Genomic DNA, 57,671 nt, shown 5'->3' with positions numbered 1-57,671 from the left:
TTGATAAACATAACTGCTTTATAGGTGCCATGTCGTTAACAACCTTGTTGACTAACTCACCAGATAAGATTATTCGCGATTTAATGGATGAAGATTGTGAATCTATCCTCATTTCGATGGATGAAACCGATGTTGCACAACTATTTGAACGTCATAACTGGATATCAGCCCCTGTGGTTGATGATAATGACCATCTACTTGGCCGTATCACCATCGATGATATCGTTGACGTTATCCGTGAAGACGCCGAGCATAGCTTATTGAGCCTAGCCGGTCTTGATGATGAAGAAGATACCTTTGCTCCGGTGTTAAAAAGTTCGAAAAAGCGCTCAATTTGGCTTGGCGTTAACTTATTAACCGCGTTGCTCGCTGCGATTGTAGCTAGCTTCTTTGAAAACACCTTAGCAATTTTACCTATTCTAGCGGTACTCAACGGTATAGTGCCGTCTATGGGTGGTGTAGCAGGCAGCCAAACATTAACACTGGTAATACGTGGTATTGCAGTGGGGCATATAAACCAAACTAACCAACACTTTTTATTAATGAAAGAGCTGGCGATCGGTGCTATAAATGGCATGGTATGGTCAATTTTAATAGCCGGTGTAGTTGCACTGTGGCAATGGGACTTTAAGCTTGGCGGCGTACTCGCCTTTGCCATGTTTATGAACTTAGTAGCCGCAGGTATCGCCGGTGCTAGTATTCCGCTGCTATTAAAAAAAATGAAAATTGATCCTGCATTAGCTGGCAGCGTGGTACTGACAACCGTAACCGATATTGTAGGGATCTTCGCCTTTCTAGGCACCGCCACTTGGTTGTTGGTGTAGTTAAAAATTAGGTTAAAAGTTAAAAAATTGACCCATCGTAGGCGTTAAGCTTGCTGATGCAAAAACACCAAGGCACATTTCAAAACCCGGTGATTGAGCACTCTACACCTATAAAAAATGAGAGGTAAAACATTCTTGGGGGAGGGTTATAAGTGGATGTTCTTAATTAAAATAACAACATACACTTATAATTTGATATAGCATCCTAGCAAAAATCCTTCTAATATCTGATAGTTAAAGCCCAATCCTTGCTGCTTTCACTTCGCTCCTTGGCGCACCATTGATTAGCTCCTTCCATTGTTGTGCTGTCCAAAGTGGCTTTGGGTTTTTTACGATCCCTTGCTGGCTTTTCCTTAATACGTTATCCATAATGTTTCTCCTTGCCATTTATTGGCTGTTCATCCTTGTTATATTGAACACTGTGACTCTAACGACGTGCGATTATATAAATTGCATGTATTAGACCAGGAATATACCCTAGTAATGTTAACAAAATATTAATCCAAAATTGAGCACCTAAACCAACTTGTAAAAATACACCAAGTGGTGGAATAAGCACTGAAAATATAATTCGTATTAAATCCATCGCTCTCACTCCCTGAAATTTGTATAGAAAGCCCAGCATAGCTGGGCATTCATGGCTTATAGATTATTCAGCAACAATTGTTAATTCATCAACAACATCATGGACATCTTCAGCATTCTTAGCAATTTTCAGCGCTAACTGTTTTTCAGCATCCGAACCAACAGTACCATTTAGCGTTACCACACCTTTATCGGTATCTACGTCAATATCCGTACCACCTACTTCAGAGTTAAACAAATAGCGTGTTGTAATAACGGTAGTAATTTTAGCATCTGTTAAATCACTTTCTGTGCTATCTGGTTTCATCTTCTTACTTTTTGCATCCGTGTTTTTAACGACCGTTAGCTCGTTATCGACATCAGTTACACCATCAAGGCTTAATACAAGCTCTTCAGCTAACTCTTTATCTAAATCGCTCTCAACTTTACCGGTAAGCACTACCTTGCCGTTTTTAACATCAGTGTTAATGTCAAAGTTGTTTAAGTTAGTGTTCATTAGAAGAACTGTTTCTGCCTTTCCATCAATCCAAGCATCTTTACTTTCATTTTCCCAGCTACTTGCTTGGGCACCCATAGCAGCAGTACCAAAAACTAACGCAGCAATAATTGATTTGTTAAATGTTTTCATAATCTTTCTCCTTTTGATTAAAGACAATATGATTAATGCGAACATCAAGCCAACTTTTAAAGCATTAAAAATCAGTATGTTAAAATAAATCATGTGTTAAATAAGTTTTAGCCTGGTAATTATTTACAGACTGTTCGGTAATTTATTCTGGTCATTGTAAAATCAACCATTTAATAGCATTATTCGTTAATCTGTCGTTAATATAACAAATACACCTAACGAAAATAAATTTAATGCATTGATAATTAAGGTAATTAATAATGGCCTAAGCTTTGCTTTAACTATTGCAGTACTGAGCAATCGTAAAATACACCAACAGCATCACTTATAAGGAATACATCATGACTGTAAAATTAGCAGATCGCCCAATTGAGCAAGTGCGTGAACAAGTTATTGATCAATTAATATATAACTACAGTCATGCTGTTATCTCAGCTGAGGCTTTTGAGCGTCGATTAGATCAGGCAATGGCTGCGAAAGATAACCAAAGCTTAATTGATTTGGTAAGTGACCTAGAATTAACAACCGATAGTAATTACCAGTGGGAAAAACGTGCGCAGTTTAGCCCAAACTATAGTAATAAAAGCGGCGATGAAACATTACACTTGCGAAGTATCTTAGGATCAAACGAGCGCAGTGGGCAATGGGTAGTACCAAAAGAAATCCACCTAACGAACTTACTTGGTTCTATTAAGCTTGATTTTACTGACGCCATATTTCAGCATCAAAATATCACCCTCCATGTCAATTGCTTACTAGGCAGTGATGAAATTTATGTGCCAGAGCACGTCAATGTCGTCTCAAAACTATTCAGTATTATTGGTAGTGTTGAAAACAAATCAGTGTCACTAAACAAGCAGCAAGGGCCAACCATTACTATCGAAGGTAAAGTGCTGCTTGGCTCTGTGGAAATCAAAATCAAGCGTACTATTAAGGAAAAGTTTGTCTCTTTTGCTAACAGCCTTAAAACCAGCTGGCAAGATATGAATAAACATTAATGGATAAAACACAGTTAAAGCTTAACACCGTCAGGCGTTAAGCTTACTGACGCGAAACTAATGTTATAAATCATTATTACGCTCACTAGGAATATCACTTAAATATTCAACAAACTCTATTTCAAACCCTGCGGGGTCAATAAAATACACATTTTTACGAAATGGATTTACCGCACCTGGCTGATCAATACTGTAACCAGCGCTTTCTAAACGCGAAATTACTGCAGCAATATTATTCGTAACATAAGCAAAGTGCGCTAAGCCAACTTGATGTCCGGTTATGTCACGGTTGTGTTGTTCACCATGATCACTTAATGCTAAATACTGGAAATCATCGCCAAAATGTAACCATTTTCGTGGTTTACCGTACCACTCCCCTTCGCCTTGGCTTCTTATAGACCAGTACGGAAAAGCCGCCTTATAAAAGTGCAGCATAGCTTCAACATCATCAACTACCAGATTTACGTGCTCTAAATACATAATTAGTTTCCTTTATTTAAGTAATTAAAGTCACAATAAAACCTCAAGTAACGTTGAGGTAAAGTGTTTTTTATAAAAAATTAACACACCGATGCAAACCACGTAGGAAATGGCTTTAGCCATGCATTTTATTAACCGCGCGGCATAAACCCGCACCTATAAACATTTTGCACAAAGAGAAAACAATGAGGGTAAATGAGAAACCAAAAAATTAATATTTTACTTTTTTCAGGCTAAAGCCCGACCTACAAAAGCATATTCCCTAGCATCTTTAACCTTTCCTGCGTAGGCGCGGCATAAAGCCGCGCCTACGCAAATTAAAACACCGATCAAAACTTAAAACTTATAGCTTATGACTTTAACCTAACTTCCCGCAATCTGCATTTGTTCAATCAATACCGAACCGGTTTGAATACCACCACGACGCTCTATGTCACCACCGATGCCGCTAATACCTTTAAACATATCTTGCAACTTACCGGCAATGGTTATTTCGCTTACAGGATATTGTATTTCGCCATTTTCAACCCAAAAACCGGCAGCACCACGCGAGTAATCACCTGTTACGGTATTAACGCCTTGGCCCATCAATTCGGTGACCAATAAACCCGTACCCATCGTTTTTAACAACGCAGCTAAGTCAGCATGAGTTTGTTCTACTAACCAGTTATGAATACCACCAGCATGACCGGTAGGTGTCATATTCATTTTTCTGGCTGCGTAGCTCGCTAATAAGTAAGTTTGCAGATCACCGCCTTGAATGATTTCACGGTCGATGGTTTTTACCCCTTCACTATCAAATGGTGAAGACGCTAAACCTTTTAAAATATGCGGGCGCTCTGAAATATTAACGCACTTATTAAATACTTGCGTGCCAAGGCTATCCAGCAAAAAGCTCGATTTACGATACAGCGCACCACCCCCTATTGCAGACACCAAGTGACCAAACAATGAATTAGCGATATCTGCACGAAAAACAACTGGGACTTTCATGGTACCTAATTTTTTGCTATTGAGCTTAGCAAGGGTTTCACTCGCAGCCTCTAAACCTACTGCCGCTGCATCTTTCAAACCAGCTTGGTCTCGCGCTACGGTATAAGCTGAATCCCGCTGCATTTGCTCACCATCTTTACCAATCACCATAGTACTAATGCTGTGGCGAGTACGCGGGTAACCAGTGATAAGGCCATGGCTATTACCATACACGCGTAAACCTTGATGCGATGAAAAACTGGCGCCATCTGAATTAACAATACGCGCATCGGCATTAAGCGCCGCTTGCTCTGCAGCATGACACAATTCAATGCCCTGCTCAGGGCTGACATCCCACGGGTGGTATAAATCCAAATCAAGCGGAGCAAATTCAAGTAGGTCTTTATCGGCTACGCCATTATGTGGATCATCTGAGGTAAACTTGGCGATATCAATGGCTTTCTCTACCACTGTACGCAGTGTTTTGGGGTTTAAATCAGCTGTTGACGCAGAGCCTTTGTGATTACCAACGTACACACTGATCCCCAGCCCACCATCTTGGTTAAATTCAATGGTCTCGACTTCACCCATGCGGGTACTAACTGATAAACCTGAGGTGCTCGACATCGCCGCTTCAGCGCCAGTAGCACCGAGTTTTTTCGCGTGTTCTAAAACCTCTGCAACGGCATCTTTTATTTGAGAAATTTGAGTATAAATAGGATCTTGCTGTTGGCTTTTCATATTTTTAGTCCTGAGCTTGGAGCGTTTTGCATGCGCAATCATAATACTTAAATGCTAACACACTCACTGCATTGCATCAGCTAATATTAATCATTAAAAGAATCACGTATAATGACTACAGTTAACGTTATCATATGAGTACCCCATGGCGAAGAAAAAAGGCAAGCCTGCTGAAATTGAAGAAGAAATTATCTATATATCAAAAAGTGAGCTAAAGCGCGAAGCGCAAGAGTTTCATCAGTTAGGTGCTGAAATTGCCAAAATGGGGAAAAAACAGCGCGAGCGCTTACCCTTAAATGACGATTTAAAAGCGGCAATGGTTGTTGCAGACAAAATCAGTAACAAAAGTGATGCATATCGTCGTCACTTAAATTACATCGCAAAAACGTTGCGTACCGTTGAGAATATCGATGAGATCAACGCTATTATCGACATTATGCTGAATAAAAATAATCAAGCCGAAGTGATGATTAAAAAGATTGAGCAATTACGCGATGATTTAATTGCCCAAGGTGATGATTTAGTGAATGAAACCATTGAGCAATACCCGACTATTGACCGTCAAAAATTACGTCAATTGGTGCGTAATGCAGCAAAAGAAGTAAAAATTGAAAAGCCAGCTAAAGGCTATAAAGAGCTATTTCAATATCTTAAAGAAAGCATCATGCGCTAAACTACATTTAGTTTAGTAATAAATTGCCTATATACAGTCTGGATGTAAACCCCCGCTATTTATAGGCAGTTACCATTTATTGATCAGTAACCTCTTCAAATCCCCTCATTAATAACTTTAAACACCGATGCCACCCCGTAGGCGGAATTACTTAACCACGGCACCTCGCGCAGCTCTTATAGTTTAACCTACAATTCCTAGCGGTTTGGCACTTTGCCATGCACCACGAGTAAAGTCGGGAATATCAATTGACGCACTACGATTACTAACTGACTGTGCCGACAGCGGCGATATAACAGACCAAGCAGCGCCGTCGTAAACATCTTGATCAAGCGCCTCGCCATTGCGTAAACAATAAATCATCCGCCAGAACATTAAGAAGTCCATGCCGCCATGGCCGCCGTTACGCTCTGCCTCTTCGCCCATTTTGGTCCACAGTGGGTGGTCGTATTTTTTATACCAATCAGCCATTTCATAATCCCACTCATGAAAACTTTTCGAACCACCATCCTCCAGCGCAATACGATTTGGAAAACCAGCAAACACACCATTAGTGCCTTGAATTAAATTATGGCGCGAGTACGGGCGTGGCGTAGTGGTATCATGTTGAACCATAATACTGCGCCCTTTTACTGTTTTGATAAGCGTGGTATTCATATCGCCAGCAATATAATTAAGCTGATTACGTTGATGATCGGCTGGAAATTCTTTCTTTGCATAGGCGCTACGGCCCAGTGCTGGTGAACTCACCGAGGTTAAAAAATCAAATCGATCGCCGCGATTAATATTCATATATTGTGACACAGGACCTAAACCGTGCGTTGGATACAAATTACCGTTTCGTTTTGCATGCCAAGCGGTACGCCAAGAGCCAGTTTTATGCTCAACTTCTTTCATTTGCCAACGTAATTCATGAATATACGCCGCCTCACCATGTAACAGCTCACCAAACACGCCTTGGCGAACCATATTCAATACCATTAACTCATCACGACCATAGTTGACATTTTCCATCATCATACAGTTCTTTTGCGTACGCTCAGCGGTATCAACTAGTTGCCACATTTCTTCAACCGTCAATGCTAACGGCACTTCAACAAAAGCATGCTTGCCACTATTCATGGTATCGATTGCCATCGGTGCATGCCACGACCATGGTGTAGAAATAATCACAATATCAATATCATCGCGATTAAGCATTGCTTGATAGGCATTATCGGCGCCAGTATAAAGTGCAGGCTTAGTCAACCCTTTGTCAGTGAGGTAGTTAGCTGAACGCTGTAATACTTCGTCATGGCTATCACATATTGCTTTAATTTCTGTACCAGCAATATGACTCATGCGCTTTACGTGGCCAAAACCACGCTGCCCTAAGCCAATAAATCCAACCCGTACTACATCCATTTTTGGCGCGACAAGGTCAATTACAGAGCGCCCTTGCGCTGGGGGAGTAATAACGCCACTTTGAGTCCCCGTGGCACACCCTGAAATCACACTAGCCGCTGCCGTAGCACTCGCGGCTTTTAAAAAATCTCGACGATTAAACTGCTTCATTATTATTATCCTAGAACTAATCTAGTTTTAACTTACCTAAAACAGCTTGGGAGGTAAAGCAGATGGGGATGGATAGCATAGGAAAGGAAGGGGTTAGAATTAACCTTAACTCTTGGTATTTAACCAACCTCAATCGACGATGTAGGAAATGGCTTTAGCCATGAATTTTATAAATCTTTCGTTCGCGGCTAAAGCAGGCTCCTACGAAAACTATTTTTGTACAAAGAGAAGTGAATGAGTGTTAGTGAGAAGATATTTCACTTCCCCCTAAAACCTACGACCTAGCAGCTAGCCCTTTAACTTAAAAAATCACACATCTCTTAAAATAGCTTTAAGCGTGTTTTTTTTTGCGAGAATATCACGATATAAAGCAAACTGATTTTGCGCACGTTCTAAGTTATGGTTAGCATGCTTGATTGAAAAATAATGATCACCATCAATGTAATCCGTTAAAAAACGTAGGCCAATCATAAAGGTCATTACTTTCGTGCCTAACCAAAAACTTTGTTTTTCTTGCTCGGTAATCAAGTCTTTCAAAGGCTCTACATAACCTTTAACTACCGCTGCAAAAATTTCTTCACGCACACATACATTAGCTAAATCTGTTGAATCTTCTTGTTCAGGAGAGCAAAAAGTACGCACCATATCACCAAAATCATACAACCAATAACCAGGCATACAGGTATCTAAATCAATCACTGCTTTGGCATCATTTGATGTATTACAAAACAGCATATTATTAATTTTAGTATCATTATGACATGGTCGAACCGGCACAATGCCCGTCAATGCTTTAAGCTCATCAATTAAGCCAAATTGCGCGAAACAAAAATCAACGTCAGCTTGGCAGCTGGCTAAGCGTTGCTGTGGATCTTTTGCAACCACAGCTTTGAGCTTTTCAGCGCGCATTGCTAAATTATGAAAATCAGGAATAACATGATGTAGTTGCTTGGCATCAAAATCTTCTAAAGCAACAGCAAATTGACCAAATGCATTGGCTGCAGTTTGCGCTTGTGAAGTATTTAAAACTACATCTTCACTGTAACTGCCGCCAATAAATTCGAGTGCGCGCCAAACACCATTATCACAATCAACTAAATAATTATTTTCAACTGTAGGAACATGGCGGATGATTGCTAAATCATAGTCACCAGATTGATGTTTTTTAGTTAAATGCCGTTCAATTAAACGGGCATTTTTTACCAGCATATCAGGCTCAGGAAAAACCTCAGTATTTAACTTTTGCACTACCAATGATTTTTTTGGCGCCGTTAACAACATAGTGGTATTAATATGACCACTACCAATTGGTTTCATACTGACTTTTTCATTGCCAAGGCCAAAACTTTCCGACAAGTAAACCGCTATGGAATTTGACTTCATACTTACTTCGCTTTTGTTGTGCCCAGAAAAAGGCAAGATCGGGGCTGGTTCATCCACGACGTAATTCATATAATTTACCTGCAACATCCTGTAATTCTGATTTATAAGTTACTCCATACCATGACTCTTTAGCAGTATAAATAGTAACTATTTGTTGATTAAATGTGATCGCTTGTTGAATTTGATCTGGTAAATAATACTCCATTTTGACACCGTTGTCATATTTTTGCAGGAACTCAATAAAACCTGCTTCAAGAAAGCCAAATAGCGTAGGTGTAATGGCCCAGAAACTCATAGAACCCAATGCATCTGCAGCGATTTCCTCGCGGTAGCCATGTGGGTTATCACCTACTATTTGCGTGCTTTCTTTTTGTATATTTAAATACTCAACAACATCAATTAATTGGTTATTGTTAACTTGGCATACACCACGATTTACGCCGCCTTGCTCTGATAAGGTATCAATAATTGGATAACCAACCATAGCCCAACTATTGTGATTTTTAAAATGATCGGCAAGTAATATAAATGACGACGCGCCATAGTAATCATCCGCTGTTATCACTATAGCGGGGTTATGAACATACTTTTTGGCGCACAATAAAGCATGCCCGGTGCCCCAAGGTTTTTCTCGTTGTTGCACCAAAGTTTGAAATTGCTCAGGCACTAAATCAATACTTTGCTCCACAAGTACAACATCTATACCTGTTGGAAGTCGCGGTAAAATGACTTGCTCTATCTCACTGCGCACCGCTTTATTAACCACTAATACAACCTGGGTTACTCCTGCTGCTACAGCATCAGCAATACTCAACTCCATAATGGTGCAACCCAACCCGGCAATCTCAGCAATTTGCTTATTGCCACCAAAGCGAGTGCCCAAGCCACCCGCGAGGACGACTAAACTTAGATGATGTTTTTTCATTTTTAATCAGCTTTAACGTATATTAAAGCCGAGTTTACCAGTTTTAAAGGTGAGATCTAGACAAACACAAAACAACCTTAACTACGCTGCATAAAGCCCCGCCGACTCTAGCACCTAAATACCTAGAAGCCTTCTCTTTAACCCTTTTGCTTCCTTCAAAAAAAACGGTGGCCTAAGCCACCGTTTAATCATCAAACTAATAAAAATTAATTACCAAATTTTTACGCGTTCAGCTGGTTTTATGTACATTTCGTCGCCATCCTTAACGTCAAATGCTTGATAAAACTCAGGCATATTCGACAAAATACCAATCACGCGGTAGTGACTTGGTGAATGCGGATCTGTCATTAGGCGGTTACGTAACTCTTCGTCACGATATTTACGACGCCAAATTTGCGACCAACCCATAAAGAAGCGCTGATCACCCGTATAACCATCAATCACAGGGGCTTTATCGCCACCTAGCGATAACTGATAAGCAGTGAAAGCAACCGTTAGGCCGCCTAAATCGCCAATATTCTCACCTAAGGTCAATTGTCCATTAACGCTGGCATCTGCAAATGGTTGATACTCGTTATACTGTGCAACTAACTGACCAGTACGCGCCTCAAACTGTTTAAGGTCTGACTCGCTCCACCAATCACGTAAATTACCATCACCATCATACTTAGCACCTTGGTCATCAAAACCATGACCTAACTCGTGACCAATTACCGCACCAATTGCACCGTAGTTAACCGCATCATCGGCTTCTAAGTTAAAAAATGGTGGTTGTAATATTGCAGCTGGGAACACAATTTCGTTATTCACAGGGTTATAATAAGCATTCACTGTTTGTGGTGTCATGTGCCATTCAGAACGATCAACTGGCTTACCTAGCTTGTCAATCATATCGGCATAAGCCCATTCACTATGGCGAATATAGTTACCCACTAAGTCATCGGCATTAATGCTTAACTGTGAATAGTCTTTCCAGTTATCTGGATAGCCAATTTTTGGGGTGAATTTGTCGAGCTTTTCTTTCGCAGCAAGCTTGGTTTCAGGGCTCATCCACTCAAGATTTTCAATTGCAACGCCATAGCCTTTGATCACGTTATCAACTAACTCTTCCATGCGCGCTTTTGCTTCTGGCGGGAAATTGTCTTTAACGTACACTTTTCCTAAAATTTCACCTAACACTTCATTTGATGCATCAACGGCTTGTTTCCAAAGCGGAGTTTGCTCTTTTACGCCGCGTAATGTGGTACTGTAAAAGTTAAAGTTTAAATCAACCAGATCTTTATCTAATATACCTGCGTAGTTACTTACTAAATGAAATTTAAGGTATTGTTGCCACGTTTCAAGATCTGTTGTTTTATAGATATCTGCAAACTTTTCAAAGTAGCTAGGCTGACTAACAATAATATCGGCTACATTCACACCAGACGCTTTGAAGTATTCTGCAAGGTCAAACTCACCTGTTAGCTTACTTGCATCACTCACGCTCATTTTATTATAAGACTTTGTAGCATCTCGACTTTCAACACGCGTCCACTGTGCATCAGCAATACTGGTTTCAAGTGCAATAATTGCTTTAGCAGCTTCATCGGCTTTTTCTACACCTGCGCGTTTTAGAACGTCAGCAATGTAAACTTGGTACGCAGCACGAATTTTAGTGAACTTTTCGTCGTCTTTTAAATAATAATCACGATCCGGTAAGCCAAGGCCTGATTGATACGCATATAATGCATTTTCACTCGAGTTCTTAGCATCATTATTTACATACCAACCAAATGGCACCGCGCCACCTTGAATACGTATTTGCGCCATAAGTGTAACTAAATCAGACTTATTCTTAACACCATCAATAGCAGTTAACGGACCATTTAGCGGTGTTATACCTAATTCATCACGCTTAGCTTTATTCATGTAACTCTTAAAGAACGCACCTAGCTTATATTCATCCGTACCAGCTTTAACCGCTGTATTTGCTGCTGCTTTTTCAAGCACTGTTTTCATTGCCGCTTGCGAATCATCATATAACTGTGAAAACGAACCATAATTTGATTTATCACCCGGGATTTCAGTCGTCGCCAACCATTGGCCATTTACGTGATAATAAAAATCATCCTGAGCGCGGACCGATTTGTCCATATTTACTAATTCAATACCTGAATTGAGTTGTTCTGCCGGCGCGCTAACAGCAACCGTTTCCGGTGCTTTAGCTTGTTCTTGTTGTTCGCCGCAACCGACTAATCCCAAAGCAAGTGCAATACTTGCCGCGGTAAGCGTTACTTTTTTCATGATTGTCTCGTTTGTTAGTTATTGTTTGAATACTCAGCCACTCAAATAAGGCTCTTAAATAGAATATTCGTTAGCCCCATCTTAAACATGTTCCATGTAACAATAAACCGATAAGCCAAAACAGCCGCTTTTAATATGTAACAAAGTTTGTAAATAGGAGTTCACCTCGCGCTATTTTATGTTCACCACTGTGTTTTTATTTTTTCAATGATTTCTACGTTTGCAGCAGGGAAGTTGTATTCATCTAATTGATCTATTGCGACCCATGCACTTTGCTGACCTTCTGCACCATGGGCTTGGCCGCTAAAATCAGTAACTAAATGCACGTCGAGTTTTACACATTTATCGCCATAATCATGCTCAATAACCATCAGCTCGCTTGAACTATTAATTGTTAAACCTACTTCTTCTTGAAGTTCGCGCTTTAGTGCTTCGAATACCGTTTCACCAGCTTCTACTTTGCCGCCCGGAAACTCCCACAAACCACCTTGATGTTTATCGTCAGGGCGCTTACAGATAAATAGTGTGTTATCTGCTTTGATAACCCCCACCGCTACATGCACAATTTTTTTAGTCATCGTAATACCTTTATTAAAACCGCGCGGCATAAAGCCGCGCCTACGCTTTAAAACAAAGGCGCTATCCTAGCTCCTAGCACCTTTGTCTTCCTAGTACCTTTAACCACATTCCGAAAAACAAAAAAGCGACGCAGGCGTCGCTTTTTAATGGTTAATTATAACATTTGGTTATTTTAACTTACCACAACACTGTTTGAACTTTTGACCCGAGCCACACGGGCAAGGTTCGTTGCGGCCAACTTTTGGCTCTGCGCGTGATGTTACAACCGCACCTTGAGGTGCTTCGCCGCCTACGTGCTCAACTTCTTCATGTTGATATTCGCGAGGAGCATTTTCACTTTGGCGGTGTTGCTCTTCGATTTTTTCAACATCTTCTTCAGCACGTACTTGTACTTTACTTAAAATACTAACTACATCAATTTTCAGATTCTCAAGCATCTCTGAGAACAATTCAAACGACTCACGCTTGTACTCTTGCTTAGGATTCTTTTGCGCGTAGCCACGTAAATGAATACCTTGGCGAAGGTGATCCATCGCAGCAAGGTGATCTTTCCAATGTTGATCCAGGCTTTGTAGCATAATTGCTTTCTCAAACTGACGAAGTACAGAATCGCCAACTTGTTGCTCTTTCTGTTTGTAAGCTTGCTCAACTGACTCTTCAATACGCTCACGTAACTTTTCTTCGTAAAGTTTGTTATCGTCAGCTAACCATTGTGTAATCGGTAACTCAATTAAGAAGTCTTGCTTTAAGCGCTCTTCAAGGCCCGGAATATCCCACATTTCAGCTAAACTTTGCGGTGCAATATATTGGTCAATAGTGTTGCCCAATACGTCACCACGAATAACCGTGATTGTCTCTGAAATATCGCCTTCTTCAAGCAACTCATTACGTTGTGAGTAAACAACGCGACGTTGGTCGTTTGCTACATCATCGTATTCAAGCAACTGTTTACGCACATCAAAGTTACGTGCTTCAACTTTACGTTGCGCGTTCTCAATGGCACGGTTAACCCACGGGTGCTCAATCGCTTCACCGCGTTGCATACCTAGTTTACGCATCATATTAGTCATGCGTTCACCAGCGAATATACGCATTAGCGCATCATCCATCGAAAGGTAAAAACGGCTTGAACCGGCGTCACCTTGACGGCCAGAACGACCACGTAGCTGGTTATCGATACGGCGTGATTCGTGACGCTCAGTACCAATGATATGTAAACCACCAGCAGCAATTACTGCATCATGGCGAATTTGCCACGCTTCTTTAATCGCTTTGATTTGCTCATCAGTTGGATTTTCAAGTTTTTCAACTTCGCTATTCCAGTTACCGCCTAACACGATATCAGTACCACGACCGGCCATGTTAGTTGCGATTGTTACTGTGCCTGGTAAACCAGCATCGGCAACGATGTCTGCTTCTTGGGCATGGAATTTAGCATTAAGTACGTTGTGCTTGATTTTTTCTTTACGTAAAAATTGCGATAAATACTCAGAGCTTTCGATTGAAATCGTACCCACCAATACTGGCTGGCCGCGCTCTTGGCAATCTTTAATATCGATTAGAATGGCTTCGTATTTTTCTTCTTGCGTTAAGTAAACTAAATCAGCGCGATCTTCACGGATCATCGGCTTATTAGTTGGCATAACAACAGTATCTAGACCATAGATTGACTGAAACTCAAATGCTTCAGTGTCGGCAGTACCGGTCATACCTGCAAGGGTATCGTAAATACGGAAGTAGTTTTGGAATGTAATTGACGCTAACGTTTGGTTTTCGTTTTGAATTTTTACATTTTCTTTTGCTTCAACAGCTTGATGCAAACCTTCAGACCAACGACGCCCTTCCATTGTACGGCCAGTGTGTTCATCAACAATGATTACTTCGTTTTCTTTTACAACGTAATCAATGTCTTTTTGATACAACTTATGAGCACGTAATGCCGCATAAATATGGCTAAGCAGGGTAATACTCGCAGCAGAATAAAGCGAGTCGCCCTCAGCTATCAAACCACGTTCAATCAGTAATTCTTCAACTTTAATTTGACCACGTTCAGTTAAATGAACTTGCTTGGCTTTTTCATCAATAGTGAAATCACCATCGCCTTCAATACCTTCTTCGTCTTCTTTCTCTTGTAATTCAAGAAGCGGAACAATGGTATTGATTTCAGCATACAGCTGCGAACTGTCTTCAGCGGGGCCGGAAATAATCAGTGGAGTACGGGCTTCATCAATTAAGATCGAGTCAACTTCATCGACTACCGCATAGTAAAGTGGACGTTGTACGCGTTCGTTAATGCTAAACGCCATATTGTCACGCAGGTAATCAAAACCAAATTCGTTATTAGTACCGTAGGTAATATCAGCGGCGTAGGCTTCTTTTTTCTGTTGCGGCATCATACCCGGTACGTTACAACCAACAGTTAAACCTAAAAATTCAAATAATGGGCGGTTAGTTTCAGCATCGCGCTTGGCAAGGTAGTCATTCACAGTAATTACGTGAACACCTTTACCCGTTATACCACGTAAGTATGCTGGTAAACTTGCGGTAAGGGTTTTACCCTCACCAGTACGCATTTCTGCGATGCGGCCTTGGTGTAAAACCATACCACCTAGCAACTGTACGTCAAAGTGACGCATACCATTTACACGTTTTGATGCTTCACGTACCACAGCAAACGCTTCTGGTAGAATGTCATCAAGACCTTGTCCGTTATCGTAACGCTCTCTAAACTCTGCTGTTTTGGCTTTTAAATCTTCGTCTGAAAGCGCTTCAAGTTGCGTTTCAAGCGCGTTGATCAGCGCGACCGTCTTTCTTAAATTTTTAATAGTGCGGTCATTGCGACTACCAAAAATCTTGGTAAATAAATTAGATATCATGATAAAACCGTTACAATGTGTTCTTTGCTAGCCGAGTATCAGCTAACCCATTTTTATAATTACTAATTAATAGATTACTCACATGAGCACATATTAATTAGCAATTTCGAGAAACGTTGTGAAATACAGCGTTCAATACGTGCGCTACTATACCAGACTCTGCGAAACATCAAACCATCGCATAGTTAAGATATCAGTTTTCTGCAAGAAAATTTAAAATAAGCCGTAAACATAACTTTAATTAAGACTATAAAATTATATTAACTATGAAGATATGGAGGTGGATAAAAGAAAATCAAGGGGAGAAGACAAAGTGGTAAGCGGATTTAAAAATATGGAATCCATTGTAAAATTTATAAATACTCACCAATAATAAGCACTGAATTTTACGGCTTAAAACTTATGGCTTACGTTCACTTCCTACCATGCCTCGCTAATCGCTCTAGCTTTTCTTTTAGTGATGGTGGTGCACTTTGTGCAATCGCTTTGAGGTAATCAGCGGTTTGTTCACTCATAGCTAATTTATTCGCAGGAGTGGCATTAGCTGTTTTTAACGCATTATTTGCACTTAATCGCTGGCTGACTTGTGGGTTTGCAGTAATTTTAATTTGTCCAAGCTCTGCCATACCGGCACTACGAAAGTGTGTCAGCATATCCATTTTTAAGTAGTTTAAACGCAGTGCTATAGGCGCAGATACCGCCTCAATCATCAGCGTACCATCGCGATAATTACTAACGCGACATTTTCCACCTAAATTAGCCCCCAAAAATTCACTCAATAAAATTTGTTGTTTATCTAATGCTTGGCTTTTACCTGCATACGACGACAGTCGACCACTCAGGCCAGCCATAATATCGTTTAAAGGTTTTGGCGCGAACCTATCTTTAGCCATACAAAACACCAAAAGTTACATTGAAGAGACTAAGTTTAATTGAATGCAAAGGCTAAAGCTACTCTGGGTAATGACGATACTTGGAACTTGGGACCAAGGTACAGGCACAAAATCAAAGATTAGAGACTAGCTCCCCTATAATCTAACGCCTCAATACAAAGTGCGCGGCATAAAGCCGCGCCTACAATAAATTTACACTGCCTTTAAATAATTTGTTTTTTTAGGGTTAACTAATTCTGTTACAAAGTTTGTAAAGTCAGCGCCTAAGCTTTCATCACGCATGCTGTATTCAACAATCGCTTTTAAATAACCAAGTTTATCGCCACAATCATGGGCGCGACCACTCATATGAAATGCTTCAACCGTTTCAATTTTCATCAGCATATCAATAGCGTCAGTTAATTGAATTTCACCGCCTGCGCCAACCGGAGTTTTACTCAGTAATTGCCAAATAATTTTTGACAGCACATAACGGCCGACTACAGCAAGGTTTGATGGCGCATCACCAACAGTTGGTTTTTCAACCATGGTTTTGATTTTAGCACTTTCGCCCGCAGTAATTACAGCGCCATTTATATCAGCAATACCGTATTTGCATACATCTTGCTCAGGTACCGGTTCAAGCATAATTTGGCTTGCTGATGTTGCTTTAAAACGCGCAATCATTGCCGCTAAGTTTTCAGTTTCTTGATCCGCAGTATACGCATCAAGTATTACATCTGGCAGTAAAACTACAAAATCATCATCACCAATGATTGGCTTAGCACACAACACCGCATGACCCAAACCTTTAGCTTCACCTTGGCGTACATGCAAAATAGTTACATCTGCAGGGCAAATAGAGCGCACTTCATCAAGTAACTTACGCTTTACGCGCTTTTCAAGTGTCGCTTCAAGCTCAAAACTAGTATCAAAATGGTTTTCAATAGCATTTTTAGAGCTATGAGTTACGAGTACAATTTCTTTAATACCTGCCGCAACACACTCATTCACTATATATTGAATAAGTGGTTTATCAACTAAAGGTAGCATTTCCTTGGGGATTGCTTTAGTCATTGGCAACATACGCGTACCAAGACCTGCAACTGGTATAACAGCTTTCATAGTTAGTCCTTTATTTCATATTTAATTTAATTTAATTTAATTTAACAGCACAAAGCTTTATCGGAAGTGAATCGGAGTTTTAGAATAAATGTGGCAGCTTAGCTCGCTAGGCTTGAGGGTTCCAGCAATCTTAGGTGTAACGTAGGCAATGGCTTTCGCCATGAATTTTATAAACTACGCGGCATAAAGCCCCACCTACCTTTTAACCTACCCCTTTAAATTAACAACATTCGCTTGGGGGATACTTTCGATCTGTACATCTTTTTTAGCATTCCATACTAAATCACAAATACCATCAGTTGGGTTAAACCCTGTTGGGGCATCAAGTAACAATTGGCGTATCATTTCGTGGTCAAAATTATGGCAAGCAATATCAAATGCTTCTAAAAACACTTTTAACTTAGGCAGTGGGAGCATAGTTTCATTTGCCGTCATTATACGTTCGTGCGGTGTTTCACCCACGTTATCGCCAATTAGTAGTTCTTCATATAGCTTTTCGCCTGGGCGCAGGCCGGTACATCGAATTTCAATATCACCATGGGGGTTGGTTTTGTCTTTCACTTCAAAACCTGACAAACGGATCATCTTACTGGCTAAGTCTTTAATTTTAACCGAATCGCCCATGTCGAGTACAAATACATCACCACCTTTCCCCATAGATCCAGCTTGAATTACCAGTTGTGCAGCTTCAGGTATCGTCATAAAAAAACGGGTTATATCTTGGTGGGTAAGCGTAATTGGCCCACCTCCCTTAATTTGCCTACGAAATAACGGTACAACAGAACCAGACGAACCAAGCACATTACCAAAACGCACCATACAAAAACGGGTGCGATGCTCTTTGCCCTTAGTTTGTGCCAAACCTTGTAACACCAGCTCAGCCATACGTTTAGTAGCGCCCATTACATTAGTTGGTCGTACAGCTTTGTCGGTGGAAATTAAGACAAAAGTCTCAACCCCTGCATTTACAGCAGCTTTGGCTGCGTAGTAAGTACCAAATACATTATTACGTACTCCCTCCACTACATTGTGCTCAACCAATGGAACGTGTTTATAAGCAGCAGCGTGATAAACCGTTTGCACACCGAATGCCATCATTGCGGTTTCAATACGATTAATACGCTGTACCGATCCCATAATAGGGATTAATTCTAACTCCATAGCATTGTGAATAATATATTCGTTTATCTCTTTTTCAATTGAATACAAGGCAAATTCTGATATTTCAAATAACACCAGCTTTTTAGGCTGTTGCCTAATTATTTGCCTGCACAGCTCTGAACCAATAGACCCGCCAGCCCCAGTTACCATTACTACCTTGCCAGTAATATTTGCAGCCATAAGCTCAGGCTTTGGTGTAACAGGATCACGGCCTAATAAATCTTCAATTTCAACTTCTCTAAATTCAGAAAGCTGCGCTTTACCTTCAACCACATCGGCCATACCAGGGATAGATAAAACTTTAACTGTTAATGGCTCCAGTTGGGCGAGTACTTCTTTTCGGCGTGCACGGCTAGTACTTGGTAATGCTAATAATACTTTAGTTACTTTGCCTTTATTAATAAGCTCATAAATATCTTTAAAGCATATTACGGGAATCCCTTGCACGATAGAGCCTTGCTTAGTTACATCATCATCAATAAAAGCACGAACATAATACTCAGGCCCCGCCCCAAGTGCAGTTGCAAGCTGCCTTCCCGCAGAGCCTGCACCATAAATAATGACCGACTCCTTATTCACAGTGGCCATTTTTCCGATCATGGCGCGCACTACAATGCGTGAACCACCAACTGTCAACAAACATAACCAAGCAAAGATAAAAGGCATAGTCCGTGGGATGGTAATACCGACAAAAAACGACAGTAATACTAAACTTACAGTGGTGATAACTGTACCAAGCACAATAGCCCATAATGCTTGCGCATTCATGTACCTAAGTACCGCACGATATAGACCAAAATTAATAAACGCGATTAAACCGGTAGGAATTAACATAGCTAAAAGTAGCCAATTGCCAAGTTCATTAAATGGTGCAAAGCTATCTAAACGCACAATAAGAGCAAGCCAAAATGCTGCGGCGATAAAAAGTGAATCAATAAATAAGGTAATCACGCGCTTTTTAGCACGCGAGGCATTCAAAATAGATCGGATGAAACTATCCACAATAAGTTCCCTTTTTTGTACTTTGTTGATTCAAAGAGCTAATAGCATACTCTTTATTTGTTAATATTTTATGAATTATAGCGTATAAAAAGTAAAGGAGCTAGGAGCTAGGAGCTAGGAGCTAGGAGCTAGGAGCTAGGAGCTAGGAGCTAGGAATATCATAATCAGGCTCTTGCTCTTTAACAAAGCCTTTTCTGCGTTTAATTAACGCCGCGATCATTGCTGCAACTTCTTTAGCTTCAGATATTAGCTTTAATCCATGCTCTTTATTTATAAAGCCAATTTCAATACCAATATAAAGTTGTGTGACTAACTCACCAGCTGAGCCTTTCGCGTAATATAAAAATCTAGATTCATCATTAGCAGTTTCGCGCTCTACTCGTTATTCGATAAGTCCGTTTATCTCACCTATTCGAGGCCGCGCAAGCGCGTTCAAAATTTGCTCCTGCAATTTTGTCAGCTATATTAGAAGGAATAGAAACAGCAGACCGCATTACCTGATCTTTAAAGCCGTAATCATTGCAATTTTTAGTAACTTTATAAATATTACAAGCTAAACAAGCAGCTCTTTTCCAAACATCCAGTTTTTCAAATTGCATAAAACGTCCCTCTTTAGTTTCCTTGTCCCTAGTCTCTTCCTAGCCCCTAGCAACCTATCACTTACTCGCCAACTCAAACACTTCTTTCATTACTTGAGTTGTTTTGGCTATTTCAGATTCAGTCAACGTTGGGTGCACTAAAAACATGATTGACGTTTCACCAAGTTCAACAGCGTTCGGTAGGCGGGTTTCTGGGCGCCATGGGGTGTTATCAAACGCTTTTTCTAAATACACTTCTGAGCAACTACCTTGAAAACACGGTACTCCGTGCTCAACTATAGTGTTAACTATACGGTCGCGATCCCAACCTTTGGCTAACTGTTCTGGCTTTATAAACATATAATGCTTATATTCTGCATGTTCACTGTATTTCGGAACCTCAACTAAACGAATACAGTCAAAAGCACTTGCAGCTTTATCAAGCTGCGTCCCGTATGTTTGGCGTTTAGCAGTCCAATCGCTCATGCGGGTTAATTGAATACGGCCGATTGCGGCTTGCATTTCAGTCATGCGCCAGTTAGTACCAAAGCTTTCATGCAGCCACCTGAACCCTGGTGGGTGTTCACGGTTATAAATGGCATCAAAGCTTTTACCGTGGTCTTTATAGCTCCACATAGCTGACCATAACTCTTTTGAGTTTGTGGTTACCATGCCGCCTTCACCGCCGGTAGTCATTATTTTATCTTGGCAAAAACTCCATGCCCCAATGTGGCCTATACTGCCCACAGACTTACCTTTATACTTAGCGCCATGCGCTTGTGCACAATCTTCGATCACATAAAAATCATGCTGCTTGCTGAGCGCCATTATTTCGTCCATCTCAGCTGGCATACCCGCCAAATGTACAACAATAACGGCTTTGGTTTTTGGTGTAAGTACCGCCTTTATAGACTCAGCAGTAATCGCTTGGCTGTTTAGGTCAACATCAGCAAATACCGGTGCTGCGCCAGCAGTAACAATACTAGAGGCTGATGCTAAAAAAGTACGCGGTGTAGTTATAACCTCATCACCTGCACCTACATTTAACGCTTTAAGCGCAATATCTAATGCAAGCGTACCATTACCAAGTGCTATTGCGTATTGACTATCAGCCCAGATGGCAAACTCTTTTTCAAATTCACGGCCTTCAGTACCCGTCCAATAGTTAACTTTGTTTGACAAAACAACACGACTTACAGCATCAGCCTCTTGCTGAGTAAAGCTAGGCCAAGGAGAAAATGGGGTATTTAACATATATTAATACTCAAAAAAGCCTTTCTTAGTTTTACGGCCTAAATGGTTAGCTCTAACCATTTTTCTTAGGAGGGGATGGGCTCTATATTTAGGATCTCCAGTTTCACTATAAAGAGTTTCCATTATAGATAAATTCACATCATTACCAATTAAATCGGCTAGTGCTAAAGGGCCCATAGGATGGTGCGCACCAAACCTCATAGCTCTATCAATATCTTCAGCTGTTGCTACACCTTCGGCTAAAATACTTACAGCTTCATTGATCATCGGTATCAACATTCGGTTCACAACGAACCCAGGAGCTTCTTGAACAACAACAGGCGCTTTACCTAAAGCCTTAGTCAGAGTTTGCAACTTATCAACTACCAAAGGGTTAGTTTCATGGCCTACAACTATTTCAACTAATTCCATAATAGGAGCAGGGTTGAAAAAATGTAACCCGATTACATTCTCTGGGTTAGGTAAAACACTACCAAAAGCTGTAATAGATAGAGATGAAGTATTAGAAGCAACAATTGTTGATTCATTAATAAAACCAGAAAGCTTAGAAAAAAGTTCCATTTTAGCGACAAAGTCTTCGGCAATCGCTTCTATAATCAAATCAGAATTACCAACAATTGCAAGCTCGGTGCAACAGACAACTTTTTCTATTGCAATACTTGACAGCTCAGCTGATATTTTCCCTTTACGAGCAAGTCTAGATATATTTTTTTCACAGGTACTTTTTGAAGTAATAGCTTTATCTTCAGTTCTTGCGATTAAATTTACTTTTGAAACCTCATTACTTACACAAAGCACTTGGGCTATACCCGTAGCCATAGTTCCAGAGCCTATTATTGATACTTCCATTACTCAGTTATCTCCTTTAATTTTTTAGCGGGGTTACCAGCAAAAATAGTTCTTTCCGGAATGTTTTTAGTCAATACTCCCCCCATTCCAAGCATTGAGCCTTTCTGAAGATTTAAACCTTGTCTAATTGTAGCACCCGTACCAATTTCAACTAGGTCGTCTAATATTACGTTTCCAGAAATAGCGGCCATTGGAGCTACAGTTATAAAATCACCAAATTTACATTCATGCCCAACGGTTACATTAAGGTTTAATATATTGTGAGCGCCAAGGGTAATATCTGCAGTGAGTATAGAACCTGCACAAATGATGCTACCTTGACCAAAACTAACAGTATTGGAGTATCTAGCACTCGGGTGGATTAATGTTGCAAAATTCGGCTTTCCTAATAGCTGCATTTTATCTGAGACAGCTTTACGCGTCCTAGGATTACCGATAGCTATTACAAACTCACAATCTGAAGTGTAATCCACCCAAGAGTCAACTGAACCTAAAACGATTGCCCCTTGGACATCTGCACCATGTGTAAAAGTATTATCGTCTAAAACACCTCTTACTTTACGGTTGCAATCATGCGCTAGCCAAACAACCTCTTTAGCAAATCCACCACCACCTATAACTATAATTTCTTTCACTTATTATCACTCCCTTTAAAAAGAGACATTGTCGCCTCACCTTCAGCGCTTATACCTTCACGTACAAATACTTTTTTTACGGTAAGTAATAGTATTTTAAAATCAAGTAAGAAGCTTTGATTGTCAACATACCACACATCGAGCTTAAACTTTTGCTCCCAACTAATCGCATTACGGCCATTCACTTGCGCCCAACCGGTAATACCCGGGCGTACATTATGGCGTCGCGCTTGCTCTGTACTGTACAAAGGTAAATACTGTACTAATAAAGGCCGTGGGCCAACTAAGCTCATATCCCCTTTTAATACATTAAATAAACCAGGTAGCTCATCTAAGCTGGTAGAGCGTAAAAAAGCACCAAATTGAGTCATCCGTTCATCGTCTGGCAGTAAATTACCTTGCTTATCTTTACCATCAAGCATGGTCCTAAACTTCATCATTTTAAAAATTTGACCATTCAAACCAGGGCGGTCTTGCGTAAATAAAATAGGCGAGCCCAATTTAAAACGAATAAGTACAGCAACAACAATTATTATGGGTAATAAAATAAATAATGCACTGAGGGCAACTAAAAAATCAAAGAGGCGTTTCATAACTACCTTCCATTCTGCCCTGAAATATTTTCTATTTCACGAATTTTAACAAGGTACTCCTCAGCAAGTGTTTTATACATTCTCCTGGAGAGGATCCATTCTTTTCCTTTGTCGCCAAGGTTGCGCCGCTCATCGTCATTCAAGAACGCAAACTTGATTAATGCATCTTGCATCACATCTTTATCGTCAGCAGGTATAAAAATCCCAGAACCTGACTCATTTAACATCGATGGATAACCTGAGTATGAAGCAACCACAGGTTTACCTGATAACATATATTGCACTACCTTATTCATGGATTGCCCAAAATCCCACACTTTTGAATTCTGGGTTGATAAATACAAAACATCACATTTATTCAAAAAATACTGAACCTCTTCTTGCTTTATTTTTGGAACAAAAGTTACGTTATCGTAACTAGTTAGTTCATTTTTGAACTTATCTTTTAAATCACCAGCGCCAACTAAAACAAAGTGAAGCTCTTTAAATTCTGACATATTTTTGATGATATCAATAAACGGCTGAAGTGAATTAGATATACCCATACTTCCAGCATAACCGATTATTTTTTTCCCCTCAGGGAAATAAACATCTAACTTAGGCACCTCTAAAACGGCACCAATCTGATGTTCATCGATACCTAACGGAGAACAAAAAACTTCTTTTTTATAACCTAGAATACTCTCTACATGTAAGTCTAGCCTAGGCATAGTACCAACGATTAAATCTGCATTTTTGTAACCAAACTTTTCTAACCACCCTAATACAATTGATAGGGGGTGGTATTTACTTACCCCTCCCTCTTCAATAAGTGTTAGAGGCCAAATATCCCTAATTTCAAAAATTAGTGATGCACCGAACCTTTTTTTTAAATAATACCCGTATACAATCGAAAGCAATGACAGTGATGATATTAGAACTACATCTGGCTTATTTAGCTTTTTTTTATCCATTAGAAAAAGCCTAAACTCGAAGTCAAACCAACTCAATACACGTTTCATCGAAGCTGACTTGTTGTATTTTATATTTTTAATCCAACAAACCTTTACTCCATCCTGCTCTTCGTAATTATATCTACTTTCAGTTTCAGGGAATTTACATAAATGATTTGAGTCAGAAGTAATGAGAACAACTTGTTCACACTGCTTACTAAACTCTTTTGCTAAATAGAAAAGGCGAGCGGCAGCCCCATAACTGGGGATGCTCGCATATTTTGATATACACCAAATATTCATAAAATATCTAAGCCTAAAAATTAGGAAGATTTATATAACTTAGGAATACTGTTAACGGTACGAATAGCTTCACCGAAGTCAATACCTAAAACATCAAGATACCATTTAATATTTGGATACCTTGGTTTATTTTCTTCTCTTGTAAGCGCTAAAGCTTCATCTCTTGTGATATCCCCTTCACGAATTTGGTTACTTCGAAAAGTGTCATGCTCAGTGAAACCTGCAACTGTATAGTAAACATAATTGTAAAAAGCGGCTGTTGCATCCCCAATACGCCATGTTGTAGGAGTATCTATCGCTTTTTCCCAATCATATTGATTAAGTAAAATATTATCTAATTCAGTTTCGTCCCATCTCCAATAATCAAATATATGGAAGTAATCTTTCTTCTCTGTAAAGCTACGGAAGTACTCACCAGCAAGCGTATCAAACAATGAAGAGTTAAAGTAACCAGGGCTATCCATCATTGCCGTAAAGCGCTTTTTCTGATAATGCAGCTGCTTCATTGCGCCGTTAGTGTAAACATGCTTACCTTCAAAGTCCGGTGGAATATCGAGAAAACCAGTTTTAAAGTGAGTTACCTCTAATGGGTTTACGCCCCATAAATTAATATCAATTCCAGTTTGCTTTTTAACCGTTTCAACATGCCTGAAGAAGTGTTTATCACCTGCTGTCAATATACTCATCATGCCAAGGTGAGGAGACTTCAACCAAGCCTTAAGGTTTATCGCAACATTCTTACGTTTTTTCTCAATATCAGCCGCAACAATGATATTTTCAACACCTAATTGCGCGCACATTCTGCTAATATTACGTCTCCCTAAATCTGTAACTAACCCCCAGTCATAAGTATAAGTAATTGGTTTCATCTTCAATTCATTAACAATTAAATGTAAACCGTAGCAACTATCTCGCCCACCAGAGAATGGTACAATACAGTCAGGTTCACCTTTTCTTCTATACTTTTCTACTAGCTCAAAAAGCTCTTCTTTGGGCTTGGGCTGATTCTTTGGCTTGTACGTATTGCAATAATTACAAACACCGAGTGAGTCAAAATGGATAAAAGGCATAGTCTCTGGAAGAATACATTTAGTACAACGTTTAAGTACTGGCTCATTATATTCAAGAAGAGCCTCTTTCTCAGCATTAAAAGATAATGCTGGCACTAGATCTAGTTTTCTAGAGTGACAATCTTTAACCTCACCAGTATTATTTGCTTTTGGAATATCCCAAACAACTGTTTCATTTATTACTTTATGTACAACTGATAAACCCAATTTAGTTAAAGGATAGCTCTCAGATGAAAAATATAAACTATCATTTGAATCTGCAACATATAAACTTCCATTATTTGAAAAAAGAAGCGCTTTACCCATAGATGGGAACAACAGCGCACACGCAACCACGCCCTTACATTTATTCAAAATATGAGTGGGGATATCCTCTAAAGCAACGCCTTTTTCTAAACAATCTAGAGCAATAGCGATAATAACTTCAGAATCTATCTGAAACTTACGTTCAACATTTATATCTTTCCATAGCTCTTCATCATTAACTATAATGCCATTATGTATAGCAATTATACCATCACGTATCACTGGTTGATTATCTGTGTGACCATTTGTTACTAATCTACTATGGCCAAACACAAGCTTTTTATTATTTAATGAAGTCGATTTAAGTAGCTTGTTAATATCAAAATCAGCTCTAGTAGTTGCATAAGAACCAGCCTCAAATGTAATTAAGCCACTTGAATCCCTTCCTCTTTGCCTAGAGTGATTAGCTAACTCTTTAAGATGCCCAACATTAATATTGTGCTGTTTAGAAACAACACCGAAAATTCCACACATAATTTAACAACCTTTTAGAAAACAAATTAAAGCAAATTCGAATATAAACGTCTAAGTTTTACTATCATTTGAGACCAAGAATACCCATCAAGCTCCTCATGATTTATATTTTTTCTTATTAACCCACCTGTATTTAATAAAACCTTGAATTCTTCTATATTTTTGAAGGTATACCCTGAGTTTGTATTTTTTATATAACTTGCAATTTCAGGGAAATCACTGCCGATAACATTAAACCCGCTAAAAGTGTATTCAAAAAGCTTATTAGGTAATGAGTACTTATCACTTAAAGAAATAGGGGCTAATATACATAGGCCAAAAGTAAAATCATTTTCATTTAAAAACTCCATCAAAAGATCATTTGGCATTGGCTTATGGTAGTGGATATTTTTAAAACCTTTAGAGGATTCTATAATTCTATCCTCCAGCACTCCCCAACCTATAAAATGACACTCTTGCCCATTATCCTGGAAAATATCTAATAGCTCGATTAAATTACGTCCTTCTGAAAACTGTCCAACATAGACAAACTTATTGCTATTAGTATCCGAAAAAGTCTTTGATGCTAGGTTTTGTTTAAACTCAGGAGAATTATATATCAACTCATGATAAGGCAACTCCAAAAATGTGTCTATGTACCATTTTTCAATGAGTGAGGATACTGTGATCAATGAATCACAATGTCTATAGCACAAAGATTCGATAAAATATGTCAAACGAGCAAGGGCCTTACTTTGCCCGCCCTTATTTGATTCTAATTCATGGCAATCATAAACAACCTTACAGCCATATAGTTTTTTATATGCTATTGCTGAAAAAAGCGGATAGGTATCATGCACATGAATAAGGCTAGGTTTACAAGATTTGAACAATAAAAAAGCTTGTATATTAAAATAAATTAGATTAAAAAAATGTCTAATCGATTTAGTTACAAATTTGGCGCTAAAGCTTTTGAGAATTATATATTTACAATAACTATCCAAATTAAACTTGTGTGGCTCGGACTTATCTTCGATCCCAATTGCTATAACATCATAATCTTGCAATGCTTTTATTTGTCGAATGATTCTAAAATCAGATCGTATATCTGTATTAGATACGTGTATGACTTTATTGCTCAATAGTAGTCTCCTTTATAACTTTCGCTCTACTTATATAAACTAAAAGGAGAGCTATTAATAGACCATGAGTTAAAGCGGCTGTAAACAAATCAGACTGAATAAGCGCAACATTAAGAGGGCTAGCAATCAAAGATATTGCAAACCATGTCGGCATATTTCCACTTAGTGAAAAGTCATCAATCATCTTTATTATTAAAGCTAATAAAAGCGAATAAATATACACACCTATTGCGCCAAAATTAGCATAACCACTAGAAACCAGGCCATTATTAGCCCTAGTATCATCATTAAACATCCAATTACCAATTAAAGATGAAATGCCTTGCTCATATGGGTAATCTATAAAGTACTTCATGATTGATTGAGACCAGAAGGTAAACTCATTTTGATTAAAGAAATCCACATAAGCGAAAGTAAGCTGCGCAGGAACAAAAAACACACGGCGAACGTATAGCCCAGAAACCTGTATATCATCAAAATACAAAAACAAAACTACACACACCAATAAAGAAAATGAAATTGAGAAAGGGAGAATTATTAAGCTTCTTTCCTTTTTGAAATAATACCAAGCACCAATAACTAAAAATGGCATAAAAAGCACGGCTTTATGTGCTGAAAAGCCAAAAAACACAACCTGTAAACTCAGAAAAAAAGCTAACAGAAAAAAACGTGAGTTTTTTAAGCAAATTGCGAATATGTAAAGAGTAAATATAGAGTAGGTCCAGTTATTTAAATATGTAAATATCCCGACTTCTGCCAATTTTGCATTTTGATCTCTAAACTGATAAACCGCGTCTAAATCAAAATTTAAACTAGCACCGGATAATAGGAAATTAGACAAAACGAGAAACATGAAGAAAATTGATAGATAAATTGCTAATTGCCCCCCACCATTAATATAAGGCACATTTTTAAAAGAAACAAAACTATGATTTATAAAGTAATACATTAAATACAATGAACTTAAACAAAGGAATACAACATAAAAATCTCTAGCAGAATCTAATCCGAATAGACTCGTAATAGGCGCATAAAAAAACATACAAGCACTTAAAAAAAAGTAATCACTCACCTTTTTAAGAAATAAACTACACAGAGGTATACATAACAAATACATAATTATAGAAAGTACATACTGATTGATGTCGAAATCATAATTAAACCCTGCATAATTATAGTACTTAAAAACAAAGTTAACATATGAAAAGTCGAGCAAAAACCTAATAAAAAGCAATAAAAATACAAATCTAAAATACAACATTTCACAGCCTCATATTTTTCTTCACAAGGCTATATAAATAAGCCCCTATAACAAAATAATTAAACGCAACCAATAAAGACAAACATTTGGCAAGCTCAAGAAAACTCCAAGCATAAATATATGCAACTAAATAGACTGACATATATGTAAGACACATCAAAAACTGCAATAAAAGTTCAATTTTATTTTTTTTATATATTTGAAGAGTAACCAACAAAGGCGATATAATTAATTGAACACAAAATTGAATAGAAAATAATTTAGCTATATTTGCAGCCCCTGCCCACTCATCACCAAATAACAGAACAAAGAGCGAGCCGGCAAATAATTGTACTACAAAAAAAATTAAAATAGATATTATAGACAATTTTAACAATGCAGATTTGAACTCAACCATGGCATTATTTGGATCTGAAGAAATAGCTTTAAAGTAAACCTGGCTAATAGAGTTTCCGATTAGTGTAATAGGTGCTGATAGCAACCTTTCAGCCAATGAATACAAACCAAGAGTGCTCATACTAAAAACAAAAGGGATTAATAAGTTATTAGCCTGACTTGAAATTGTACTTAGCAAACTAGCGGGTGCGGAGAAAAAAGGAAACCTAATATAAGCCTTAAAAAAAACATATAATTTCCTAATTCCCAAGCCTTGAAAAGAAAGGTGATTCTTAGCTCCATAGATATACATTAAAATACTGGAAGATAAAAAAGCTAAAAACCAAGCCAAAACTAAACCCTCTCCCCCAAGCTCAAAAAAACCAAATACAATTTGAAGTAGGCTTATGCTTATAGCCTTTCCAATAAGTGCATTACCTATCGTCTTAAACCTTTCTAACTTAGTAAGGTAATAATTAAATAAGGAGTTACTACTTACACCTAAAACAACTACAATATAGAAAGAGATCAATGGAAATGTAAACTCCCCAAACCCAATATCCATCAAATAACTTTTAAATATTACACCCAGAATTAACAATAATAAGCAGACAGAAAAAGAAAAAAACAGACCTATGTAAAACAGCGCTATTGATACCTTCTTCTGCCTCCCTAATACTATTGCAAGCTCAAAACGTCCGTTAGCCCAAACGGCAAAAACTGCGACTAAAGAACAAAAGAAACTAAAATAACCAAAATCTGAAGGTGAATAAAGCCTTGTAAGTATAGGGCTGATAGCAAATGGAATAATCTGAGCTATTGCAGTCGATGAAATGAGCCTTATTAATACTTTATTTTTTTCAGAATAATTAAACACTTAAATATAGCCATGCATAGGCAAACTAAATACTGACTGAGCTAACCCTTCAGCTACTGGAAAATTGCCAGTTTGATAACCCAGCTGGCTAAATGCTGTTTGTTCATGCATACACGTACCATAATAAATCATAGTGGGTACACCTTGTTCTTTGTACTCAGCCATATCTACATCACGATTGGTTGATACCAGCGTATACTGCGCCCATGAGCTTACATAGCCTGTAGGAACTTGTGGGGTTTGGTATTTACCTGATAGCGTTTTTTCATAGTTATCAGCCGCTTTGTTACGATTAATAAGCTCGGTCGGAAACTCGGCTAGTTTTTCAAGCAATATAGCCGCTTGAATAGTATCTAAGCGGCTGTTCATGCCGATGCGCACATTATCGTATTTATCTTTACCTTTGCCGTGTACGCGGTATGACTTTAATAGCTCTGCATATTCATCATTGTTTGTAAAAACAGCACCACCGTCACCGTAACAACCCAGTGGCTTTGCTGGGAAAAAGCTTGTTGTGGCGATATCACCAAAACTACCAGCGCGTTTACCATCAATGCTGCCACCAAACCCTTGTGCCGCATCTTCAACGAGCTTTAGATTATACTTATCGGCAATTTTTTGGATTTCAGGGTAGTTCGCTGGTAAACCAAATAAATCAACCGCTATAATGGCTTTAGGAGTCAGCTTACCTTCTGCAATTGTTGCTTGAATACGCTTTTCTAGGTCGATTGGGCAGATGTTAAAGGTGGCTTCATCTGAATCTACAAATACCGGTGTAGCACCTTCGTAAGCTATGACCTCTGCTGTTGCAAAAAACGTAAAGGTGGGGCAAAAAACTGCGTCGCCAGGCTTTATATCAAGCACCATCATGGCAAGTGTGAGTGCATCAGTGCCGTTAGCACAGGTTATGGCATGTTTAACACCAACATAGCTTGCTAGTTCGCTTTCAAGCTCTTGCACTTCTGGCCCCATGATATACTTACCATGGTCTAAAACCGTTTTAATTCGTGCGTCTATTTTTGTTTTTAAGTGTTGGTATTGCGCCGCTAAATCTATAAATTGTATGGTCATTTTAAATTCTTCAAATTAGGTTTTATGCTTAGTTTGTATACGCTTATTAAATTATAGCCACCCCCTACAGGCTTGATGGCTTGCAGAGCTAAAGCCCTACAATTAATAACTGGCGATGTTTACATGACAGTGTGTGTTATTTTATAAACAACGCACTCCCTTCTAAAACATATTCTTCACCGGTGTGTTCACACGTGGTACTTGCTTTACCAGTCAAAGGCAAATCCAGCTGCTCACCATACTTGCTTATCCAACCAATTTGCTTAGCTGGTACACCCACCATTAACGCGAACGGTTTGACATCTTTATTAATAACAGCGCCCGCACCCACCAATGAATATTCACCAATGGTTACACCACATACAATGGTGCAATTAGCACCCAACGTGGCGCCTTTTTTTACTAATGTATCGCGATATTCTGTTTTTCGCTCAATAAATGAACGCGGGTTATACACATTAGTGAAAACCATGCTCGGACCACAAAAGACATCATCTTCAATGTGCACGTTGTCGTACACTGATACATTATTTTGCACTTTTACGTTATTGCCAATGGTGACTTTATTACCTACGAATACATTTTGACCAAGCGAACAACCCTCACCAATTTGAGCACCACTACACACGTGCACAAAATGCCAAACACGGGTGTCATTGCCTATTTGTGCGCCAGCATCAACAATGGCGCTTTCATGCACATGATAGTTCATCGTTATAGTACCTTTGAAAGAAGTGGATGCGCTTTGCTGCCAGCTTGGGCCAGTGGCATTTCACGGATTTTTTCAACGGTTTCAATTGCAACACGGTTTTCATCAATACCAAAACCATTACCCGCTAAGATATTTTGATAACTCTGTGTATGTAAATCAGTAAAGCCACCTGAGAACTCAAGCTCCTCGGTATTATCGCCGTCATTAATGGTAATACTACGGTAGGTAAGCTTCTCACCCTTAACTGCATTGTCAGGTAAGTTATTCGAATCTATTGATAAGAACCACTTAACACGTGCGCGCTCATATTCTAGGTAGCCGCTAGATGTTTTTTCATCTCTAAAGTGGACTTCATTATGCTTAAGATCACCAAAAATAAAATGCAGCATATCGTAAAAGTGCACACCGATATTAGTCGCTACACCGCCTGACTTATGGTCAAAGCCTTTCCACGATTTCATGTACCATTTACCCCGCGATGTCATATACGTTAGGTCAACATCAAATACTTTATCGGCAGGTGCTGCGGCCACTTTCTCTTTTAAAGCAATGATTGACGGATGCAGTCTCAGTTGCAGTATTGAGTTTACATTTGCACCGTACTTTTCTTCGTATTCTTTTAGAATATCCATGTCTTCTGAGTGAAGCACTAATGGCTTTTCACAAATTACATCGATACCGTTTTTAAGTGCATATTTCATATGTGGTGCATGCAAGTAATTCGGGCTACAAATAGCAATAAAATCTAGCTTTTGCCCTTTCATTGCACAGTCTTCAACAAACGCGGTAAAATCTTCAAACTCGGTAAAAAATTCAGCATCAGGGAAGTGGCTATCCATTATGCCCACAGAGTCATTAATATCCATCGCAACTAACAGGTTATGTCCTGTCTCTTTAATTGCTTTTAAATGGCGTGGAGCAATGTAACCAGAGGCACCGATAAGGGCGAAATTTTTCATGTTAAAATCCTTTATTATAATCTAATATCTGAGTCTTTCGGGCCAAACACATGTTTAACATCGTACAGTACATGCTTTTCTTTACCCAGCTTACGAATAGCCTCTACGCCCATGTTTTTAAACTCACTGTGGTCTACTGCAAGCACTATCCCATCATAATGGTTTTCAGTAAGCGTATCGATTAACGATAACCCGTATTCATGCTCAACTTCTGCTGCGTTTGCCCAACCATCGTATACATCCACACTCATATTAAAATCATTAAGCTCATTTACAATATCGATGATTTTTGTATTACGTACATCTGGGCAATCACCTTTAAAGGTAAAACCTAATACCAGCACTTTTGCTTCATCTATATGGATTTTTTGGCTTGATAGTTTTTTAACTAGCTGCGTTGCTACATACTCACCCATACCATCATTAATGCGGCGACCAGCTAAAATAACTTCAGGACGGTAACCAACTTCTTGTGCTTTATGAGTTAGGTAATAAGGGTCAACACTAATACAGTGACCACCCACTAAGCCTGGTTTAAACTTCAAAAAATTCCATTTAGTCCCCGCAGCCTCTAACACCTCTTCAGTATCGATACCTAAGCGGTTAAATATTTTTGCAAACTCATTGATAATCGCGATGTTTAAGTCACGTTGAGTATTCTCAATCACTTTGGCGGCTTCAGCTACTTTTAATGAGCCAGCTAAATGAGTGCCCGCAGTAATTATTGAACCATATAAGTTATTCACAAACTGACCAATTTCTGGAGTGGAGCCTGAGGTGATTTTCATTATTTTTGTTAAGGTATTAACTTTATCACCTGGATTAATACGCTCTGGTGAATAACCCGCGAAAAAGTCTTGGTTAAACACCAAACCTGATACTTTTTCAATAATTGGTAAACACACTTCTTCCGTCGCACCTGGATATACAGTTGACTCATAAATAACCACGTCACCCTTTTTAACAAACTCACCAAGCAACTCAGATGCTTTACGAAGTGGTGTTAAGTCTGGTGCATTACTGTCATCAATCGGGGTTGGTACAGTTACTATATAAACATTACATTCAGCTAAATCTTGTTTATTACAAGAGAAAGTTAGGTTTTTTACATCAGCGAGTTCGTTATCACTAACTTCTAATGTGGCGTCGTGACCTGCATCTAATTCATCAACACGCTTTTGGTTTATATCAAAACCTAATACCGGATATTTTTTACCGAATTCAACTGCTAATGGAAGGCCTACGTAACCTAAACCTATGATGCCAATCTTTAGGTCCGTTAATGAATCGTGCATTTTTTAATACTCCCTTGATGTTAAATTTAAATTAGCTCTAGGTTGATCAGTTTTAAGTTGCAAGGTTAAGTCTTTCGCGGCTAAAGCCAGCTCCTACGAATACTATTTTTACTATTTAAGCGCGGGATAAACCCGAGCCTACAAAACATTTTTACCACCGAGGGCAGTGAGGCGCTTCGCTACACAGAAAGAAAAGCCATGGGCTGCGGACAACGGGCTATGAAAACACCTAGCTCCTAGTCTTTTTCCTAGTACCTAGTACCTAGCACCTTTTCTTTTTCTCTTTCGCGGCTAAAGCCTGCTCCTACGTTTTAATACATAGGTGCTAGGTTTTAGGATCTAGGTCCTAGCCTATTACCTAGCACCTTTGTCTTTAACCTTTCGCGGTGACAAGCCAATCGCCTACAATGAACAATAAGCGTCTAGGTTTTAAGATCTAGCTCCTAGTCTCTTCCCTAGCACCTAGTGCCTTTCCCTTACTTATCCGATTTATACTCGTAGTTGTAATAACCGTAATAACCGTAAGCATTGCTGGCTTTTTTAACTACACCGTTAAATACTACGCCTTTAACGTCAGTGCCGTTTTGTTCAAAGCGGGCTCTGGTTAGCTCTATTTCTTTAAGGTGGTTTTGGCCAAAACGCGTTACTAACAGTGTAGTACCGGTATGGGCACTTACGATTGCAGGATCAGTTACCGCTAAAATAGGTGGCGTATCTACAATTACGATATCGTATTCAGCACTTACCTCTTCTACCAATTTACTAAAGTTACTGTGCATTAACAGCTCTGACGGGTTTGGTGGTATTTGCCCGCGGGTAATCACGCTCAACCCTTCAACAGGAGTCGGTTTAGTTACTTGTTCAAGGTTTAAGCTCCCTGATAAATAATCACTTAAGCCGTTATCCCACTTTAAACCAAACTGAGTTTGTAAATAACCTTTACGCATATCGGCATCGATTATCAGTACTTTTTTGCCGCTTTGCGCCAATACTGCAGCTAAATTAACTGATATAAACGATTTACCTACACCGGGGCTTGGTCCTGAGATTGCTATCAAGTTGTTTTTAGCCTCCATCATTGCAAAGTGCAGGCTTGTGCGCAGGCTGCGTAGCGCTTCAATTGACAAATCTGCAGGGTTATCAAGCGCCAATATTGATTTAGGTTTCTTAATCTTATGCTTAAGTGCTTTGCTAAAACCTGTGAGTTTATCTTGATAATCTGAATATGGCACACTGGCGTAAACTGGCAGACCTATAGCCTCAATCTCATTTGGATCTTCAACGCCTTTATGCATGGCTTTTTGTACCAATACAACCGCCACAGCAAGCATGCCACCTAGCATAGTCGCCATTACTACAATTAAGGCTTTTTTAGGCTTCACAGGTTTTGAGGTATTCACCTCGGCGTAGTCAATAATACGCACATTACCGACAGTACCAGCACGCACTATATCAAGCTCTTGTGTTTTACCAAGTAGCATTGTGTAAATTTGATTACTTACTTCTACATCACGTTTTAAGCGTAATAGCTCCTGCTGAGTCTCTGGTAAGTTGCCGACCTCACCAACGAGTTCCTTTTTCTGCTCATTAACTGCGCTGATTTGTTCAACTAAACCTTGGTAAGTTGGATGATCCTTTTTAAACTTACGGCTCACCTCTAAGCGCTTGAGTTCAAGCTCTTGTAATTTAGTTTCAAGTTTAACTACTTGCTCTAACACACCTTGCGTTTCTAAGGTAATATTAATTGATTGGCGCTTAATCTGATAATCGTTAAAACGCTGCTCAGCAAACTCTAATTGCTTTTTAATCTCTGGTAATTGAACTTCCAAGAATTCAAGCGACTTTTGTGCTTCTGCCGAGTTACGTTCCACGTTACGCCTGACATAAATACTCGCTACTTTATCAAGTACTTTTTCAGCATAATTTGGATTTTCGTTCTGTAGGCTTAAGTTAATAATACCCGAATCTTTACCCTTTTCGCTGGCACTAATTGCAGCTTTTAAATCTAAAATTGTATTCAACCGATCTTTGCGCTTGATTGTAAACTCAGTACCCGCATGAGCATTTAAACTACGTACCGTTAATTTAAATTTGCCATTTATTAACTCTTGGCCTACTTTTCCCGCTAATACCTGTTCACCATCACTATTAAATAATACTACTGAGTTATTTTCTTGCGCCGCAAGCGTAAATTTAACTCCAACGGCTGAGGGAGGCACATCAAACCTAAATATATCAATACTCTCTCCACCCCAAGCATATGAGCTAGCCCCAAAACTCGGCTCAGCTAACTCCCCCTCGTTAATTGGACTAAACTTACGAAACGCACGATTACCAATTAATGGGAATAAATTTGGCTCTGCTTCAACATTAAGACGCAAGGTATCAACAGCCTCGCCAATGACTGAGCGTGATTTCAATAACTCAATTTCCGTCACTGCGTCTGAGGTACTTTCAAACATACCTGACATATCATCAAAGCCTGGGACAGATCCGCCGCTCTCTTCAACTTGGATCATTGCTGTCGCTTGATATACCGGAGTTGAAAACACTGCGTAAATTACGCCAATAGCCATAAAAAGCGCGGTTAAAGCGATTATAAAATATTTACGATCAATTAATGCGCCTAACAGCGCCATTAGGTCAATTTCTTGGCTTGCTTGTGTGTCTTGCTTATTTTGTTTGTTTGCTGCTAATGCAGTGGGCTGAGCATTCATGTACTAGCCTATCCTTATAAATACTTTTGCCAAGCGCTACAGGCGCTGTCGATTAATGCATAAACGTGTTCAAACGCTTCTAAACTTTGCCTGTATGGGTCGGGTATTTCTTTATCACCTAGCCACTTACCAAGTAAAAAAGTTTTACCGCGTGCTTCTGGGTAGCGACTACACAGGTCAGTTAAATGGCGTTGCTCCATCACTAAAATAACACTGTTTTGTGCAACAAGGCTTGAGGTTAACTGCCTGCCTTGGTGCTCGTCCATAGCAATACCGTGCAGCACCGCAATTTGCTTTGCAGTTGCATCAGCCGCTTTACCTTCAAGCGCCGTTAGCCCTGCCGAGGATACTTTAATATTTTTACCCGCTAATTTACTTTTTAATACGTATTCAGCTGTTGGGCTGCGGCAAATATTGCCTGCGCACACTACTAAGATAGAATCAAACATCGTAATCCTTAGTTTGCTGCAGCTAAATCGTCAATTGAATCGACTGTTGCGATTGACGGTAGTAACAAGCTTATTACACGGTTCCAACGGGCTAGTGGTGCTGACGTTACATATACAATATCATGTGGTTGTAATTCAAACTGCTCAGCTAGCACTAAAGCAGCAACATTTTTTGCATGTAGCTGGTAGACATCGGCAATAATACCGTCAGTTTCCAAATTACGTTTACGCAGTACAAACACGCCATTTGCATCAGCGGTGTTTTCATTTAAGCCACCAGAATTACTGAGTGCTTCGGCTAGGTTTAAACCATAGCGGTTAACATCCACTGAGCCTGCTTTTTTAACATCACCTAATACAAACACGCGTTGTAAGTCATTACGATTAACGTGAACTATATCGCCGTGTTGTAGTAAACGGTTTTGCGAAATATCACCATGAGCATAAAAATCATCAAGTTTGATAACTTCGGTTTGATCGCCACGGGTAAAAGTTACAGTCCGCCAATCGGCAGCTTCAGTTAAACCACCAGCTTGATTTAAGGCATCAATAAGTGTGAGTGGAATTTCTGTTACGGGAAAAATACCCGGTTGTTTTACTTCGCCAGTTACATACGCTTTTTGACTGCGAAAACCAACTACTTTAATATCAATTTGTGGGTCTTCAATCACACGGCTTAAGCGTTTAACTAACTCGCTGTGTACTTGTTGTACTGTTTTACCTGCTGCCTGAATATTTGGCGCATAGGCATACGTAATAGTGCCGTCGGCTTGCACGCGGAAACCATCAAACTCAGCGGTACGTTGTACTGCAGCTGGTATGGTTAACTCTGGGTGATCCCATACACCAATGGTCAGTACATCACCTACACCAAGTATATATTCGTAATCGCTAACGTTTAAACCATCAAGGCTTGAAGGTGGCTTAGTTTTTTTGCGTGATTGGTTTTGCTGATAAATTAAAGATGAGTCAATAATTTGAATATTTACTTTTTCAAGATCCTGCTCAAGGTTTTTCATCTGCTCACCCGATTCAATTCCTTCGAAATGGCTACCGGGGATGATTGTACAACCTGTCATTGTTAGCAACGTTAGTGATGCCACAAGTGTTTTACAGCTTAGCGCCATTGTGTATTCCCAAAATAATATTAAATTCTAAAACTTTCAGCTTATTTTAAATATACTGCTGTTATTTTTTGCTGGCTAATTAAAGCATGGCTATCCTTGCTTCGCAAGGTTCACTGCACGTTTAATGTGCGAGCTATTAACTTTTTTGTTAATTTAGTTAAAAATTTCAGCCCCTGTACCTTTCTCTCTGAAGCGCAGCACATGACACAACCCTCCTTGTGAATAAATACTTATAAATCTTTTACTTCCCTAGTCATTCGGGCGCACTTCCGTTCCAGTTCATCGCAGAACTCCTCTTACCCAACTAGATAAGCAAAACATTTTGCTTATCTAGTTCTTCGGACGCGCTTCCACACCTAGGTTACAATTCTTACTTACTGATAAATATTGTTTTAAGCTGTATGATTCTAGGTTAATAAATTTAAAGGTACGAGGTGAAAGGTCAAATTCTTCGCGGCTAAGGCCGCCTCCCACGTTAAAATATAAGCGCAATCCTAGTACCGAGTCACTTCCCTAGCAGCTTTGGCCTTTTCTTTATTAACCTAGCTCCCTTTAGCTAACTTTTTTAATTCGCGATTACCTATGCACATATTTAATGGGCAATTACTAACACATACTAAATCAACAGGTTGCGGTAGGTTATTACTATCTTGAGTTAGCACGACGTTTTTAATTCGATGATAAGCCGTTCTGGGACTAATTGATAATATGCGCCATACGACACAAAATCACTAATACCACGGATGTTTTTTTGCCGCTGAAAAGTTGCCTGTTTGAGGATTTAAGCGGAGAAATAAATAATTAGGAAACACAGCAGATTGCTTAAAAGTACGGCGACCTTTAATTAACACTGTTTTGTAGCTGAGGAAAAAAGCTTTAATCCCTTGGTTTTGCAAATTAACTTGGGCACGAGTCTCCTGCCTTGATTTACAAAATAATAAGCACCAACTATCCATATCAATCCCTAAAACACTGACTTTTGCCTGCTAATTATTTTTATTCTTCTGCATACGGCAGGGATTATACGTGCGACTTTAGGGTGGTGTCTATAACCCCATATTAAAAGTTTTCATGTTTAATATTTACCACTGCAGGTGTTTAAGTGGTAAATATTATGACTGCGAATAATAAAACTGTTATGTTATTTATTTTGTATAAAGAAAATATGAACTAATACTTCAATCAAGTAGCATGGCTATAAAACGGATGACAGCCTAGCAAAAATTACATTTTTCATCTCCATAACCTCTTGCTTAAAAGTAAATAATACACTGATCATCACAAAAAGCCAAAAAACAAGTAATGGAGTAGTGTAATCTTTACCATAAAGTGTGTTTATGGATGCTCCAATTACAAGCAAAGCCGAATAGCTATATAATTGCACTCTTGGAAAGGACTTCCACACATAAATAGAAAACTCAGTTCTTAAGAATAAAAACCCCCAAAAAGAAATACAAGTGCTCACTGCAGCACCAGCAGCACCCCACAAGGGTATCAGCCACCAATTGCCAAATAAGTTTATAATAAAAGCAAATAAAGTAGCTAGTAATGAAAACTTAGTGCGACGGGTTACACCAATTCCGACAACTGTAGTCTCTGAAAGCGTATAAAGTAATGGGTAACCCAAACAAGAAATTAAAATCCACTGCACTGATGCGTAATTGCTTGGTAATATAAATGTTACCATCCACGAAAGTAAACCTGCTAAACAGAATAGAACTATAACTGTCAATAAAACATACCGGTTAACTTTATATATTTTATCAAGGTCTTCCCCAGTTGCAGCCCATTTGTATACAGTGGGAACCCAAACAGTTGAAAAAACGCTCTGAACGATAGTTGCTGCTGCGGCAAAGCTAACCGCAACAGAATAAAGTCCTAACTGTTCAAAATCAGATAACTCTTTTAGTAATATTTTATCAGACGCTGTTAGCCCCCAGAATGCCAAGCCACCAAAAATGAGTGGCGCCCCAAAGCTTAAAAGACTTTTTAAGTAACTGTAATCAATTTTCTCTCTAAGCCCCGCAAGCCATTCATTTCTTGTATTCCACGCAAATATAAAAAAAACAAGTAATGCGGCTGTTACATTCGCCAATACAAGGTTGGTAATGTTTTTACTCACGGAAAATAAGAGATAGCTCAAAATAATAATGATTAAAAGTAGCTTAGGAAGCAACAGACTCATTGAATAAGCAACCCCCTGCTCATTCATCCGTAAAATTAGAGACAAGAAGCGGGAAATAAACGTTGATAAAATCACTAAAGCCACTAGTAAGCTAAGTAGTTGACTGTCTACCTCAAACAGCCAATGCGAAATAATATTATTGTAACCGAGTAGTAAGCATAGACTAATGATTAATAAAGTTAAGCCTGGTAGCAACGTCGCTTTAAACAAAGCAGGTCTGTTATTTACTTCATGGAACTCGCGAACATACGCTTGATCTAACCCTAAACTAAAAAACAGTGTGCAAAACCCAACCACTACATTTAGCATAGCTAAACGACCAATATCCTCTTGAGAAAAAAACCACGTGATAATTGGTAGGCTAATGAAGCCTAAAAGTGCACCACCGACTGGTCCTAATGCAAATGATAATATTTTTTTAGGGGTCATAACTTTATATTTTTTATCATGTTTATATTAAGTCCAAGCGAATGTAATAGATGAACACATGCAACATACAGTTTACATCTAATAATCAAATAACTGAGTGAGTTGCTTTTTATAATTTTCTGGAGAAAAATAGGCTTTTACGATTTCGACATTTCCAGTTATCTTTTGACTATCTAAACTATTTAGCTTCTCTATATCACCAATTTTAATACCTTTCATCTCAAAAAATGGCCATTGAGAAGTATCACTACGAAGGTAAACCGTTTTCCCAAGACCCAACAATGCAATAGTATTACCCATTGCTTGTTGGCGTTTATGATTAAAAATAGCAATATCGATTGAGCCTAAAAGTGACAAATATTGCTCAAAAGGCATAAATTCAGTAAAGGGCTTAAATTTATCACCAAACCATTCTTTACCCTGCGTTATTACCTGCTTGGCATATTCTTTGGAACCATATGATAAAGGTACAAAGATACATATATCCCGCTCCTTGAAAGGCAGTAACTTTTCAAGCGCTTCAATATGATTATTGCTTGGATCAGCCGAATTACCTACTTGAATATTAATACTCGTTTTTTTACTTTCAGATACTTCATACTCTTTGTATAAGTTACTAGTGTACATTAAACATTCTTGGTATTTGCCTGTTGCACCATACCACTTTCTAGCAAGCGCTATATCACCTTCAATATAAGTAACTAGGTGACCAATTTTTTTTATCACAGGGCGACGAAAAAATTCATTTATTAGCCATTTTTTATTACGCAGACCAAATTGATATGTATATAAATCGCCTCCCCATATTACCCAGCAGCACTTTTTTAGTAACCATGGAGCGAAAAACAAGATCTGAACAATTTTTATATTAAATAAACCATGTAAAATGACCTTGTCAGCTTGGTGCATTTTTAAAATTAAAGAAAAGTAATGCTTTAATTTTAAAAGTTTTGATTCGCCTGATAAGTGTACATTAACACAATTCTTAAGATTTCCAGATGACATACCACCAGTTAACATAAACTCATGCTTTGTTGGTTCAAAATGCTTATTAACAAAATCAATAAATGGAGGAATAAACTTATCACATTCTGCTACATGTAATATTTTTTTACTCCTCAAGGAAAAACGTCCTTACTGCCTGAACTACTTCTAATTGTTTATCATCGTTCATTCCATAATATAACGGCAAACGTACTAACTTGGCGCTTTCAACCGATGTGTGGAGGTCATTGCCACTGAATTTACCAAATTGCTCGCCAGCTGGGCTTGAGTGCAATGGAATATAATGAAATGGAGTAACAATATTATGAGTTTTCATAATAGATATAAACTTTGCTCTTTCCTCGCTAGAAGCTAATTTTATATAAAACATATGTGCATTATGCTTTAAATCATTAGGAATGTGCGGGAGTTGCTCTGGTTGCAGTATTTTACTAAACTCAGTGTAATAGTTATTCCATAATGACAGACGAAAATCATTAATCGCATCAGCCGACTCTAGTTGCGCATAAAGGTAAGCTGCCTGCAATTCACTGGGTAGAAAGCTTGAGCCGATATCTTGCCAAGTATATTTATCAACTATACCGTGTAAAAATTGGCTTCGATTAGTGCCTTTTTCACGAATAATCTCAGCTCGAGCAACCAATTTAGGGTCATTAATTAATATTGCTCCACCTTCACCACCCGATGAATAATTTTTAGTTTCATGAAAGCTATAACAGCCAATGTGACCTATCGCTCCTAATGCCCGCCCCTTATAGGTAGACATTACACCTTGAGCAGCATCCTCTATTACCCAGAGTTCATGTTTTTCAGCAATGGCTAATATAGTATCCATTTCGCATGCAACACCAGCGTAATGCACGGGCACTATGGCACGAGTTTTAGATGTGATGGCTGCTTCGATTAATGATTCATCTATGTTCATGGTATCAGGGCGTACATCAATAAAAATTACTTTTGCACCTCGCAGTACAAATGCATTTGCAGTCGATACAAACGTATATGAAGGCATGATCACTTCATCGCCTTCTTTTATATCTATTAATATTGCCGCTAACTCTAATGCAGCCGTACATGAAGGAGTAAGTAAAGCTTTAGCTGTATTAAAGCTTTTTTCTATCCATGCTTCGCATTTCTTTGAAAACTGCCCATCACCACATAACTTATCAGACTTTATAGCCTGTTCTATATAATTTAGTTCATTGCCTGTTTTTGGGGGAACATTAAAAGGGATCATCTTTAAACCTGTTTATAAAACCAATATGAAATATCAGCGATAGCAAAGCCAGTTTTACTATATAAATTTGCAGCTGAAATATTGCTTGTTTGTGTAGCAACGTTAATGACAGTTGCCTTTTTGGCAACGCAATAATCTTGAACTAATTCAAGTAACTTCTTACCAATTCCTTGACCTTGAAAGGGCTCTGGAACACCTATAAGTCCAATAGTTGCTTCTCCCCCCCTAATCCGAATAGTTACAAAACCGGAAATTGAGCCTTCATTTTTTAAAACCAAACAACAGTCATCAAATTTAGACAAGACAGCATTTTCCACCCACATTTGATAGAAACTATTTCTTTCTGTTGGTGTAAACCATGGCTCTCTGAATCGGCTATTTACATATAAATCACTAACAATGAATTTAAGCTCATCAAGAGAGCTATCAGTTGCTATATAAGCGCCAAAATCCGTTATTAAAGCAGACTTTATAGTTACAGGTAATAGCTTTTTAAAAACCAGCTCACCTTCTACAAAGCTAAACTTATGCTTATTTACCTCATCTAAAAAAAAAGAATTCGCAGAGTCAACCTTTACCGTTGTGAGTGAGTTTTTAGGCCAATCATGACTTGAGATTTCAATAACCGGTAACCCAAACGAAAAGATTCTCCGATTGAAAAACTGGCTATCCCACTCTCTTAAAGTAAAATTATTGTGCATTACTGTGATATTAAACCCATTAGATACTGACCGTAGCTATTTTTTAACATCGGCGTTGCTAACTCTTTTATGCGATGCTCTGTTAACCAACCATTATTAAATCCAATCTCTTCTAAGCAGGCTATTTTATAACCTTGACGCTTTTCTATGGTTTCAACAAACTGTGCAGCTTCTAATAAGCTTTCGTGCGTACCAGTATCTAACCAAGCGAAACCACGGCCCAGAATTTCAACATTCAGCTTATTTTGCTTTAAATACATTTCATTAAGGCAAGTGATTTCCAATTCACCGCGATGAGATGGTTCAACTTGTTTTGCCAGTTCAACAACCGAATTGTCGTAAAAATAAAGCCCTGTTACAGCAAGATTTGATTTTGGCTTGGTTGGTTTTTCTTCGATAGAAATCGCTTTTTGATTTTCATCAAACTCTACAACACCAAAACGCTCAGGGTCTTTTACTTGATAACCAAACACCGTTGCACCCTGACCATTTTTTGCATTTTCAACAGCGTGTTTAAGTTTAGGGGTAAAACCTTGCCCATAAAAAATGTTATCACCAAGCACTAAGCATACGTCATCACTACCAATAAAGTCTTCACCCAAAATAAATGCTTGGGCTAGTCCATCGGGGCTAGGTTGCACTGTATAACTAAGCTCAATGCCAAACTGTGAACCGTCACCTAATAAGCGTTTAAATGAATCAATATCTTCAGGCGTAGTAATAATTAACACTTCGCGTATACCGGCTAACATTAACACCGAGAGTGGATAATAAACCATTGGCTTATCATAAATGGGTAATAACTGCTTTGATACACCCATCGTTATAGGGTAAAGACGTGTACCCGATCCCCCGGCGAGAATTATTCCTTTCATTTAGTGCTCCTTAAGTTTGTGTATCTATTTCGCCGAGGCGTTCACGTTGGTATGAACCATCTTGAACGTTTTGACACCACTGCTGGTTATCTAAATACCATTGTACCGTTTTTCGTAAACCTGTTTCGAAGGTTTCGATTGGCGACCAATTTAGTTCTTTAGCTATTTTTGAAGAGTCAATTGCATAACGCCTGTCATGCCCTGGTCGGTCACTTACAAATGTAATTTGCTCTGCATATGCAGACTTTTTGGGTACTAACTGATCCAAGATACTGCAAATTGTTTTAACAACCTCAATATTCTGCTTCTCATTATGGCCACCAATATTGTATGTTTCGCCAACCTTGCCTTCAGTCACTACTTTATATAAAGCGCGAGCGTGATCTTCAACATAAAGCCAATCGCGAATTTGGTCGCCTTTACCATAAACAGGTAAATCTTTACCTTCAAGCGCATTAAGTATGACTAATGGAATCAGTTTTTCAGGAAAATGATACGGCCCATAATTATTCGAACAATTAGTTACAATTGTAGGAAAGCCATAAGTTCTTAACCAAGCTCGCACTAAATGATCGCTAGATGCTTTACTTGCTGAATAAGGGCTACTTGGTGCATAAGAAGTCAGCTCTGTAAATAAAGGTAACTCTTTATCTAATGCCTTACTCTCTTGTTCATCGGGGTGTGGTAAGTCACCATATACTTCATCTGTTGAAATGTGATGAAATCTAAAGGTTTGTTTAGTCGCCGCATCTAATGCACTCCAATATTCACGAGCAGCCTCTAATAGGTTATAAGTACCAACAATATTTGTTTGTATGAACTCTGCAGGTCCGGTGATAGAGCGATCAACATGGCTTTCTGCCGCTAAATGCATCACAGCATCTGGTTTATAAGTTAAAAAAACGCGATCAAGCTCAGTGCGATTGCAAATATCAACTTGTTCGAATGCGTAGCGGTCATTACTCTCAACATGCGCTAATGACTGTAAATTGCCTGCATAGGTTAACTTATCCAGATTAATGACTGAGTCTTGTGTATCTTCTATTATATGGCGAATTACAGCAGATCCAATAAAGCCTGCACCGCCAGTTATTAATATTTTCATTTTAAATATTTTAGAAAACCTTTAACCGAATATGTAAAAAATGATGCCCTGCTTAAATCTACTCTATACAAAAGTATTTAGATAAACAGAATGCTTTGGTGTTAATTTTAAATTCCCTAGCCATTACCCCATGACTTATCTTTTCTAAAAAGCAATAAAACAAGCCTTTGCACTCACACGAAAACTATTGCAGACTACCTAGCATTACTATTTTTAAACACTAAATAATTTAATACTAAAGCCTTTTACTACTTCTTTATATTAATATAAAGAATCAATAGCACTAACATACTTTTTAACGATTAGCTTTAATGACAATTGACTAACCATATTTTTCAAAGTAGATGCCTTTGCGTTTAAATATGCTTCAGACTCAATCGCTTTAATTAAAGAATAACTATCACCCACTGGGTATATCATGCACTGCTGATTTGTTGTTCTTAAAATATCGTTGTTGTAGCTAACACCTAAAATTTCTGCTGGTCCTGTTTGACAATTTGAAGTAATAACTGGGACCCCGAGCCCTAAAGCTTCTATTAAACAATTAGGGTAACCTTCAAACTCTGAGGCCAAAAGCAAAGCCTTTGCACTTTTAATGTAGGGGTACGGATTTGATAAACGCCCTAAAAAATAAACCCTGTCATCAACCCCTAGTTTCAAAGCTAATTCCTTTAAATTAGCTTTTTCCTCACCATCGCCTACAACTATTAATTTATGCTCCCCTTTAGCCTCTGAAATAGCAATTATGAGTTGGTCAACTCTCTTTGAGGCAGTTAATCTCCCAACATATATAAAGTACTGGCTAGTAGGCAGCTGTACGGTTTCATTTGATAAACTTAAATATACTTGAAAGTCATGAGGGTTATGAATTAAACACACATTAGGACTTTGGAATAACGCTTTTGCCAAATCAAACATTTTAGATGAAATGCATACGATCATATCTGCTTCCCTATAAATATATTTTGCGATTCTAGAAGCTAGATTGGTTGAGTTTATTTCTGAAATACTATGCACAACAACCTGGGTTTTAAAGGAAAAAAATTTAGAAAAAAATATTGATAAAAAACTTGGGAAAAATAAGTGAGACTGCACAACTTTAGGCTTAAACTTCAGAATTAAATATAGCATTTTAAAAAATGCTATAAATCTCCAAAATACCGAGTCACTATCCTTCAAATGGAAAGTTTGAATATCTAACCCTTGGAGTTTAGTGAGTTCCATAGAAAGTGTATTAACAACAACTTCGGCTCCCCCACCAAACTTTGAATTAGTAATAATTAATACTCTCATAAACAATCCACTCTGGAGTAAATACCCTGGTATTTTTCCATCATCATATCAAAGTCAAACCTTTGGCGAACTTGTTCAAACTGCTGATTGGCAATAAGCTTTCTCAATTCTTTACTTTCAAAAACATTTTCTAATCGAGTACACAACTGAGCCTCATCATCAAACAGAACACTGTTTTGAATTTCCGGAGATACAATTAATCTATGTGCAGGAATATCTGAAATTAAAAATGGCAGTCGTAATGCATTTGCTTCTAGAACCGAAATAGGTAAGCCTTCTTCTCTGGATAAAGACAAAAATAAATCAGCCTCCCTCAATACAGAGTTTACATCTTTCACCTTACCTAAACAGTTCACTTTAAAATACATTCCAGATAAAGATTCAACTTGCGACTTTAACTGCTCGTTTTCTATAGCTCCAGCAATATTCAATTCAATCACTGTGCCCTCTAGAACTTTTGATTTATCGATAGATTTTTTTAATTCCTGAAGCCTATCATAACCCTTTCTAAGCTTAACATTGCCAACACAAGCTATTTTCAGTTTATTTTTTTCTAAGTTAAAATGTTTTTTAGGTGCTAAATTTTTAAAATCGATACCGTTCTCTATCACATGATACTTTCGCCCAAATGCTTTCTCAAATTTATCAATATCTTGCCTTGAAACTCCAACAATCTCGTCTGCATACCTATTAACCAAAAACTGGTGAACTCGACCAATTAATTTATTTTTAATACCCCCTCCATAGTAAAATGAATAACTATTATGTATAACAACAATATACTTCCCTTTCTTTTTAACTTGCTTACATAAAAACAATAGACTAAGGATTATATCAGCTCCTTTGAGCTGGGACTGTATACAATCTGAATTTGAACTTTTTATAGCTGCTGGCAATCTAAATAACGCAAAAAATAGAGCATGCAAACCAAAGAATGAATTTGTTATATATCTAAAATTACGTCCAGACCAAAAACCTTTTTGGCTATTATTATGTTTCCATAATAGCATTACTTCGCTCTCAAGTTGACTGGAATCAATCATACGACGTAATAATATCTCGGCTCCACCAACACCATCTGAGTTTAGGATATGTAAAATTTTCAAGATCGCCCCCCAAAAGCATTAACTATCGTGGTAAAAAAATTCTTGCAATTAATAACATACTTGTGAAAAAAAGAGTGCTTCAAACTCAAATATAATCCTCGATAAAACATGGATGTACCAAATAAAGATAAAAGCAACCAGAAAGGAATTGACTGCCTCCTATTTGCAAGGTCATTAAAAAGCCATACGTGAAACTTTCCATCATATAAACTTGCATGCTTTTGCAAAAATTGAATAGCTCCCTTTGATGCATTCGATTGGGTAGTAATACTTTCACGATTTGGATCTACATCAACAAAATAGAGTTTATTGTTTAACTTTAGTGAACTTTTACCAGTTATTTTTAAAATTCTTAACCAACAGTCATAATCCTGCCATGCCTTTAAAGTTTCATCAAACATTACTGCTTTGAGTGTTTCTATACGAGTGAAAATTTGATTACCAACATAGTTCATTTTTATAAGGTCATTTTCTTTGATAACAAAAGACTTACCAGTCAAATTATTGGCTACTTCCCCAGTAAAATCATAACTAGCGCATATAAAAGCAAAGTCATCAGACCAGTTTTTCATATAGACTTCTAGACAATCAGATTTCATCACATCGTCATCATCTAAACCTGTTATAAAATCCCCTTTTGCTACTTCAATAGCTCGATTTCTAGCATTACAGGCTCCTCTAGGTGACTCATTGAGTAAATATGAAACTCTATGATCTTTTTTTGATTTCTCTTCAAGTATCTTCAATGACTGTTGACATCTTCCATCTAATACAACAATAACCTCTAAATCAGAATAAGTCTGTTCCAAAATAGAATCTAATGCAGTAGATAGTTTATCTGGTCTTTTATGTGAAGGAACATAAACACTAATACTTGGTGACATATTTTCTCTCATGTATAGTAGGTTTCATCATAATTAGGGGAGCAATTACAAAAAACAAAATCCAATACGGGTATACCCACATCTCATTTGTAAATGATAAAAATATATAAACGACTAATAAGTATCGAGTTAATCTATCTTTTACGGTAATCGCCATATAATATATAATTCCCATAATAACGCCCCCTAACAAGGCTCCATGGTCAACAAATAGGGCTAACCAACCATTGTGTGGCTGCACATACCTCATTTCAAGAGATAAAGCACTTCTCACCCCAGTAATACCTGCACCAAGGAAAGGAGTTATAAAAAATTGCTCTATCGCCAGCTTCCACATAGTCAAACGCTGAGAAAAAGTTGATAGTTGCTCAAACAAGGAAAATATAGCTGCGAGACCAAATGAACACAATAAAACTGAAAATAAATTAAAGAGTAATGTAATTTTCAATCTTATAAAAGAATACCTTACAATTAAAATAGCAAGTATTAATAATACAGTTTTTGAACCAGAAATAAAAAGAGTAAATAAAAAAACAAAAGTAAGTATAAAACCAAAAACTCCATTATCTTTTTTTGATAAAACATATAAACTAAAAACCATTAAGAGCGATGTATAATTTGGATCATGCGAATAACCTCCAGGACGAACACCTAATATAGAGAGATTATCTTTAAACACTTCAGGCGAGGAGTTTTCTGAAACAAATGGCAAGTCTCCAATTAAAGCTTGGTAAAAACAAGAAAATGACAAAAAGACACTTGAAAATAAAATAGAATTTATCACAAAACTTTTATTCATATTATGTCTATTTATTATAAAAACTAATGCAGCTAGAAAATGATAAGCATAAAGAATTACAACATCAGTATAGACGGCTTTATTTTTTGGAAGATCAGATACCAACCATGAGATCTGATCTAATAAAAACAAAGAAAAAAATAAAAAAGCAAGAAAGATAAAGCTACCGCTAACTTTCCAAGAGCCTTTTTTCTCCCTATCGATTATTATTGTAAATATATTGAAGAGTAAAAAAATTATAACAATGTATCTGACATCACCAAATAAAGAAAAGGTTCTATTATATATTGAAAATATAAAAGAAGAAACAAAAAGACCAGTAATAAACCTATTTACACTTAATAGCTTATTTTCATCACGCATATATTGCGACACTTAAAAATCAAAGACTTGTAAATTTATTGACATTAAAACACTACTCATTCAAACACATTTAAAGTATAAATATTAGACTGCATTTATTATAATCTAATAGATTATTACTAACGTCCCATACCAAAAATAACTATCTTTATAGTTTTGAGCAGTATCTTAAAGTCAGTGAGAGTTTTATGATGTTTTATATAATATATATCATATTTATGCTTCCACTTTGCATCCTCAATAGATGCACCATACGGATAGCGAACTTGTGCTAAGCCTGTTACACCTGGCTTAACTGCATGTCGGAATCGATAGTATGGAATTTCTTTTTCTAACTCACTTATAAACACTTCTCTTTCTGGCCTTGGTCCAACAATAGACATATCTCCTTGAATTATATTTATGATTTGCGGTAATTCATCTATCCTTGTTTTTCTGATGAAATTACCAACTCTAGTTATCCGTAAATCATTTTCAGATGCCCACTGAGCTCCATTTGATTCAGCATCAACATACATAGAGCGAAATTTTATAACATTAAACTCAATATTATATAAACCAGTTCTTTTCTGTTTATAAAAAATAGGCCCTTTGCTTTCTAACTTAATTAAAATTGCAGTTACCAGCCCTATAGGTAATGCAAACAAGAATAATAAGAAAGAAAAGAAAACATCAATAACTCTCTTCGCTATTTCAGTCCTTTTTGCAGACAAAATAGAGAATGCTTTTTGATGTAAAAAATAACCACTAGATAGTAACTCTATTTCAGTATAGCCAAGCCTTTCATCTAAATAACTCACTAAGGGCTCAACCCAAGCGCCAGCTTCAGTTGCAGCGACTAAAAAATCTTTATGCTTTGATTCTAAAATAGCGCAATCATAATGACATATAACCTTTCGCGTTAAATCACGGATAGTATAATCATTAAGCACAACGTCAAATAAATACTTTTTTGAGAGTTCCTTTATCTTCTTTTCTTTTTCACTAGGGCAATAGACATAAATTACTGACTTGCTAAGCACGTGTTTTCGACTTCTAAATCGCTTATTTATCCGTAATTTATTTACTCCCAAAGTTTGACGATGACTCATGAAGTTATGCACTCCTTGCGATTTCGAAAATAAAATTTTACAGTAATTGCTATTATTGAACTAAATAATCCCAACAAGAAACCTAAAATACAAATCAAAAGTCTATGAGGTGAAACTTTCTTTTCTGGGACAAGTGCAGGATCAACTGTCTGGAAGATATATTCATCTCTAATTTCCGCAAACATTGTTGTTTTTGTTTGCTCTTCAATAAGATTAAAAAGAACCTTTCTAATATCCATTACGCTTGTTTTCTCTATTTGATCGCGGAGAAATGCTTTACTTTTAGTTGCTTCATCCACATCTAGCTTTCTCATTTCTTCATTTATATCTTCAACAACCCAAATGACCCATTTTTGAGCGATATAAGGTGATAAATGCTCAATCGAAATTGTATACATTCCAGAATCAGAGACTTTACTGATAGATATTGCTTTACGAAAAGTGATAAAAGCACTCTGGAATGTTGGCTTCTTAGTCTGTCCATCACGCAGAACCCACTCTCCTGTACTTGAATTAAATAACGCTTCATCATACTCAAGTTCATTTTCTTTCCACCCTTTCACAGCCATCAATTCAGGTAAGATGTTGTGCCGTTCAAAGAAGCTTCGAGCAAACTTTTTTGATTGTATAACTGCAAGAGCAAAATCTATTTTATTCACCTTACCACTTTGACCTGATAAATTTATTCCAGCCAAACTGGCAACCCCCCCCAATTGACCTGCAAGACCAGCCAGACCGCTTACATCCTCAGATTCAGCAGGAGCAATCAAAGCTTCTGATTTATAAATATTTGGTAAATATAAAGCAAATGCTATCGCTAGCACCGAAAAACTAGATGTAACAATAAAGACAAAAAGCCTTCTACTCCAAATAATACTAATCAGCTCTTTTAAATCAACATCTTCAGTCATAGAACTTTGCTTAAGATCGATATTATCATTTTGCATATATAACGGTTCCTATAACACTAATTTAAATACGGCTAATAGCAGCAACAGCTACACCAATCTGATAAATAATCTGAGTAGCTGTACTCCACAGAGTGAGGTTATCCATATAACCAGAATTTAATGGAACTACGATTGTGTCACCAGCTTCTAACATTTGTGAATCATTCACAGCAAACCAACTTCCTGAGTTTGGAATTTTTACTGAACCATTGGCTTTAATAATATAGATGCGATCATCATCAGCCCGCTCTTTTAAACCACCACTCAATGCTATGTAATCTTCAAAACTTACGCCTGGTTTGTATAAATGCGAGGTTGAATAATTAACTTCGCCAATTACGCTGATAGAGTCACGCTTGCTTGGCACATATAAAGTATCGCCGTCTTGCAGCACAAGCTTTTGTTTATCTTCAACGATTAAAGGAAGATCAATAACGAGTCGCCCTACCGCTTCTATATCTGCTAAGTCGATAAGTAACTTGTTCATCTCATCGTACGATAACGTTCTGGCGCCTTTCTCAAAGCTTTTTTGCGCAAGATCACGACGTAACTCTTCTGATAACTTAGTTAATTGCTGCTGCTCTTGTTTACGAATAGACTCGCGTGTAAAAATTGCTGCTTTCTCTTCAGCAAACTCTGAGAATCCACCAGCCCGCGAGAGTAAGTTGGTCAATGTTTCACCACGACGAATTGTATAAGTTCCAGGGAATTTAACTTCGCCTTTTAGCTCAACTTTTACGTTTTCTTGCCAATTTGGAATTGAAAAAATATTAAGGCTATCTTTACTACGTAGTTCTCGGTTATCACTAAGCTCACCGAGCATCGCTTTATGCAAATTAAACTTTATGTGCTCTACTTTTGTTGCATCGCCAGCTAGTTGGCGAGTGATTTCAGCTTGTTCTGTATAAGCCGATTCTAATAACCCGCCTGCGGCTATAATTAACTCGTTAACTTCAGCTCCCACTGTTAGTGGGTACACACCTGGGTAAGCTACATGGCCATTTATCTCAATCAATTGCATAGCCTGATTAACCGAAGCTTGTTGTTTTAATTTAGCTTTGATTGGTTTTAATATGTTATAGCGACTAAAAATTGAATAATCTTCGGACGTAAGTTCAACAGCCTCTTCAGCCTCTTTTCTTTGCTTAGCCAATTGAGAAATAGTTAGATTGGCACCATCATCAGCCTTTTTAAAAGGGTCTTCGTTTTGGATAATTCCAATGTACTTTTCGAATTCTTTCTTTTGATACCTATGCCACTGTTCAACTTTAATTTGTTGCTGCTGTTGCTTTTCGGTCAATGCCATGTTTGTTAGCGCTAACTTTTCAGCTTCTTTTGCTTCAAAACGACTAAAAACTAATAATTTGTCATTTGCATGCAACTCTAAATCGTGTTCAGCGGCTTTTACTATTGCTTGCGCAATATCAAATTGATACAGCTCAATATCGCCTGCAATATTGGTTTCACGCACTAACAAAGCATAACTAAGATCTGCTTGCGGTAATAAATCACCTCGTACTGACGTAAAGACATCAGAGATATGCTTACCTTGATGCCACTGATAATTACCTGGGCGTGCAACAGCACCTATTACGGTAATTGAGTTTTGGATCTGTAAACTTACTGGGTTAAAACGAATTCTATCGCCATCCTGCGGTATATAGTTGATATCACCAACGCTAAAATCGACTGATAAAATTTCTTTAGCATTATAATTATTAAAGCGCTCAACGATACCTTTTTGAGCATAAGCCTCTGGTTTTAAGCCACCAGTCATTTTCAATATATCTTGGGCCGTTTCATTCTTTTTTATTTCAAAAATTGCAGGGCGCTTCACTAACCCTTCAACAGCAACTTGCGCTCCCACGGGTGGAACAAAAACCACATCACCAGGCTTTAAAACAATATCGTTACGACTATCACCCTTAATCAGTAATTCATAAAGGTCAAAGTTTGCAACGACTTTACCAGCACGTTTTACTTGTATATTACGTAAAGATGCAATATCAGTTACGCCACCGCTAATAAAAAGCGCATGTGACACAGTCGTTAAAGAAGAAACACTATAACTGCCTGGCTTATACGCTTCACCTAACACTAAAATACGCATGCTGCGTAATTGCCCTAGTGATACAAATGCTTTAACACCAATAATTTCTTGTTCTACTTTAGCTTTAATAAGTTCTTTTATTTCCCCGAATGTTAGGCCAGCAACTTCTACAGGGCTTAAATTTGGGATATTTATTCGCCCTTCACGATCAACATACACTTCATAGCTTTCGCTTTCTTTGCCATAAAAGTTAATATTTAGCTGATCACCTCGACCAATTAAGTAGGTTTCTGGCACAGCTGCATTTTCACTTGGCATGAAGGTAGTAGGCTCACCAGAGAACAAATCGTAACCAAAAGGCTTGATTTCATCCCTTTGTGGATCAAAGCGTTCTTCGTCTGTCAATACAGGTTCTTCTTGCTCTTGACGCGGATAAACTGTTTGTTGTTCTTCTGCTGCAGCACTAGGCGATGATTTGTTACCGGTGAGACTTGTTAAGTCAACCCCATATTGCATAGCAAGTGCTTCTTGCTGGGCTTTTGGCAACTTTTTAAATTGTTCAATTTGCGATGCAGTCGGCGTGAAAGCAAATGCTGTCGCCGTCGTTAACAGTAAAAAAAATATTAAAAATCGTTTAAAAAGCATCACAATTAGGTTTTTCCTAGTACTACGGCCAAAAGATTGGCTATTCTACATTATTTCAACACAAATAAAAAAGGGACTTTCGCCCCTTTATTGCAGTTAAATGTCATTTAACTGCGTTAAACTGTTAAAAACTGTAAACCAATGTCAATGAGGTTTCTGTGTCTGTACTTTCTTTGTCATCTGCAACAGCTGAGTTGTTGGTGATGTTATAAGCAACTTTCATCTGTAATGAACCGTTGATCTTAGCTAAAAGCGCTGTTTCAGAACGTGTTTTAGTGTTGGTATCACCATATTCAACTGCAACTAACTGGGTAAACTTAGCGTTATCAGAAATTTGCCAATTGTAATCAAGCTTACCTAAAGCAATAACCTCCCCCTCATGCTCACCTGCTAAAGAGTTACCATTTTCATCGACTTCAGTACTTTTATCAGGGTATTGAAAGTATTTATAACCTGGACCAATCTCTGCGTTTAACCACATGTCTGAACGATCTAAGAGACGCTGACCATAACCAGCTGAAATAACCGACTCGCTGCGATAAGCGCCAAAGTAATCTGAAACATGTGAGCCATAGATATATAAATGAGCATGCTCTTCATTTAATTTATAGTTACCTTGCGCTGATAACGAATATTTTTCGTTAGTACGTTGGGTTTCTTTTATACCGGCCTTATTTTCAACATTGTCTTCTTTGTAAAGGCCGTTAATTTTGTACTCGTTGTTCCAGCTATTTAAGTTATGTAATGCTTTGATCCCACCTTTAAGAGTAGTTGTTTCAGTATTACCGCTAGTGATAATTGCACCTAACTCACTAGTAACATCCCATGTCTTAGCGTCTTCAGCGAATGCATTGGTTGCGGCAGATGCTGCAACTAAAATTGATAAAAGCTTTAATTTCATTAAAAAATAACCTTTGCTACTTGTTGATTGATTAATCTTGCTTGTGCAAATGAACATCCATTTGCGGAAACGGAATAGTGATATCCGCATCATCTAATGCGATTTTAATGTTTTCAATTAAAGACCAATAAGTTGGCCAGTAATCGTCTGAGTTAACCCACGGGCGCACAATGAAGTTTACGCTTGAGTCTGCAAGCTCAGATACTGATACGTTGTAAGCTGGGTCTTTAAGAATACGCGACTCTTGATCTAGTACTGATTTAAGTACTTCTTTTGCTTTACGTAAGTCAGCATCGTAACCAACACCAATAACTAAATCGATACGGCGAGTTGCTTCGCGCGAGTAATTAATAATTGAGTCAGACATAATTTTAGAGTTTGGCATGATGATAACTTTGTTATCGGGTGTGCGTAGCTCTGTAGAGAAAATTTCGATTTTCTTAACTGTACCAGCTTTACCGCCAGCTTCGACATAATCACCCGATTTGAAAGGGCGAAGTAAAATAATAAGTACGCCAGATGCGAAGTTAGATAGTGAACCTTGCAGTGCTAGGCCAACCGCTAAGCCTGCTGCACCTAAAATAGCAATAAATGAAGTGGTTTCTATGCCAATTTGTGACAACGCCATTAGGATTGTTGCCATAAATACTATGGCATAAACAATGCTTGATACAAACGAACCAACAGCCTTATCTACTTTCTTTTTATCGAATGCTTTTTCAGTTAGGTTAGAGCAAAACTTTGCAACACGGCCGCCCAGTAAAAAGATAACCAATGCTATTACAGCTTGAATGCCATAATGCAAAATCAAACCTGAGTTTTCGTTTATCCAGTTAAGTATTGTATCCATTATGGCTCCTGATATTCAGTATGTAAGCATTTTGCTGATTAAATTATATCTGATTTCAATTTATTATTTAATCTATTTATCTTTAAAGAGCGTCTTTAGGATTAATTTTTTATTTTACTCAACCAGATAAAAAGCGATTTAAACATTCATTCTCTGGCTGCTTTATGAACAAAAACATTCAATTTTAAATTTTTTTCACTTTTTTTGCTCTTAACCCTTCACAAGATTTATTATTTTATGTATTATCCGCGCCACACCAAACAAGGTGTATTGTGGCGGTTGTAGCTCAGTTGGTAGAGCCCCGGATTGTGATTCCGGTTGTCGCGGGTTCAAGCCCCGTCAATCGCCCCATTTTTTCCCTTCTTAGTAATTAAAATATCTTAGAACACCTTTACAAATTTTAAAATTCCCTATACCTAATTTATATCTTATCTGTTTTCTAAGCCATTAGCGCTGAATGCTTTAGCATAGATTTCAAACCTTATAACACCTACATACATATTTTAATATTGAACGATGCTTTAACCTATCACGGCTAAAGCCTGTTCCTACAAAGTAATATACACCTACCACCGTAGGAGAG

The 57,671-nt window shown here is 38.0% G+C and carries 50 protein-coding genes, 1 tRNA gene and 1 pseudogene (1 of these 52 running past the window's edge); 4 read left to right on the top strand and 48 right to left on the bottom strand.

Features of this window, described 5'->3' with window-relative positions:
• Positions 1 to 824: the 3' portion of a magnesium transporter gene (gene mgtE / locus J7338_RS14820; protein WP_210797777.1), read on the top strand. 535 nt of this gene lie to the left of the window's left edge; only the last 824 of its 1,359 coding nucleotides appear in the window; the start codon falls outside the window, past its left edge; it ends in the stop codon at positions 822 to 824.
• 234 nt (positions 825 to 1,058) lie between these two features.
• Here the strand turns inward: mgtE and J7338_RS20955 are convergent, their stop codons facing one another.
• From J7338_RS20955 to J7338_RS14810, 3 genes are all read right to left on the bottom strand, one after another.
• Complete coding sequence (locus tag J7338_RS20955) at positions 1,059 to 1,193, bottom strand: hypothetical protein (protein ID WP_267459589.1); 135 nt, start codon at positions 1,191 to 1,193, stop codon at positions 1,059 to 1,061.
• Between the two features lie 58 nt (positions 1,194 to 1,251).
• Positions 1,252 to 1,410: a YqaE/Pmp3 family membrane protein gene (locus tag J7338_RS14815; RefSeq protein ID WP_064667813.1), complete on the bottom strand. Its 159-nt coding sequence runs from the start codon at positions 1,408 to 1,410 to the stop codon at positions 1,252 to 1,254.
• Between the two features lie 63 nt (positions 1,411 to 1,473).
• Complete coding sequence (locus J7338_RS14810; protein ID WP_210797776.1) at positions 1,474 to 2,037, bottom strand: BON domain-containing protein; 564 nt, start codon at positions 2,035 to 2,037, stop codon at positions 1,474 to 1,476.
• Between the two features lie 341 nt (positions 2,038 to 2,378).
• Between J7338_RS14810 and J7338_RS14805 the strand changes: the two genes are divergently transcribed.
• Positions 2,379 to 3,035 (top strand): LiaF domain-containing protein, encoded by a 657-nt coding sequence (locus J7338_RS14805; protein ID WP_210797775.1) that lies wholly within the window; start codon positions 2,379 to 2,381, stop codon positions 3,033 to 3,035.
• A gap of 63 nt (positions 3,036 to 3,098) precedes the next feature.
• On the opposite strand, the gene J7338_RS14800 is transcribed toward J7338_RS14805, so the two are convergent.
• Together J7338_RS14800 and pmbA are read right to left on the bottom strand one after the other, a co-directional pair.
• Complete coding sequence (locus J7338_RS14800) at positions 3,099 to 3,515, bottom strand: VOC family protein (RefSeq protein WP_210797774.1); 417 nt, start codon at positions 3,513 to 3,515, stop codon at positions 3,099 to 3,101.
• Positions 3,516 to 3,878: 363 nt separating this feature from the next.
• Positions 3,879 to 5,228, bottom strand: a complete 1,350-nt coding sequence (gene pmbA, locus J7338_RS14795; RefSeq protein ID WP_145236716.1) for a metalloprotease PmbA — start codon at positions 5,226 to 5,228, stop codon at positions 3,879 to 3,881.
• 145 nt (positions 5,229 to 5,373) lie between these two features.
• On the opposite strand from pmbA, the gene yjgA reads away from it, so the two are divergent.
• Entirely contained in the window at positions 5,374 to 5,901 is a 528-nt protein-coding gene (yjgA, locus tag J7338_RS14790; protein ID WP_210797773.1) for a ribosome biogenesis factor YjgA, read from the top strand.
• A 183-nt stretch (positions 5,902 to 6,084) separates the two neighbouring features.
• Here the strand turns inward: yjgA and J7338_RS14785 are convergent, their stop codons facing one another.
• From J7338_RS14785 to J7338_RS14580, 43 genes and pseudogenes are all read right to left on the bottom strand, one after another.
• The gene (locus tag J7338_RS14785; protein WP_210797772.1) at positions 6,085 to 7,455 is read right to left on the bottom strand and encodes a Gfo/Idh/MocA family protein; all 1,371 of its coding nucleotides are present in this window, start codon (positions 7,453 to 7,455) and stop codon (positions 6,085 to 6,087) included.
• 309 nt (positions 7,456 to 7,764) lie between these two features.
• Positions 7,765 to 8,838: a phosphotransferase enzyme family protein gene (locus J7338_RS14780; RefSeq protein WP_210797809.1), complete on the bottom strand. Its 1,074-nt coding sequence runs from the start codon at positions 8,836 to 8,838 to the stop codon at positions 7,765 to 7,767.
• A 49-nt stretch (positions 8,839 to 8,887) separates the two neighbouring features.
• Positions 8,888 to 9,763: a nucleotidyltransferase family protein gene (locus J7338_RS14775; protein WP_210797771.1), complete on the bottom strand. Its 876-nt coding sequence runs from the start codon at positions 9,761 to 9,763 to the stop codon at positions 8,888 to 8,890.
• 210 nt (positions 9,764 to 9,973) lie between these two features.
• Positions 9,974 to 12,046: a M13 family metallopeptidase gene (locus tag J7338_RS14770; RefSeq protein ID WP_210797770.1), complete on the bottom strand. Its 2,073-nt coding sequence runs from the start codon at positions 12,044 to 12,046 to the stop codon at positions 9,974 to 9,976.
• Between the two features lie 182 nt (positions 12,047 to 12,228).
• Complete coding sequence (mutT, locus tag J7338_RS14765; RefSeq protein ID WP_210797769.1) at positions 12,229 to 12,624, bottom strand: 8-oxo-dGTP diphosphatase MutT; 396 nt, start codon at positions 12,622 to 12,624, stop codon at positions 12,229 to 12,231.
• Positions 12,625 to 12,792: 168 nt separating this feature from the next.
• The gene (secA, locus tag J7338_RS14760; RefSeq protein WP_182719662.1) at positions 12,793 to 15,501 is read right to left on the bottom strand and encodes a preprotein translocase subunit SecA; all 2,709 of its coding nucleotides are present in this window, start codon (positions 15,499 to 15,501) and stop codon (positions 12,793 to 12,795) included.
• Positions 15,502 to 15,914: 413 nt separating this feature from the next.
• Positions 15,915 to 16,394, bottom strand: coding sequence for a DciA family protein (locus J7338_RS14755; protein WP_210797768.1), 480 nt, complete (start codon positions 16,392 to 16,394; stop codon positions 15,915 to 15,917).
• A gap of 192 nt (positions 16,395 to 16,586) precedes the next feature.
• Positions 16,587 to 17,498 (bottom strand): UTP--glucose-1-phosphate uridylyltransferase GalU, encoded by a 912-nt coding sequence (gene galU / locus J7338_RS14750; RefSeq protein WP_210797767.1) that lies wholly within the window; start codon positions 17,496 to 17,498, stop codon positions 16,587 to 16,589.
• Between the two features lie 207 nt (positions 17,499 to 17,705).
• Positions 17,706 to 19,661: a polysaccharide biosynthesis protein gene (locus J7338_RS14745; RefSeq protein ID WP_210797766.1), complete on the bottom strand. Its 1,956-nt coding sequence runs from the start codon at positions 19,659 to 19,661 to the stop codon at positions 17,706 to 17,708.
• Between the two features lie 142 nt (positions 19,662 to 19,803).
• Positions 19,804 to 19,977, bottom strand: a pseudogene (locus J7338_RS21050) (four helix bundle protein); the annotation flags it as partial.
• Between the two features lie 88 nt (positions 19,978 to 20,065).
• Positions 20,066 to 20,260, bottom strand: coding sequence for a four helix bundle protein (locus J7338_RS21045; protein ID WP_338052479.1), 195 nt, complete (start codon positions 20,258 to 20,260; stop codon positions 20,066 to 20,068).
• A 57-nt stretch (positions 20,261 to 20,317) separates the two neighbouring features.
• Positions 20,318 to 21,493: a DegT/DnrJ/EryC1/StrS family aminotransferase gene (locus J7338_RS14735; RefSeq protein ID WP_210797765.1), complete on the bottom strand. Its 1,176-nt coding sequence runs from the start codon at positions 21,491 to 21,493 to the stop codon at positions 20,318 to 20,320.
• Between the two features lie 3 nt (positions 21,494 to 21,496).
• Positions 21,497 to 22,342 (bottom strand): 3-hydroxyacyl-CoA dehydrogenase family protein, encoded by an 846-nt coding sequence (locus tag J7338_RS14730; RefSeq protein ID WP_210797764.1) that lies wholly within the window; start codon positions 22,340 to 22,342, stop codon positions 21,497 to 21,499.
• The gene (locus J7338_RS14725) at positions 22,342 to 22,977 is read right to left on the bottom strand and encodes an acetyltransferase (RefSeq protein ID WP_210797763.1); all 636 of its coding nucleotides are present in this window, start codon (positions 22,975 to 22,977) and stop codon (positions 22,342 to 22,344) included. The genes J7338_RS14730 and J7338_RS14725 overlap by 1 nt, the downstream gene beginning before the upstream one ends.
• The gene (locus J7338_RS14720) at positions 22,974 to 23,570 is read right to left on the bottom strand and encodes a sugar transferase (protein WP_210797762.1); all 597 of its coding nucleotides are present in this window, start codon (positions 23,568 to 23,570) and stop codon (positions 22,974 to 22,976) included. Before J7338_RS14720 ends, J7338_RS14725 begins: the two co-directional genes overlap by 4 nt.
• A 2-nt stretch (positions 23,571 to 23,572) precedes the next feature.
• A complete protein-coding gene (locus J7338_RS14715; RefSeq protein ID WP_210797761.1) occupies positions 23,573 to 24,805 on the bottom strand; it encodes a glycosyltransferase family 4 protein in 1,233 nt (410 codons plus the stop codon).
• Between the two features lie 20 nt (positions 24,806 to 24,825).
• On the bottom strand, positions 24,826 to 26,655 hold the full coding sequence (locus J7338_RS14710) for a hypothetical protein (protein WP_210797760.1): 1,830 nt from the start codon (positions 26,653 to 26,655) through the stop codon (positions 24,826 to 24,828).
• A gap of 26 nt (positions 26,656 to 26,681) precedes the next feature.
• Positions 26,682 to 27,776, bottom strand: a complete 1,095-nt coding sequence (locus J7338_RS14705; RefSeq protein ID WP_210797759.1) for a glycosyltransferase — start codon at positions 27,774 to 27,776, stop codon at positions 26,682 to 26,684.
• Positions 27,766 to 28,818: a hypothetical protein gene (locus tag J7338_RS14700; RefSeq protein ID WP_210797758.1), complete on the bottom strand. Its 1,053-nt coding sequence runs from the start codon at positions 28,816 to 28,818 to the stop codon at positions 27,766 to 27,768. Before J7338_RS14700 ends, J7338_RS14705 begins: the two co-directional genes overlap by 11 nt.
• A gap of 220 nt (positions 28,819 to 29,038) precedes the next feature.
• Complete coding sequence (locus J7338_RS14695; protein WP_210797757.1) at positions 29,039 to 30,289, bottom strand: oligosaccharide flippase family protein; 1,251 nt, start codon at positions 30,287 to 30,289, stop codon at positions 29,039 to 29,041.
• Positions 30,290 to 31,354, bottom strand: coding sequence for a DegT/DnrJ/EryC1/StrS family aminotransferase (locus tag J7338_RS14690; protein WP_210797808.1), 1,065 nt, complete (start codon positions 31,352 to 31,354; stop codon positions 30,290 to 30,292).
• A 142-nt stretch (positions 31,355 to 31,496) separates the two neighbouring features.
• A complete protein-coding gene (locus tag J7338_RS14685) occupies positions 31,497 to 32,072 on the bottom strand; it encodes an acyltransferase (protein ID WP_210797756.1) in 576 nt (191 codons plus the stop codon).
• Between the two features lie 2 nt (positions 32,073 to 32,074).
• A complete protein-coding gene (locus tag J7338_RS14680; protein ID WP_210797755.1) occupies positions 32,075 to 33,031 on the bottom strand; it encodes a Gfo/Idh/MocA family oxidoreductase in 957 nt (318 codons plus the stop codon).
• A gap of 14 nt (positions 33,032 to 33,045) precedes the next feature.
• Positions 33,046 to 34,326 carry a Vi polysaccharide biosynthesis UDP-N-acetylglucosamine C-6 dehydrogenase TviB gene (gene tviB, locus J7338_RS14675; protein ID WP_210797754.1) on the bottom strand — a complete coding sequence of 427 codons (1,281 nt, stop codon included), beginning with the start codon at positions 34,324 to 34,326 and terminating at the stop codon, positions 33,046 to 33,048.
• 476 nt (positions 34,327 to 34,802) lie between these two features.
• Positions 34,803 to 37,043: a polysaccharide biosynthesis tyrosine autokinase gene (locus J7338_RS14670; protein WP_210797753.1), complete on the bottom strand. Its 2,241-nt coding sequence runs from the start codon at positions 37,041 to 37,043 to the stop codon at positions 34,803 to 34,805.
• A gap of 14 nt (positions 37,044 to 37,057) precedes the next feature.
• The gene (locus J7338_RS14665; protein ID WP_210797752.1) at positions 37,058 to 37,492 is read right to left on the bottom strand and encodes a low molecular weight protein-tyrosine-phosphatase; all 435 of its coding nucleotides are present in this window, start codon (positions 37,490 to 37,492) and stop codon (positions 37,058 to 37,060) included.
• Between the two features lie 8 nt (positions 37,493 to 37,500).
• Positions 37,501 to 38,619 carry a polysaccharide export protein gene (locus J7338_RS14660; RefSeq protein WP_210797751.1) on the bottom strand — a complete coding sequence of 373 codons (1,119 nt, stop codon included), beginning with the start codon at positions 38,617 to 38,619 and terminating at the stop codon, positions 37,501 to 37,503.
• Positions 38,620 to 39,350: 731 nt separating this feature from the next.
• Positions 39,351 to 39,575, bottom strand: coding sequence for a transcription termination/antitermination NusG family protein (locus J7338_RS14655; protein WP_228733002.1), 225 nt, complete (start codon positions 39,573 to 39,575; stop codon positions 39,351 to 39,353).
• Between the two features lie 239 nt (positions 39,576 to 39,814).
• Complete coding sequence (locus tag J7338_RS14650; protein ID WP_210797750.1) at positions 39,815 to 41,233, bottom strand: lipopolysaccharide biosynthesis protein; 1,419 nt, start codon at positions 41,231 to 41,233, stop codon at positions 39,815 to 39,817.
• Between the two features lie 78 nt (positions 41,234 to 41,311).
• Positions 41,312 to 42,355 (bottom strand): TDP-N-acetylfucosamine:lipid II N-acetylfucosaminyltransferase, encoded by a 1,044-nt coding sequence (locus tag J7338_RS14645; protein ID WP_210797749.1) that lies wholly within the window; start codon positions 42,353 to 42,355, stop codon positions 41,312 to 41,314.
• Entirely contained in the window at positions 42,345 to 43,475 is a 1,131-nt protein-coding gene (gene rffA, locus J7338_RS14640) for a dTDP-4-amino-4,6-dideoxygalactose transaminase (protein ID WP_210797748.1), read from the bottom strand. Before rffA ends, J7338_RS14645 begins: the two co-directional genes overlap by 11 nt.
• Positions 43,476 to 43,477: 2 nt before the next feature.
• On the bottom strand, positions 43,478 to 44,176 hold the full coding sequence (locus J7338_RS14635; protein WP_210797747.1) for a GNAT family N-acetyltransferase: 699 nt from the start codon (positions 44,174 to 44,176) through the stop codon (positions 43,478 to 43,480).
• Entirely contained in the window at positions 44,176 to 45,051 is an 876-nt protein-coding gene (gene rfbA, locus J7338_RS14630; protein WP_210797746.1) for a glucose-1-phosphate thymidylyltransferase RfbA, read from the bottom strand. Before rfbA ends, J7338_RS14635 begins: the two co-directional genes overlap by 1 nt.
• A gap of 10 nt (positions 45,052 to 45,061) precedes the next feature.
• Entirely contained in the window at positions 45,062 to 46,156 is a 1,095-nt protein-coding gene (gene rfbB, locus J7338_RS14625) for a dTDP-glucose 4,6-dehydratase (protein ID WP_210797745.1), read from the bottom strand.
• 261 nt (positions 46,157 to 46,417) lie between these two features.
• Positions 46,418 to 47,449, bottom strand: a complete 1,032-nt coding sequence (locus J7338_RS14620) for a glycosyltransferase (protein WP_210797744.1) — start codon at positions 47,447 to 47,449, stop codon at positions 46,418 to 46,420.
• A complete protein-coding gene (locus J7338_RS14615) occupies positions 47,446 to 48,555 on the bottom strand; it encodes a glycosyltransferase family 4 protein (protein WP_210797743.1) in 1,110 nt (369 codons plus the stop codon). Before J7338_RS14615 ends, J7338_RS14620 begins: the two co-directional genes overlap by 4 nt.
• Positions 48,552 to 49,439 (bottom strand): glycosyltransferase, encoded by an 888-nt coding sequence (locus tag J7338_RS14610; RefSeq protein WP_210797742.1) that lies wholly within the window; start codon positions 49,437 to 49,439, stop codon positions 48,552 to 48,554. Before J7338_RS14610 ends, J7338_RS14615 begins: the two co-directional genes overlap by 4 nt.
• Positions 49,423 to 50,601, bottom strand: a complete 1,179-nt coding sequence (locus tag J7338_RS14605; protein ID WP_210797741.1) for an O-antigen ligase family protein — start codon at positions 50,599 to 50,601, stop codon at positions 49,423 to 49,425. The genes J7338_RS14610 and J7338_RS14605 overlap by 17 nt, the downstream gene beginning before the upstream one ends.
• A gap of 119 nt (positions 50,602 to 50,720) precedes the next feature.
• On the bottom strand, positions 50,721 to 51,692 hold the full coding sequence (locus J7338_RS14600; protein WP_210797740.1) for an exopolysaccharide biosynthesis polyprenyl glycosylphosphotransferase: 972 nt from the start codon (positions 51,690 to 51,692) through the stop codon (positions 50,721 to 50,723).
• Complete coding sequence (locus J7338_RS14595) at positions 51,689 to 52,639, bottom strand: Wzz/FepE/Etk N-terminal domain-containing protein (RefSeq protein ID WP_210797739.1); 951 nt, start codon at positions 52,637 to 52,639, stop codon at positions 51,689 to 51,691. The genes J7338_RS14600 and J7338_RS14595 overlap by 4 nt, the downstream gene beginning before the upstream one ends.
• 25 nt (positions 52,640 to 52,664) lie before the next feature.
• Entirely contained in the window at positions 52,665 to 55,340 is a 2,676-nt protein-coding gene (locus tag J7338_RS14590; RefSeq protein WP_210797738.1) for a polysaccharide biosynthesis/export family protein, read from the bottom strand.
• Positions 55,341 to 55,461: 121 nt separating this feature from the next.
• Complete coding sequence (locus J7338_RS14585; protein WP_210797737.1) at positions 55,462 to 56,238, bottom strand: DUF481 domain-containing protein; 777 nt, start codon at positions 56,236 to 56,238, stop codon at positions 55,462 to 55,464.
• 31 nt (positions 56,239 to 56,269) lie between these two features.
• On the bottom strand, positions 56,270 to 57,088 hold the full coding sequence (locus J7338_RS14580) for a mechanosensitive ion channel family protein (RefSeq protein ID WP_210797736.1): 819 nt from the start codon (positions 57,086 to 57,088) through the stop codon (positions 56,270 to 56,272).
• A gap of 275 nt (positions 57,089 to 57,363) precedes the next feature.
• Here J7338_RS14580 and J7338_RS14575 point away from each other — a divergent pair.
• Positions 57,364 to 57,439, top strand: a tRNA-His gene (locus tag J7338_RS14575).
• The last annotated feature ends 232 nt before the right edge of the window (positions 57,440 to 57,671 follow it).

Source organism: Pseudoalteromonas ostreae, from assembly GCF_018069805.1.
GTDB classification, from domain to species: Bacteria; Pseudomonadota; Gammaproteobacteria; order Enterobacterales; family Alteromonadaceae; genus Pseudoalteromonas; species Pseudoalteromonas ostreae.
Note: the sequence above shows the minus strand (reverse complement) of the source record. Positions and strands in the feature narration are given on the sequence as shown.

Excerpts from the sequence above, each read along its gene's own strand:
- J7338_RS14670 (WP_210797753.1), bottom strand. The coding sequence starts at position 37,043 with ATGAATGCTCAGCCCACTGCATTAGCAGCAAACAAACAAAATAAGCAA.
- J7338_RS14710 (WP_210797760.1), bottom strand. The coding sequence starts at position 26,655 with ATGTGTGGAATTTTCGGTGTTGTTTCTAAACAGCACAATATTAATGTT.
- J7338_RS14595 (WP_210797739.1), bottom strand. The coding sequence starts at position 52,639 with ATGCAAAATGATAATATCGATCTTAAGCAAAGTTCTATGACTGAAGAT.
- J7338_RS14635 (WP_210797747.1), bottom strand. The coding sequence starts at position 44,176 with ATGCACAATAATTTTACTTTAAGAGAGTGGGATAGCCAGTTTTTCAAT.
- J7338_RS20955 (WP_267459589.1), bottom strand. The coding sequence starts at position 1,193 with ATGGATAACGTATTAAGGAAAAGCCAGCAAGGGATCGTAAAAAACCCA.
- rffA (WP_210797748.1), bottom strand. The coding sequence starts at position 43,475 with ATGATCCCTTTTAATGTTCCCCCAAAAACAGGCAATGAACTAAATTAT.
- J7338_RS14600 (WP_210797740.1), bottom strand. The coding sequence starts at position 51,692 with ATGAGTCATCGTCAAACTTTGGGAGTAAATAAATTACGGATAAATAAG.
- J7338_RS14730 (WP_210797764.1), bottom strand. The coding sequence starts at position 22,342 with ATGGAAGTATCAATAATAGGCTCTGGAACTATGGCTACGGGTATAGCC.
- secA (WP_182719662.1), bottom strand. The coding sequence starts at position 15,501 with ATGATATCTAATTTATTTACCAAGATTTTTGGTAGTCGCAATGACCGC.
- J7338_RS14700 (WP_210797758.1), bottom strand. The coding sequence starts at position 28,818 with ATGTTTTTTTATGCGCCTATTACGAGTCTATTCGGATTAGATTCTGCT.
- yjgA (WP_210797773.1), top strand. The coding sequence starts at position 5,374 with ATGGCGAAGAAAAAAGGCAAGCCTGCTGAAATTGAAGAAGAAATTATC.
- J7338_RS14800 (WP_210797774.1), bottom strand. The coding sequence starts at position 3,515 with ATGTATTTAGAGCACGTAAATCTGGTAGTTGATGATGTTGAAGCTATG.
- J7338_RS14805 (WP_210797775.1), top strand. The coding sequence starts at position 2,379 with ATGACTGTAAAATTAGCAGATCGCCCAATTGAGCAAGTGCGTGAACAA.
- J7338_RS14680 (WP_210797755.1), bottom strand. The coding sequence starts at position 33,031 with ATGAAAAATTTCGCCCTTATCGGTGCCTCTGGTTACATTGCTCCACGC.
- rfbA (WP_210797746.1), bottom strand. The coding sequence starts at position 45,051 with ATGAAAGGAATAATTCTCGCCGGGGGATCGGGTACACGTCTTTACCCT.
- J7338_RS21045 (WP_338052479.1), bottom strand. The coding sequence starts at position 20,260 with ATGCAATTTGAAAAACTGGATGTTTGGAAAAGAGCTGCTTGTTTAGCT.
- J7338_RS14665 (WP_210797752.1), bottom strand. The coding sequence starts at position 37,492 with ATGTTTGATTCTATCTTAGTAGTGTGCGCAGGCAATATTTGCCGCAGC.
- J7338_RS14770 (WP_210797770.1), bottom strand. The coding sequence starts at position 12,046 with ATGAAAAAAGTAACGCTTACCGCGGCAAGTATTGCACTTGCTTTGGGA.
- J7338_RS14715 (WP_210797761.1), bottom strand. The coding sequence starts at position 24,805 with ATGAATATTTGGTGTATATCAAAATATGCGAGCATCCCCAGTTATGGG.
- J7338_RS14815 (WP_064667813.1), bottom strand. The coding sequence starts at position 1,410 with ATGGATTTAATACGAATTATATTTTCAGTGCTTATTCCACCACTTGGT.
- J7338_RS14660 (WP_210797751.1), bottom strand. The coding sequence starts at position 38,619 with ATGGCGCTAAGCTGTAAAACACTTGTGGCATCACTAACGTTGCTAACA.
- galU (WP_210797767.1), bottom strand. The coding sequence starts at position 17,498 with ATGAAAGCTGTTATACCAGTTGCAGGTCTTGGTACGCGTATGTTGCCA.
- rfbB (WP_210797745.1), bottom strand. The coding sequence starts at position 46,156 with ATGAAAATATTAATAACTGGCGGTGCAGGCTTTATTGGATCTGCTGTA.
- J7338_RS14585 (WP_210797737.1), bottom strand. The coding sequence starts at position 56,238 with ATGAAATTAAAGCTTTTATCAATTTTAGTTGCAGCATCTGCCGCAACC.
- J7338_RS14685 (WP_210797756.1), bottom strand. The coding sequence starts at position 32,072 with ATGAACTATCATGTGCATGAAAGCGCCATTGTTGATGCTGGCGCACAA.
- J7338_RS14610 (WP_210797742.1), bottom strand. The coding sequence starts at position 49,439 with ATGTCACCAAGTATTAGTGTTTATGTTCCTTCACATAAAAGACCAGAT.
- mutT (WP_210797769.1), bottom strand. The coding sequence starts at position 12,624 with ATGACTAAAAAAATTGTGCATGTAGCGGTGGGGGTTATCAAAGCAGAT.
- J7338_RS14735 (WP_210797765.1), bottom strand. The coding sequence starts at position 21,493 with ATGTTAAATACCCCATTTTCTCCTTGGCCTAGCTTTACTCAGCAAGAG.
- J7338_RS14650 (WP_210797750.1), bottom strand. The coding sequence starts at position 41,233 with ATGACCCCTAAAAAAATATTATCATTTGCATTAGGACCAGTCGGTGGT.
- J7338_RS14720 (WP_210797762.1), bottom strand. The coding sequence starts at position 23,570 with ATGAAACGCCTCTTTGATTTTTTAGTTGCCCTCAGTGCATTATTTATT.
- J7338_RS14810 (WP_210797776.1), bottom strand. The coding sequence starts at position 2,037 with ATGAAAACATTTAACAAATCAATTATTGCTGCGTTAGTTTTTGGTACT.
- tviB (WP_210797754.1), bottom strand. The coding sequence starts at position 34,326 with ATGCACGATTCATTAACGGACCTAAAGATTGGCATCATAGGTTTAGGT.
- J7338_RS14780 (WP_210797809.1), bottom strand. The coding sequence starts at position 8,838 with ATGAAGTCAAATTCCATAGCGGTTTACTTGTCGGAAAGTTTTGGCCTT.
- J7338_RS14605 (WP_210797741.1), bottom strand. The coding sequence starts at position 50,601 with ATGCGTGATGAAAATAAGCTATTAAGTGTAAATAGGTTTATTACTGGT.
- J7338_RS14620 (WP_210797744.1), bottom strand. The coding sequence starts at position 47,449 with ATGAGAGTATTAATTATTACTAATTCAAAGTTTGGTGGGGGAGCCGAA.
- J7338_RS14785 (WP_210797772.1), bottom strand. The coding sequence starts at position 7,455 with ATGAAGCAGTTTAATCGTCGAGATTTTTTAAAAGCCGCGAGTGCTACG.
- J7338_RS14775 (WP_210797771.1), bottom strand. The coding sequence starts at position 9,763 with ATGAAAAAACATCATCTAAGTTTAGTCGTCCTCGCGGGTGGCTTGGGC.
- J7338_RS14655 (WP_228733002.1), bottom strand. The coding sequence starts at position 39,575 with ATGGATAGTTGGTGCTTATTATTTTGTAAATCAAGGCAGGAGACTCGT.
- pmbA (WP_145236716.1), bottom strand. The coding sequence starts at position 5,228 with ATGAAAAGCCAACAGCAAGATCCTATTTATACTCAAATTTCTCAAATA.
- J7338_RS14755 (WP_210797768.1), bottom strand. The coding sequence starts at position 16,394 with ATGGCTAAAGATAGGTTCGCGCCAAAACCTTTAAACGATATTATGGCT.
- J7338_RS14580 (WP_210797736.1), bottom strand. The coding sequence starts at position 57,088 with ATGGATACAATACTTAACTGGATAAACGAAAACTCAGGTTTGATTTTG.